Annotated in this window: 53 protein-coding genes and 2 pseudogenes (1 of these 55 running past the window's edge); 33 read left to right on the forward strand and 22 right to left on the reverse strand. The window is 71.3% G+C overall.

What is annotated here, in order from left to right; all coding sequences use genetic code 11:
• Window positions 1-360: pseudogene (locus SSP08S_RS55465) on the forward strand (cation:proton antiporter); the annotation flags it as partial.
• Between the two features lie 15 nt (window positions 361-375).
• Here the strand turns inward: SSP08S_RS55465 and SSP08S_RS17530 are convergent.
• Window positions 376-1,788 (reverse strand): hypothetical protein, encoded by a 1,413-nt coding sequence (locus SSP08S_RS17530; protein ID WP_019068910.1) that lies wholly within the window; start codon window positions 1,786-1,788, stop codon window positions 376-378.
• A 113-nt stretch (window positions 1,789-1,901) separates the two neighbouring features.
• Here SSP08S_RS17530 and SSP08S_RS17535 point away from each other — a divergent pair, with 113 nt between their 5' ends.
• Window positions 1,902-3,131 carry a molybdopterin-dependent oxidoreductase gene (locus tag SSP08S_RS17535; RefSeq protein WP_019068911.1) on the forward strand — a complete coding sequence of 410 codons (1,230 nt, stop codon included), beginning with the start codon at window positions 1,902-1,904 and terminating at the stop codon, window positions 3,129-3,131.
• Between the two features lie 322 nt (window positions 3,132-3,453).
• Here the strand turns inward: SSP08S_RS17535 and SSP08S_RS17545 are convergent, their stop codons facing one another.
• The 3 genes from SSP08S_RS17545 to SSP08S_RS17555 are packed head-to-tail and all read right to left on the reverse strand — an operon-like array spanning window position 3,454 to window position 5,623.
• Window positions 3,454-4,278: a class I SAM-dependent methyltransferase gene (locus SSP08S_RS17545; protein ID WP_019068912.1), complete on the reverse strand. Its 825-nt coding sequence runs from the start codon at window positions 4,276-4,278 to the stop codon at window positions 3,454-3,456.
• The gene (locus tag SSP08S_RS17550) at window positions 4,275-4,892 is read right to left on the reverse strand and encodes a TIGR04282 family arsenosugar biosynthesis glycosyltransferase (protein ID WP_019068913.1); all 618 of its coding nucleotides are present in this window, start codon (window positions 4,890-4,892) and stop codon (window positions 4,275-4,277) included. The genes SSP08S_RS17545 and SSP08S_RS17550 overlap by 4 nt, the downstream gene beginning before the upstream one ends.
• On the reverse strand, window positions 4,889-5,623 hold the full coding sequence (locus tag SSP08S_RS17555) for a glycosyltransferase family 2 protein (RefSeq protein ID WP_051105920.1): 735 nt from the start codon (window positions 5,621-5,623) through the stop codon (window positions 4,889-4,891). Before SSP08S_RS17555 ends, SSP08S_RS17550 begins: the two co-directional genes overlap by 4 nt.
• A 105-nt stretch (window positions 5,624-5,728) precedes the next feature.
• On the opposite strand from SSP08S_RS17555, the gene SSP08S_RS17560 reads away from it, so the two are divergent.
• Complete coding sequence (locus SSP08S_RS17560; protein ID WP_019068915.1) at window positions 5,729-6,484, forward strand: response regulator transcription factor; 756 nt, start codon at window positions 5,729-5,731, stop codon at window positions 6,482-6,484.
• Between the two features lie 2 nt (window positions 6,485-6,486).
• Window positions 6,487-7,599, forward strand: a complete 1,113-nt coding sequence (locus tag SSP08S_RS17565) for a sensor histidine kinase (protein ID WP_019068916.1) — start codon at window positions 6,487-6,489, stop codon at window positions 7,597-7,599.
• A gap of 306 nt (window positions 7,600-7,905) precedes the next feature.
• Here the strand turns inward: SSP08S_RS17565 and SSP08S_RS17570 are convergent, their stop codons facing one another.
• From SSP08S_RS17570 to SSP08S_RS55470, 3 genes are all read right to left on the reverse strand, one after another.
• A complete protein-coding gene (locus tag SSP08S_RS17570; protein WP_019068917.1) occupies window positions 7,906-8,904 on the reverse strand; it encodes an NAD-dependent epimerase/dehydratase family protein in 999 nt (332 codons plus the stop codon).
• Between the two features lie 75 nt (window positions 8,905-8,979).
• Window positions 8,980-9,666: a response regulator gene (locus tag SSP08S_RS17575; RefSeq protein WP_026178585.1), complete on the reverse strand. Its 687-nt coding sequence runs from the start codon at window positions 9,664-9,666 to the stop codon at window positions 8,980-8,982.
• Window positions 9,663-10,874 carry a sensor histidine kinase gene (locus SSP08S_RS55470; protein ID WP_102133361.1) on the reverse strand — a complete coding sequence of 404 codons (1,212 nt, stop codon included), beginning with the start codon at window positions 10,872-10,874 and terminating at the stop codon, window positions 9,663-9,665. Before SSP08S_RS55470 ends, SSP08S_RS17575 begins: the two co-directional genes overlap by 4 nt.
• Before the next feature lie 236 nt (window positions 10,875-11,110).
• Here SSP08S_RS55470 and SSP08S_RS17585 point away from each other — a divergent pair, with 236 nt between their 5' ends.
• A complete protein-coding gene (locus tag SSP08S_RS17585; protein WP_019068920.1) occupies window positions 11,111-12,547 on the forward strand; it encodes a nitrilase-related carbon-nitrogen hydrolase in 1,437 nt (478 codons plus the stop codon).
• A 438-nt stretch (window positions 12,548-12,985) separates the two neighbouring features.
• A complete protein-coding gene (locus tag SSP08S_RS17590) occupies window positions 12,986-14,332 on the forward strand; it encodes a COG1361 family protein (RefSeq protein ID WP_043259522.1) in 1,347 nt (448 codons plus the stop codon).
• A gap of 36 nt (window positions 14,333-14,368) precedes the next feature.
• Here the strand turns inward: SSP08S_RS17590 and SSP08S_RS17595 are convergent, their stop codons facing one another.
• A complete protein-coding gene (locus SSP08S_RS17595) occupies window positions 14,369-15,400 on the reverse strand; it encodes a LacI family DNA-binding transcriptional regulator (RefSeq protein WP_026178588.1) in 1,032 nt (343 codons plus the stop codon).
• A gap of 177 nt (window positions 15,401-15,577) precedes the next feature.
• Here SSP08S_RS17595 and SSP08S_RS17600 point away from each other — a divergent pair, with 177 nt between their 5' ends.
• Window positions 15,578-17,599: a beta-galactosidase gene (locus tag SSP08S_RS17600; RefSeq protein WP_019068923.1), complete on the forward strand. Its 2,022-nt coding sequence runs from the start codon at window positions 15,578-15,580 to the stop codon at window positions 17,597-17,599.
• A 368-nt stretch (window positions 17,600-17,967) separates the two neighbouring features.
• Window positions 17,968-18,249, forward strand: a complete 282-nt coding sequence (locus SSP08S_RS17605) for a helix-turn-helix domain-containing protein (protein WP_019068924.1) — start codon at window positions 17,968-17,970, stop codon at window positions 18,247-18,249.
• Between the two features lie 8 nt (window positions 18,250-18,257).
• Here the strand turns inward: SSP08S_RS17605 and SSP08S_RS17610 are convergent, their stop codons facing one another.
• The gene (locus tag SSP08S_RS17610) at window positions 18,258-19,088 is read right to left on the reverse strand and encodes a hypothetical protein (protein WP_019068925.1); all 831 of its coding nucleotides are present in this window, start codon (window positions 19,086-19,088) and stop codon (window positions 18,258-18,260) included.
• Window positions 19,089-19,267: 179 nt separating this feature from the next.
• On the opposite strand from SSP08S_RS17610, the gene SSP08S_RS17615 reads away from it, so the two are divergent.
• From SSP08S_RS17615 to SSP08S_RS64505, 12 genes are all read left to right on the forward strand, one after another.
• A complete protein-coding gene (locus SSP08S_RS17615; RefSeq protein WP_026178589.1) occupies window positions 19,268-20,230 on the forward strand; it encodes an SMP-30/gluconolactonase/LRE family protein in 963 nt (320 codons plus the stop codon).
• 164 nt (window positions 20,231-20,394) lie between these two features.
• Window positions 20,395-20,856, forward strand: a complete 462-nt coding sequence (crcB, locus tag SSP08S_RS17620) for a fluoride efflux transporter CrcB (RefSeq protein ID WP_019068927.1) — start codon at window positions 20,395-20,397, stop codon at window positions 20,854-20,856.
• Window positions 20,853-21,233 carry a DUF190 domain-containing protein gene (locus tag SSP08S_RS17625; RefSeq protein WP_019068928.1) on the forward strand — a complete coding sequence of 127 codons (381 nt, stop codon included), beginning with the start codon at window positions 20,853-20,855 and terminating at the stop codon, window positions 21,231-21,233. The genes crcB (SSP08S_RS17620) and SSP08S_RS17625 overlap by 4 nt, the downstream gene beginning before the upstream one ends.
• The gene (crcB, locus tag SSP08S_RS17630) at window positions 21,230-21,604 is read left to right on the forward strand and encodes a fluoride efflux transporter CrcB (protein WP_019068929.1); all 375 of its coding nucleotides are present in this window, start codon (window positions 21,230-21,232) and stop codon (window positions 21,602-21,604) included. Before SSP08S_RS17625 ends, crcB (SSP08S_RS17630) begins: the two co-directional genes overlap by 4 nt.
• A gap of 88 nt (window positions 21,605-21,692) precedes the next feature.
• Window positions 21,693-22,529, forward strand: coding sequence for an undecaprenyl-diphosphate phosphatase (locus SSP08S_RS17635; RefSeq protein WP_019068930.1), 837 nt, complete (start codon window positions 21,693-21,695; stop codon window positions 22,527-22,529).
• Between the two features lie 172 nt (window positions 22,530-22,701).
• Window positions 22,702-23,379, forward strand: coding sequence for a FadR/GntR family transcriptional regulator (locus tag SSP08S_RS17640; RefSeq protein WP_019068931.1), 678 nt, complete (start codon window positions 22,702-22,704; stop codon window positions 23,377-23,379).
• The gene (locus tag SSP08S_RS17645) at window positions 23,376-24,839 is read left to right on the forward strand and encodes an amino acid permease (protein WP_019068932.1); all 1,464 of its coding nucleotides are present in this window, start codon (window positions 23,376-23,378) and stop codon (window positions 24,837-24,839) included. Before SSP08S_RS17640 ends, SSP08S_RS17645 begins: the two co-directional genes overlap by 4 nt.
• 31 nt (window positions 24,840-24,870) lie before the next feature.
• On the forward strand, window positions 24,871-25,890 hold the full coding sequence (locus SSP08S_RS17650; RefSeq protein ID WP_019068933.1) for an asparaginase: 1,020 nt from the start codon (window positions 24,871-24,873) through the stop codon (window positions 25,888-25,890).
• Window positions 25,891-25,995: 105 nt separating this feature from the next.
• Window positions 25,996-27,396, forward strand: a complete 1,401-nt coding sequence (gene aspA / locus SSP08S_RS17655) for an aspartate ammonia-lyase (RefSeq protein ID WP_019068934.1) — start codon at window positions 25,996-25,998, stop codon at window positions 27,394-27,396.
• Between the two features lie 35 nt (window positions 27,397-27,431).
• Complete coding sequence (locus SSP08S_RS17660) at window positions 27,432-28,364, forward strand: glutaminase (protein ID WP_019068935.1); 933 nt, start codon at window positions 27,432-27,434, stop codon at window positions 28,362-28,364.
• Window positions 28,365-28,488: 124 nt separating this feature from the next.
• Complete coding sequence (gene mptB, locus SSP08S_RS17665; RefSeq protein ID WP_019068936.1) at window positions 28,489-29,883, forward strand: polyprenol phosphomannose-dependent alpha 1,6 mannosyltransferase MptB; 1,395 nt, start codon at window positions 28,489-28,491, stop codon at window positions 29,881-29,883.
• Window positions 29,880-31,256, forward strand: a complete 1,377-nt coding sequence (locus SSP08S_RS64505) for a glycosyltransferase 87 family protein (protein WP_019068937.1) — start codon at window positions 29,880-29,882, stop codon at window positions 31,254-31,256. Before mptB ends, SSP08S_RS64505 begins: the two co-directional genes overlap by 4 nt.
• Before the next feature lie 59 nt (window positions 31,257-31,315).
• On the opposite strand, the pseudogene SSP08S_RS59345 reads toward SSP08S_RS64505, so the two are convergent.
• From SSP08S_RS59345 to SSP08S_RS17690, 3 genes and pseudogenes are all read right to left on the reverse strand, one after another.
• A pseudogene (locus tag SSP08S_RS59345) lies at window positions 31,316-32,092 on the reverse strand (D-alanyl-D-alanine carboxypeptidase family protein); the annotation flags it as partial.
• Between the two features lie 148 nt (window positions 32,093-32,240).
• Entirely contained in the window at window positions 32,241-33,380 is a 1,140-nt protein-coding gene (gene rho, locus SSP08S_RS17685) for a transcription termination factor Rho (RefSeq protein WP_019068940.1), read from the reverse strand.
• A 286-nt stretch (window positions 33,381-33,666) separates the two neighbouring features.
• Window positions 33,667-34,494 (reverse strand): class I SAM-dependent methyltransferase, encoded by an 828-nt coding sequence (locus tag SSP08S_RS17690; RefSeq protein ID WP_019068941.1) that lies wholly within the window; start codon window positions 34,492-34,494, stop codon window positions 33,667-33,669.
• A 99-nt stretch (window positions 34,495-34,593) separates the two neighbouring features.
• On the opposite strand from SSP08S_RS17690, the gene SSP08S_RS17695 reads away from it, so the two are divergent.
• The 7 genes from SSP08S_RS17695 (at window position 34,594) to SSP08S_RS17725 (ending at window position 40,794) form a co-directional block, all read left to right on the forward strand.
• Window positions 34,594-35,514, forward strand: coding sequence for a zinc-binding dehydrogenase (locus SSP08S_RS17695; protein WP_019068942.1), 921 nt, complete (start codon window positions 34,594-34,596; stop codon window positions 35,512-35,514).
• Window positions 35,515-35,676: 162 nt separating this feature from the next.
• Window positions 35,677-36,447, forward strand: coding sequence for an SDR family NAD(P)-dependent oxidoreductase (locus SSP08S_RS17700; protein WP_078532452.1), 771 nt, complete (start codon window positions 35,677-35,679; stop codon window positions 36,445-36,447).
• Window positions 36,448-36,453: 6 nt separating this feature from the next.
• A complete protein-coding gene (locus SSP08S_RS17705; RefSeq protein WP_019068944.1) occupies window positions 36,454-36,867 on the forward strand; it encodes a VOC family protein in 414 nt (137 codons plus the stop codon).
• 29 nt (window positions 36,868-36,896) lie between these two features.
• Window positions 36,897-38,411 (forward strand): MFS transporter, encoded by a 1,515-nt coding sequence (locus SSP08S_RS17710; protein WP_245607898.1) that lies wholly within the window; start codon window positions 36,897-36,899, stop codon window positions 38,409-38,411.
• A gap of 144 nt (window positions 38,412-38,555) precedes the next feature.
• Window positions 38,556-39,194, forward strand: coding sequence for a YciI family protein (locus SSP08S_RS17715; RefSeq protein ID WP_019068946.1), 639 nt, complete (start codon window positions 38,556-38,558; stop codon window positions 39,192-39,194).
• Window positions 39,195-39,196: 2 nt separating this feature from the next.
• Window positions 39,197-39,538 (forward strand): YciI family protein, encoded by a 342-nt coding sequence (locus SSP08S_RS17720; protein ID WP_019068947.1) that lies wholly within the window; start codon window positions 39,197-39,199, stop codon window positions 39,536-39,538.
• Window positions 39,535-40,794: an RNA polymerase sigma factor gene (locus SSP08S_RS17725; RefSeq protein WP_019068948.1), complete on the forward strand. Its 1,260-nt coding sequence runs from the start codon at window positions 39,535-39,537 to the stop codon at window positions 40,792-40,794. Before SSP08S_RS17720 ends, SSP08S_RS17725 begins: the two co-directional genes overlap by 4 nt.
• 13 nt (window positions 40,795-40,807) lie before the next feature.
• Here the strand turns inward: SSP08S_RS17725 and SSP08S_RS17730 are convergent, their stop codons facing one another.
• A complete protein-coding gene (locus tag SSP08S_RS17730) occupies window positions 40,808-41,650 on the reverse strand; it encodes a helix-turn-helix transcriptional regulator (RefSeq protein ID WP_026178591.1) in 843 nt (280 codons plus the stop codon).
• 153 nt (window positions 41,651-41,803) lie between these two features.
• Between SSP08S_RS17730 and SSP08S_RS17735 the strand changes: the two genes are divergently transcribed.
• Window positions 41,804-42,763 carry a quinone oxidoreductase family protein gene (locus tag SSP08S_RS17735; RefSeq protein ID WP_019068950.1) on the forward strand — a complete coding sequence of 320 codons (960 nt, stop codon included), beginning with the start codon at window positions 41,804-41,806 and terminating at the stop codon, window positions 42,761-42,763.
• 10 nt (window positions 42,764-42,773) lie between these two features.
• Here the strand turns inward: SSP08S_RS17735 and SSP08S_RS17740 are convergent, their stop codons facing one another.
• Window positions 42,774-43,256 (reverse strand): MarR family winged helix-turn-helix transcriptional regulator, encoded by a 483-nt coding sequence (locus tag SSP08S_RS17740; RefSeq protein ID WP_019068951.1) that lies wholly within the window; start codon window positions 43,254-43,256, stop codon window positions 42,774-42,776.
• A gap of 101 nt (window positions 43,257-43,357) precedes the next feature.
• Here SSP08S_RS17740 and SSP08S_RS17745 point away from each other — a divergent pair, with 101 nt between their 5' ends.
• Complete coding sequence (locus tag SSP08S_RS17745; protein ID WP_019068952.1) at window positions 43,358-44,323, forward strand: quinone oxidoreductase family protein; 966 nt, start codon at window positions 43,358-43,360, stop codon at window positions 44,321-44,323.
• Between the two features lie 29 nt (window positions 44,324-44,352).
• On the opposite strand, the gene SSP08S_RS17750 is transcribed toward SSP08S_RS17745, so the two are convergent.
• The 8 genes from SSP08S_RS17750 to SSP08S_RS17785 all read right to left on the reverse strand — a co-directional run bounded on the left by SSP08S_RS17750 (window position 44,353) and on the right by SSP08S_RS17785 (window position 52,098).
• Window positions 44,353-45,123: an SDR family NAD(P)-dependent oxidoreductase gene (locus SSP08S_RS17750; protein ID WP_019068953.1), complete on the reverse strand. Its 771-nt coding sequence runs from the start codon at window positions 45,121-45,123 to the stop codon at window positions 44,353-44,355.
• A 37-nt stretch (window positions 45,124-45,160) separates the two neighbouring features.
• Window positions 45,161-46,153, reverse strand: a complete 993-nt coding sequence (locus tag SSP08S_RS17755; protein ID WP_019068954.1) for a LysR family transcriptional regulator — start codon at window positions 46,151-46,153, stop codon at window positions 45,161-45,163.
• Window positions 46,154-46,309: 156 nt separating this feature from the next.
• Entirely contained in the window at window positions 46,310-47,266 is a 957-nt protein-coding gene (locus SSP08S_RS17760) for a fumarylacetoacetate hydrolase family protein (protein WP_019068955.1), read from the reverse strand.
• Between the two features lie 3 nt (window positions 47,267-47,269).
• Window positions 47,270-48,640: an FAD-binding oxidoreductase gene (locus tag SSP08S_RS17765; protein ID WP_019068956.1), complete on the reverse strand. Its 1,371-nt coding sequence runs from the start codon at window positions 48,638-48,640 to the stop codon at window positions 47,270-47,272.
• 8 nt (window positions 48,641-48,648) lie between these two features.
• Window positions 48,649-49,629, reverse strand: a complete 981-nt coding sequence (locus SSP08S_RS17770) for a cyclase family protein (RefSeq protein ID WP_019068957.1) — start codon at window positions 49,627-49,629, stop codon at window positions 48,649-48,651.
• Entirely contained in the window at window positions 49,626-50,633 is a 1,008-nt protein-coding gene (locus SSP08S_RS17775) for an amidohydrolase family protein (RefSeq protein WP_019068958.1), read from the reverse strand. The genes SSP08S_RS17770 and SSP08S_RS17775 overlap by 4 nt, the downstream gene beginning before the upstream one ends.
• On the reverse strand, window positions 50,630-51,754 hold the full coding sequence (locus tag SSP08S_RS17780; RefSeq protein WP_019068959.1) for an FAD-dependent monooxygenase: 1,125 nt from the start codon (window positions 51,752-51,754) through the stop codon (window positions 50,630-50,632). Before SSP08S_RS17780 ends, SSP08S_RS17775 begins: the two co-directional genes overlap by 4 nt.
• 38 nt (window positions 51,755-51,792) lie before the next feature.
• The gene (locus SSP08S_RS17785) at window positions 51,793-52,098 is read right to left on the reverse strand and encodes an antibiotic biosynthesis monooxygenase family protein (RefSeq protein WP_019068960.1); all 306 of its coding nucleotides are present in this window, start codon (window positions 52,096-52,098) and stop codon (window positions 51,793-51,795) included.
• A 228-nt stretch (window positions 52,099-52,326) separates the two neighbouring features.
• Between SSP08S_RS17785 and SSP08S_RS17790 the strand changes: the two genes are divergently transcribed.
• The 4 genes in view from SSP08S_RS17790 to SSP08S_RS17805 are tightly spaced (at most 18 nt apart) and all read left to right on the forward strand, a layout consistent with a single transcriptional unit that may run on beyond the window.
• Window positions 52,327-53,292, forward strand: a complete 966-nt coding sequence (locus SSP08S_RS17790) for a fumarylacetoacetate hydrolase family protein (RefSeq protein WP_019068961.1) — start codon at window positions 52,327-52,329, stop codon at window positions 53,290-53,292.
• Window positions 53,289-54,224 carry a VOC family protein gene (locus SSP08S_RS17795; protein ID WP_019068962.1) on the forward strand — a complete coding sequence of 312 codons (936 nt, stop codon included), beginning with the start codon at window positions 53,289-53,291 and terminating at the stop codon, window positions 54,222-54,224. Before SSP08S_RS17790 ends, SSP08S_RS17795 begins: the two co-directional genes overlap by 4 nt.
• Window positions 54,225-54,242: 18 nt before the next feature.
• Window positions 54,243-55,562 (forward strand): histidinol dehydrogenase, encoded by a 1,320-nt coding sequence (hisD, locus tag SSP08S_RS17800; protein WP_245607899.1) that lies wholly within the window; start codon window positions 54,243-54,245, stop codon window positions 55,560-55,562.
• On the forward strand, window positions 55,559-56,180 hold the 5' portion of the coding sequence (locus SSP08S_RS17805; RefSeq protein WP_019068964.1) for an SDR family NAD(P)-dependent oxidoreductase. Its footprint extends 149 nt past the window's final position; 622 of the gene's 771 nt are visible here — the first part of the coding sequence; it begins with the start codon at window positions 55,559-55,561; its stop codon lies off the right edge, out of view. Before hisD ends, SSP08S_RS17805 begins: the two co-directional genes overlap by 4 nt.

The following is a 56,180-nucleotide window of genomic DNA, read 5'->3' on the forward strand; positions in this document are numbered from 1 at the left end:
CCCGTCCTGCTGCCCGCGCTCGCCCTGGCGGTCGTCACCGCGGGCACGAAGATCGCCACCGGGTACTGGGCTGCCCGCCGCGCGGGCATCTCCGCCAAGGGCCGCTGGCGGGCGGGCGGCACGCTGGTCGCCCGCGGCGAGTTCTCCATCGTCATCGCAGGCCTCGCCGTCACCGCCGGCATCGAACCCTCGCTGGGCCCGCTGGCTACGGCGTACGTGCTGATCCTGGTGATCGTCGGCCCGCTGAGCGCCCGCTACACCGAGCCGCTGGCCACCCGTCTGACCGGGCGCGGGCGGGACGAGGCCACCCCCGTGGCCGACGCGAACACTACGGCTCCGGAGCCCCACGAGGTGGCGTAGGCCCGCGCCTGCGCCTCACCAGCCCGTCAGGAGCAGGTGGTTGAGGAGCAGGGCCAGGGCGGCCTGCGCGGTGAGCCAGGCGCGGGGCCGGGGGAGGAACGCGCACGCGGGCAGCAGCCACATCGCGAACGGCAGCCAGATGCGCTCCGTCTCCGCCTTGCTCATACCGGAGAGATCCGCGACGAGCAGGGCGAGCAGCGCGGCGAACACCAGCAGGGCGAGCCGGAGTCGGGGCGCTGCGGTCCGCAAACCACCCCGCAGTTCCGGGAGGTGGGTGCCAGCCCGCCGCAGACCCGCCACCGTCGCCGGGCCCACGAGCAGTACGGTGCAGGCCAGATTCGCCCACACCCAGTAGCCGTACGGCCGGATCCCGCCGACGCCTTCGTAGTAGCGGGTGATCAACAGGCGGTACGCCTCCCACCAGTTGAAGCCGAGCAGCGTGAACACCACTGGTACGACAGCGAGTCCGGCGACGACGTACGGGAGCGGACGGAGCCGCCGCTGCCCGAGCAGCAGCGCGGCGCCCGCGATCACCGCGAACAGCGTGAGCCCGTACGAGAGATACGCGGTGAGGCCGAGGAACAGCCCGGCGGCGAGACCGGTCGAGCGCGGCCGGTGTCCGGTGACCGCGAGGGCGAGGAACGCGACGGACCAGGCGGCGACCGCCGCGAAGTAGCCGTCCGCCGAGGTGCCCACCCACACGGCGGCCGGGGCGAGGACGAGGAACGGGGCGGCGCGGCGCGCGAGTTGCTCACCGGCAAGAGCGCGCACGGCGACGAGGACCGCCGCACCCGCCGTCGCCCCGACGGTGATGCACCAGACGCCCGCCCAGGCCCCGCCGCCCAGTCCGATCCGGTCCAGGAGGACGAAGGTGACGGTGGCCGCGGGGGGATGCCCGGCGATGTGCGCGGGCCAGGGGGCGGGGGAGTGGCTGAGGATGTGGTGGGTGAAGTCCCGCAGGGTGGCGGGGATGTCGTGGAAGCGGCCGATGACCGTCAGGTATTCGTTCGTGGTCGTCAGCCGTCCCGCGATGCCCCGCTGCCAGCCGTCGACCAGGGCCAGCGAGAACGTCCACGCCGTGGCGGTGCCCCAGGCGGTCAACAGCAGGGCACGCCAGGGAAGTTGGGCGGCGAGGACTGGGCCGTACGCGATGACGGCTGCCGCGACCGCGATCGCTGCCGGGGTGCCGGGGCCGACGTGCGGCTCCCACTGGGCGAAAACGGGCGGCCAGGCGACGAAGAGCGAATGGTGGCGGTGCTGGATCGCCGTACCGACCAGCACCGCCACCAGGACGAGCAGCGCGGCGGCCAGGGCGGCCGACAGATCGCGGACGCGGTCGCGCGGGCGGTCGCCCGGAGTGTCATGGGGACGGTCGGCGGGGCGGGCGCCGTGGTGGCGCTCGCTGTCGACGAGAAGATCGCGGTTCACATCGCCACGCTAGGTCGGGGTGTGCCCGGCGGAGCCGCCGCCGAGGCAGACGTCAGGGTTTCGTCATGGTTTGCGAACCCGTTCGGGGGGTGTCCCCGGCCTACGGTCGGGGCATGCCACGCTCCCCCTCCTCGCCCGCCTTCTGGCGCAGCCCGCTGCGCGGCCCCTGGTTCACCTCCGTGCTGGGCGTCGTACTGCTCGTCGGGATCACCGTGCTGTTCGTGACGGGTCTGCTGTCGTACGCCGCCTACAACCCGGACCTCTCGCCGGTGAACGACCAGACCCCGGACAAGGGCCTCCTGGGCTTCTATCTCTTCGCCTGGCCGACCGACCCGTCCTGGCTGTACCGCCTGACCCAGGGCGCACACGTCACCCTCGGCATCGCGCTGATCCCCGTACTGCTGGCGAAGCTGTGGTCGGTCGTCCCGAAGCTGTTCGCCCTGCCGCCGGCCCGCTCCCTCACCCACGCGCTGGAACGGCTCTCGCTGCTGCTCCTCGTGGGCGGCGGCCTGTTCGAGTTCACCACGGGCGTCCTCAACGTCCAGCTCGACTACGTCTTCCCCGGCTCCTTCTACCCCCTGCACTTCTACGGCGCCTGGGTCTTCTTCGCCGCCTTCCTCGCGCACGCCGTCCTGAAGACACCGGCGGCTCTGCGCAACCTGCGCCATGGACTCCCTGACAGGAAAGGGGAGTTGGTGTCGCCCAACCCCGCCGAACCCACCGTCTCCCGACGCGGCGCCCTCGGTGTGGTCGGCGGCGGATCGCTGCTGCTGTTCGGCACGACAGTGGGCCGGGGCTTCGACGGACCACTGCGGGAGACGGCCGTACTCGCACCCCACGGCGGCCCCGAACCGGGCTCGGGACCCGGCGCCTTCCAGATCAACAAGACGGCGGCGGCGGTCGGGATCGACGCCAGGGAGACGTCCGAGGACGCCTGGCGACTGGTGGTCGAGGGCAACGGCCGCACCGTCCGGCTGGACCGGGCCGCGCTGCTCCAACTCCCTCTGCACAGCGCCGCGTTGCCCATCGCCTGCGTGGAGGGCTGGTCGACCTCCGACCAGTGGTGGCGAGGCGTAAGGCTGCGGGATCTCGCGGCACTCGTCGGCTACGAGGCGGACACGGCACCCGACGTCCTGGTGGAGTCCCTGCAACGGCACGGGGCGTTCCGCCGGTCCGCCCTGCGCGACAACCAGGTCCGCGACCCGCGCTCGCTGCTCGCGCTGTTCGTCAACGGCGCGGACCTCACCCCCGATCACGGCTACCCCGCCCGTGTGATCGTCCCCGCGGCACCCGGCGTGCTCAACACCAAATGGGTGGCCCGTATGACCTTCGGAGACCTGTGATGCGCGTACCGTTCCGGCGGCCGGCCCTCGGCAGCCCACTCCAACTCCTGCTGCTGGCCTGCTCGTTCGCGCTCGCCGGATACGCGGGGGTACGGCTGCTCGCGGACGACTGGTTCGGGGTGGCGCTGTGGTTGGTGGGCGCGGCGGTGCTGCACGACCTGGTCCTGGTGCCGTTGTACGCGGGCGCGGACCGGGCGCTCGCACGGGTGCTGGGCACCGCAGGACACCTGGAGTGGACGGGCTACGTCCGAGTCCCGGTCCTGCTCTCCGGCCTCTTGCTGCTGGTGTGGTTCCCGCTGATCAGCGGGCAGGTCGCGGACCGCTACAGGTCCGCCACCGCGCTCTCCGGCGACGGGTTCCTCTCCCGCTGGCTGCTGGTCACGGCGGCCCTGTTCGGCGGCTCGGCCGTGTTGCTCGTCCTCCGGTCGCTGCGGTTGCGCAGGGCGAGGAAGCAGCGGCCGTCGGCCGTCCACTGACCCTCCGTGCGCCACCCCGCCCAGCCGGCGTGGCGCAACAGGGCCGGGGTCCCCAAGCGGGCCCACGGGAAGGACGTACCGGAGGCTCCACGGCCGTCGGCGACACGGACCCGCACTCGTTCGTCGACGTCGACCGGAGCGGTCTCCGCGACCAACAACCCTCCAGGGGCGAGGAGTTGGGACATTCGCCGCAGCAGGGCGTGCGGGTCGCCGCCGATGCCGACGTTGCCGTCGATGAGGAGGGCGGTGTCCCAGCGGCCCTCGCCGGGGACGGGTTCGAAGACGGACCGGCGCAGGGCCTGCCCGCCGAGCCGGACGGTGTGCGCGACGGCGGCCTCACTGACGTCGATGCCCAGCACCGGCCGCCCCTGCGCGGCGAGTTCCGCGACGAGCCGCCCGGGCCCGCATCCCACGTCGAGCACGGCCCCCTCGCAGCGGCGCAGCACCTCCCGGTCCGCCGCGTCGGCCTCCGCGCACCAGCGCTCCACCTCGAGGGGCAGCAGCCAGCCGTCGGTACGGCGGAGGAAGAGCGGGCCGCGACCGGCGCGCAGGGCGTCGGTGTACGGGTCGGCGGACCAGGGGCGAGCGGGGGAGTCCGACGGCGGGCAGTCGATGAGGGCAGTCACCGGGCGCGTGCCCTCGCCGGTCGGCACCGGACGCGCCGCACTCACCTGCCGACTCCCGTCCTCAGTCGCGCCAATTCCTTCGCGAACCGCCCCTCCGGCGCCTCGGCGGCGACCAGTTCGGCGTCGTACGCCGTGTCGACGTCCCGCAGGGGCGGGAGGTCGCGGACGCGCAGGCCCGCGGCGGTGAGCCGGGCGCGCTGGACGGCGCCGGTGGTCGGCGTCGACATCGGTACGCCGAGCAGGAGCGCCGGGTTCGCGTCGGCGAGGCCGAGCGCCCAGAAGCCGCCGTCCTCAGCTGGCCCGAAATACGCGTCGCAGTCGGTGAAGTCGACGTTCAGGAGCGCGGGCGTCACCTGGGGCGTGTCCATGCCGATCAGCAGCGCGGGCCCGTCACAGCCCGCGAAGGCGGCGGCGAGCCGTTCGTCGAGCCCTCCGCCGCACTGCGGTACGACGTCGAAGCCGGGCGGCAGCCAGGGGCCCGGAGCTCCGTCGAGCACCAGTACCCGACGGCGCGCGGGCGTCGCCAGCAGCACGTGCAGGGTGTCGACGAGCGAGGCCTCGGCGAGCGCGGCGGCCTCCTCGGGCGTGAACGGCGGAGTCAGCCGGGTCTTCACCCGTCCCGGGCGCGGTTCCTTGCAGATGACGAGAAGGGTGGTCACCGGGAATGGGCTCCTTGAGGTGAGGGGGCGGCTGTCGGGGGTTCGGCCAGCACCCGGCGCATGTCCCGTACCGCCTGCCAGGTGCCGCGCCAGGTCCCGGTGACCTTGGAGGCGCCGGTACGCGGCAGATACGGCACGTCGTGCTCGGCGACGCGCAGACCCGCGTCGGCGGCCCGCACCACCATCTGGAGCGGATAGCCGCTGCGCCGGTCCGTGAGGCCGAGCGCGAGCAGCTCCGCGCGGCGGGCGGCCCGCAGCGGGCCGAGGTCGTGCAGCCGCAGCCCGGTGCGGCGGCGCAGCATCCGGGCCAGCGCGAGATTGCCCGCCCGGGCGTGCGCGGGCCAGGCCCCGCGCCCCTGTGGCAGGCGCCGTCCGAGCACGAGATCTGCCTCGCCCTCGCGCACCTCGCGGACGAAGTCCACCAGCAGGGACGGGTCGAGCGAGGCGTCGCAGTCGCAGAAGCACACGATGTCCGCGGTGGCGGCCAGCAGCCCGGCATGGCAGGCGGCGCCGAACCCGCGGCGCTCCTCGCGCACGACGGTGGCGCCGAGGCTGTGGGCGAGTGCCGCGGAACCGTCCGTGGACCCGTTGTCCACGACCAGCGCGCGCCAGCCCCGCGGAATGCGGGCCAGCACCCAGGGCAGGGCCTCGGCCTCGTCGAGACAGGGGAGGACCACGTCGACGGGCGCCGGGTCCGGATCTGGTGGGGGAGGTGTCGTCACGGCTTTCACCCTACGAGCGCGAATCCGGCATACCGGACTTCGGTTCCTTACGAAACACGGACGTCGGGCCAGCGGATCCGGAAGGCGGGCGCGGCCGGTGGGACCCTTGATGACATGCAGCAGCCGTACGAATCCCCAGGTGCCGTGCCCGTCGAGAGCGGGCCCGCCCACCCGACGCGCGTCCTCGTGGTCGACGACGACCCGACCGTCGCCGAGGTCGTCTCCGGATACCTCGACCGAGCCGGATACGTCGTGGACCGCGCCGAGGACGGGCCGGGCGCGCTCGCCCGGGCCGCCGCGCACTGGCCGGACCTGGTGGTCCTCGACCTGATGCTGCCGGGCATGGACGGACTGGAGGTGTGCCGCCGACTGCGCGGCCACGGACCCGTGCCGGTCATCATGCTGACCGCGCGCGGAGACGAGGACGACCGGATCCTCGGTCTGGAGGTCGGCGCCGACGACTACGTCACCAAGCCGTTCAGCCCACGCGAACTCGTCCTCCGCGTGGAGTCCGTGCTGCGCCGCAGCGGCCCCCCGGCCGTGACCCGCCCGCTGCGCTCGGCCGGACTCACCGCCGACCCCGCCGCCCGCCGCGCCACCAAGAACGGCACCGAACTCGCCCTCACCCTGCGGGAGTTCGACCTCCTCGCGTTCTTCCTACGGCATCCCGGGCGGGCCTTCAGCCGGGAGGATCTGATGCGGGAGGTGTGGGGCTGGGACTTCGGCGACCTGTCGACCGTCACCGTGCACGTACGACGGCTGCGCGGCAAGGTCGAGGACGATCCCGCCAGACCTCGCCTGATCCAGACGGTGTGGGGCGTCGGCTACCGCTTCGAACCGGCACGCACCGGCACCGTCGAGGAGGGTTGATCATGCGCGACATGCTGCTCATCGCCCTGTTCGCCTTTCTGGGCGCCGCCGGGGCCGGGGTGCTCGGCGCGGGCGCGCTGTGGCTGCTGCGCCGGCGGTCGCTCACCGCGTCCGTGTCCGTGGTCGCCGCGGTCGCGGTGACGGCGATGTTCGCGGGCACACTGGCGGTGGCGCAGGCGATGTTCCTGTCCTCGCACGACCTGTCCGTCGTCACCACCGTCGTCGCCATGGCGGCCGTGGTCTCCCTCGTCACCGCGCTGCTGCTCGGCCGCTGGGTCGTCGCCCGCAGCCGCGAACTCGCCCGCGCCGCGCGGGACTTCGGCGACGGCGGCGACTTCTCGGCCCCTGTGGGCCCTGCGACGGCCGAACTGGCCGATCTGAGCCGGGAGTTGGCCACGACCAGCGCCAAGCTCGCCGAATCCCGCGACCGCGAACGCGCGTTGGAGTCCTCGCGCCGCGAACTCGTCGCCTGGATCTCCCACGACCTGCGCACCCCGCTCGCCGGTCTGCGCGCGATGTCCGAGGCCCTGGAGGACGGGGTCGCCGCCGACCCCGACCGCTATCTCCGCCAGATCCGAACCGAGGTCGAACGCCTCAACGACATGGTCGGCGACCTCTTCGAACTCTCCCGCATACACGCCGGGACCCTCACGCTCTCCCCGTCCCGCATGTCGCTCTACGACCTGATCGGCGACGCCCTCGCCGGCGCGGACCCCCTTGCCCGCGAGCACGGGGTGCGGCTGGTCGGCGACCGGATCGTGTCGGTGCCGGTCGAGGTGGACGGCCGCGAGATGAGCCGGGTCCTGGGGAACCTGCTGGTCAACGCGATCCGCCGGACACCGGCCGACGGCACGGTCGCGGTCGCCGCCGAGCGGTCCGCCGAGGGCGTGGTCCTGTCCGTGACGGACGGCTGCGGCGGAATCCCGGAGGAGGACCTGCCGCGCGTCTTCGACACGGGCTGGCGCGGCACCCACGCGCGGACACCCCCGGCCGGGGCCGGCCTGGGCCTGGCGATCGTGCGCGGCATCGTCGAGGCCCACCAGGGCCGGGCCGCCGTACGGAACGTCTCCGGCGGCTGCCGCTTCGAGGTGACCCTGCCGATGGCCGAGGGGTGACCACAGAGGGCGCCCTCGGCCGCCCGGTCGGGCCGGGGGACAGCGCCGGGTCGGGCCGGGGGCAGGCGTTGGATCGGACCGAGGGACGGCCGCTGGGCCGGGCTGAGGGGGCAGCCGTCCGGCAGGGCCGTGAGTGACGGTCGCCGGGCAGGGCCGGGGGCAGGCGTTGGATCGGACCGAGGGACAGTCGCTGGGCCGGGCTGAGGGGGCAGCCGTCCGGCAGGGCCGTGAGCGACAGTCGCCAGGCAGGGCCGAGGGGCGGCCGCCTGGGCGGCGATCGCAGGAGGCGTCCCGGCCGCCCAGTTGCTACCGCTCCCCGCGCAGCTTCGCCACCGCGAACTCCCGCATCCCCTCCGGGAACGGGACCTCCGCCTTCCAGCCCAGCTCGGCCCGCAGCCGTGCGGAGTCCGCCGTGATGTGGCGGACATCGCCGAGCCGGTACTCCCCGGTCACCACGGGCTCGGGCCCGCCGTACGCGGCGGCCAGCGTCCGCGCCATCTGGCCGACCGTGTGCGGGTCCCCGCTGCCGGTGTTGTACGCGGTCAGCGCCCCCTCCCGGGGCTCGGCCTCCAGCGCCGCCACATTCGCCGTCGCCACGTCCCGTACGTGCACGAAGTCCCGACGCTGGCCGCCGTCCTCGAAGACCCGAGGGGCTTCACCACGGGCGAGCGAGGACCGGAAGAAGGAGGCGACCCCGGCGTACGGGGTGTCGCGCGGCATCCTGGGGCCGTACACGTTGTGGTAGCGCAGTGAGACGGCCGAACCACCCGTGGCACGCGCCCAGTTCGCCGCCAGATGTTCCTGGGTCAGCTTGGTCGTCGCGTACACATTGCGGGGGTCGACCGGCGCGTCCTCACCCACCAGCCCCGGCGTCAACTCCTCGCCGCAGCGCGGACATCGGGGCTCGAAGCGTCCCGCGTCCAGATCGGTCACGGCCCGGGGCCCCGGCCGCACGGGCCCGTGCCACTCGCAGGCGTAGGAGCCCTCGCCGTAGACGACCATCGACCCCGCGAGCACCAGCCGGCGCACCCCCGCGTCGGCCATGGCGGCGAGCAGCACCGCCGTACCGAGGTCGTTGTGCGAGACATAGTCGGGCGCGTCACCGAATCCTGTACCCAGTCCGACCATCGCCGCCTGATGGCATACGGCGTCCACGCCCCGCAGCGCGAGCGCGACCGCCTCGCCGTCGCGCACGTCCGGCCCGTCGCGCAGATCGAACACCACCGCCTCGTGCCCGCGCGCGGTCAACGCCTCGACGACATGGGACCCGATGAACCCGGCACCGCCGGTGACCAGTACTCGCATGGGGCAGACGCTAGGACCGCGGACCCGGCGCACGGCAGTGTCACGGCCGTGGTGTCACCGGTCCGTAAGACCTGCTCACGGGGTTCGGGTGAGGCCCGCCCGCTGCGCGATCAGGGCGGCCTGCACCCGGTTGTCGAGGCCGAGGCGGGTGAGAATGCGGTTGACGCGGCTCTTCACGTTCGCCTCGCTGAGCCCGAGCTCCGAGGCGATCCGGGCGTTGGACAGGCCGCGCGCGACCAGGACGAGAACCTGCAACTCGCGCTCGGTGAGCAGTTCCGTCAGCTTCCGCTCGTCCGGTGTCGGTGGGTCGGCGCGGAGCGAGTTGGGCAGCCCGGTCACTGTGTCGATGAGCCGGCGGGTGACGCTCGGCGCGAGCACGGGCTCTCCGCCGACCGCCGCGCGGAGGGCGCGGGCGAGGTCGTCGGGGTGGCTGTTCTTCAGCAGGAAGCCGTCGGCGCCCGCGCGAAGGGCCGCGTGCACGTACTCGTCCAGGTCGAACGTGGTGAGGACGACGACCCGCGGCGCCGGGCCCGGCCCGGGCCAGTCGCCGACGATGCGCCGGGTGGCCTCGACGCCGTTCGTGCCGGGCATGCGGACGTCCATCAGCACGACGTCGGGCCGGAGTTCGACCGCCAGGGCCACGGCCTGCTCCCCGTCCGCGGCTTCGCCGACGACCGTCAGACCCTCCCGGCGGTCGATGACCAGCCGCAGCGCGGTGCGGACGATCTCCTGGTCGTCGACGACGAGCACACGTACGTTCATCCGGCCGCCTCCGCGGGTCGTGCCGTCGCCCCGCACAGAACGGCGCGCAGCCCCCAGCCGCCGTCCGCGCGCGGCCCCGCCGCCAGTTCACCGTCGAACGCCGCCACGCGTTCCCGCATGCCGATGAGCCCCCGGCCCGATCCGCTGACGGACCGGTGGCCGGGCGCGGCCGGGTCGTTGCGCACCTCGATGACCAGGCCGCTGTCGTCGCCGCGCACGCTGACCAGCACCTCCACGGGCCCCGCGTGCTTGACCACGTTCGTCAGCGCCTCCTGGACGATCCGGTACGCCGAGACTCGCATCCCAGCGGACGGCGCGGTCCCCGCCCGGATCTCCGGCGCGTATGTCACGCGGCACCCCGCCGACCTGGCGGCGTCGATGAGCGTGTCGAGGTGGTCGAGGGACGGTTCGGGAGCGAGTTCCCGCTCCCGGAACGACAGCAGCCCGAGCAGGCGCCGCATCTCGACGAGCGCGGTGTCGGCGGTCACGGCGATCAGCTCCACCCCCTGAGCAGCGAGGGGCGGATCGTCGTCCATGACGTCCTGCGCTGCACGTGCCTGTACCGCGATGGCGCTGACGTGGTGGGCGACGACATCGTGCAGATCGCGGGCGATACGGGCCCGCTCGGCGATCGCCGCCTGCCGGGCGTTGAGCTCCTGCTCGGCCCGCAGCCGCCGGTTGAGGTCGCGCAGCCGGTCGGCGTCGGCCCCGGTCCTGCGCCTGCCGTGCCCCAGGATCCAGGCGAGGGTGAAGAAGAAGACGAACGTCGTGGCGCTGATCGGCTCCAGCGACCCGAGACGCGGTGTCTGCCAGTGCCCGCTGAGAGCGTCGGCGGCCATGGCGGCGCCCAGGCACAGCAGGGTTCCCGGCAGACTGGCCGCGACCGGCTCGTACCGGGCGAGGGCGTACACACCGATCATCAGCAGGAACGGTCCGGGGATCTTCCCCGGGATCGGGCCGAGCACCTGGAACGCGACGTAGAGGACGGTCATCGCGGCCAGCACGGTACGAGGACGGGTCCGCCGCCACAGCAGCGGGACGGTCTGCGCTCCCCACAGGGCCACGGCCCAGCCGGCCGGAGCGGGGCTGCGGCCGAGCACCGTGGCCATGTCGAACAAGGTCAGACCGCCGCCGAGCGCGACATCCGTCAGTCGCGGCCGGGCGGCGAACCAGCGCTGTGCGGCCCGTGGCAGGGCCCTTGTCTCCATGACCATCTCAGTTCATCAGGCTAGGGCAGCGGCAGTTCGGCCGGATCCTCCGCCGGGCGCGCATCGATGGTTGCGCGGTCCCGCCGGAGATCGCCGCGGAGACGGAGGCGCCAGGGCCTACCGCCCTCCTAGCGTCGTTCCCCATGACGAACCTCCCTACAGAGCAGACACGGCCTTCTCCGGCTACGGCCGCTGTGACCAAGTCCCTTGACAGGAAAGGGAGTTCACGGCCCGCCGTGAGGTGGGCCCTGCTCCTGCTCGGCACCGGGACGACGCTGTTCGCGGTGGGCGGCCGTTGGGACGTCCCGGCCGCCGCCTGGATCTCCCTGGTGCTCCTGCTGCGCTTCATGCGACTCGGCCGCGCGTGGTCCGGGGCCCTCTGGATCTGGGCCGCGCACGCGGTGGCCGCCGTCTTCTGGGTCCAGGAGTCGGCGATCGGCTTCGGCCCGGTGGTGGTCGCGGGCGCCGTCGCGCTGGCCGCCCTGCAGACGCTGCCGTTCCTGGCCGACAGACTGCTGACCGGCCGGCTGCGCCCCGGCGTGGCGGCCCTCGCCTTCCCGGCGGCCGTCGCGGCCACCGAGTTCCTGATCACCGTGGTGTCCCCGTTCGGTACTGCCTACGGTTCGCTCGCGGTCACCCAGTACGGCGACCTCCCGCTCCTCCAGATCGTCTCCGTCACCGGCCCGTGGGGGATCGGTTTCCTGATCGCCTACTTCGCCAGTACCGTCAACCGCTTCTGGGAGAAGCCCAGTTGGCGGAGCGGCCTGGTCTATGTGGCCGTACTGCTGACCGTCGTACTCGCCGGCGGCGCCCGTCTCGCCCTCGCCCCCTCCACGGCCCCCACCGTCCGCGTCGCCGGTATCAGCCCCGCCCGGAGCGTCACCGACGCCCAGCGGGCGGTGTTCGCCCGGGTCCCGGACATCGCTGCCGCGCCCGCCGCGTCGGTCGAACCCGCGATGACCGCGGTCGAGAACGACCTGCTGGCCGCCACCCGGCGCGAGGCGGCCGCCGGAGCGAAGATCGTGATCTGGCCCGAAGAGGCCGTCAAGGTCCAGGAGTTGCACGAGCCGGCCGCCGTCGCCGCAGCCCAGGACCGGGCCCGCCGATCCGGCGTCTACCTGGAGATCGGCGTCCGCGTCTACAGCAGGAGCGGACCCGCCCACGACAAGGACGAGGCGCTCCTCATCGACCCGCGCGGGCAGGTGCTGTGGACCTATCAGAAGGCCCACCCCATCCCGGGCTCCGAGAAGTTCACGCCCGGCGACGGCCGCGTGCCCGTCGCCGACACGCCGTACGGCCGGATCGCCGACGTCATCTGCTACGACGCCGACTTCCCCGCGATGATGCGGACCCGCGCCGACATCATGCTCGTCCCCTCCCACGACTGGCGGGAGTACGGAGCCGCACACACCGAGAAGGCGAGCCTGCGGGCCATTGAAGGCGGCTACTCACTGATCCGTCAGGACGCGGAGGGGGTGTCGGCCGCCTACGACGACGAGGGTCATGTCCTCGCCGCCACCGACTACTTCACGACCGAACGCCAGACCATGGTGGCCTACGTGCCCGTCCACGGCGTCACCACGGTCTACGACCGGATCGGCGACACCTTCGCCTGGCTCTGTCTGGCCGGTGTCCTCGCGCTCATCGTCACCGCCCTGGCCCGTCCGAAGTGACGGACCGTCCCCGCCGAAGAAGAAGCTCAGCACGACCGTGACGGTCGAAGCCACGGCGAGCCGCAGCCCCCAAGTGGCGGCGGAACCGTCCACGAGCACGGACGAGACGGCGGGCGCGTCGAGCAGGACACCACTCAGGGGCAGCGAGCCCGCACCGCTCAACAGGTAGACCCACAGCGGGGGTTCGTTGGAGACGACCAGGACCGAGGCGGCGAGGACCACGATCACACTGAGTACGACGGTGAGCGAAGCGATGTCCATGGCCACGAGCATTCCGCCCGGCGGACCGCGAATCGTCGGCGCGACGGAGGATCGGCGTCTCTACCAAAGGGTATAGACACGCCTCCCACTACAACCTTTCGTATCGGGGGTCAGTCCAACTCCCGCCCGGCATCGACCACTTGCCGGGGTCTCTGCCGTACCAGCATGGGGGATGTCATGAGATCTGTCTCCGTCGGGCGACACTTGCGTCGCGGAGCCTGTACCGGAGCCGTGGGGGCGCTGCTCCTCACCGGTCTCGGCAGCGGGGCCGCCTTCGCCGACGACGAGCCACAGACCGACCAGCTGTGGATCCAGGCGCCGTACGACCAGTCGGTCACCGTGGCCCCGGCCGACGGCACAGCGATGTACCGGACGCTGAAGCTCGGGCTGTACCACGACAACGGCAACTTCACGGTGACGGACGGCCGCCTGACCGTCGACGTCTCCGGGCTCGCCGGGGTCGCGGAGGTGGCCTGGCCCGACAACTGCACGCCGAACGGCGCGGGCACCGTCGCGGTGTGCGACACCGGGGACGTGCCCATCAACTGGGGCACGCAGGTGCAGCTCGAGGTGCGGGCCGTCGCGGGCGCCGCTGTGGGAGCGCAGGGCACGATCGCGTACTCGGCCGAGGCCACCGGCGGACCCGACGGCACGCTCACCGCTTCGGAGGGCAACGAGACGCCCGTCACCGTCCGCTCCGGCCCGGACCTCGGCATCGACGCCCCGCAGGACAGGACCGGCGTCGCGGTCGGCACCGACCTCACCGTGCCCTTCGCCGTCACCAACACCGGCAACGAGACCGCCCACGGCTTCACCGTGCAGCTGTACGCGACGTACGGCCTCGACGTCGTCACCCGCTACCCGCAGTGCACCTACACCGAGCCGGACGCCGGCGGCACCTACATGCCCATGACGCACGCGACCTGCGCCTTCGACACCGACATCGCGCCCGGCGCCACCGTCGAACTGCCCGCGCCGCTACGGCTCACCGTCAACGACCGCGCGCTCTTCGAGCGGTTCGACTACGGCATCGAGCCCGTCGACGGCGTCACCGACCTCGACAGCTCGGACAACGGCCGCGCCTGGAACATCGACGCCGACAACACCGCCGACTTCGCCGCGCACGGCACCGAGGTGAGCGGCGCGGCCGGCGACACCGTCACCGCCGCCGTCCGGTTCACCAACGACGGCCCGGCCTGGGTCGCCAACGCCGGCTCCGGCGACCCGGTCGCCGTGGTCGACTTCTATCTCCCGGAGGGCACCACCGCCACGTCCGTGCCCACGAACTGCCACGGCGCCCGGACATCGGGCGACGACCCGGCCATCGCCCACTACGCCTGCTCCCTGCCCATCTGGGTAGGGCCCGGCACGGATGTCAGCTTCCCGTTCCAGCTGCGCGTCGACCGGGTCGTACCCGACGCGACCGGCCGCGTCATCGTCCACCCGCATGCCGACCGGCCCGCGGCCTTCGACCCGGACACCGCGAACAACACGGCCGAGGTGATCGTCAACCCGACCGCCTGACGGCGACGAGGGGGCGCGGCGAAAGCCCGCCCCCTCCTACGTCGACTCCCGCTTCACCAGCTCCGTCGGCAGGATCACCGCCGCCGTGTCCTCGCCCCCGATCTGTGCCAGCAGCACCCGCACCATCTCCGCGCTGATCCGGTCGAACGGCTGCCGCATCGTGGTGAGTTCGGGGCTGGAGGCGAGCGCGGCGGGGGAGTCGTCGAAGCCGCCGACCGCCACGTCCTCCGGCACCCGCCGCCCGGCCCGCTCCAGCGTGGTCAGCACGCCCCGCGCCATCAGGTCGGAGGCGACGAACACGGCGTCCAGGTCCGGGACCTGGGCCAGCAGCCGCTCGGCACCCCGCTCGCCGCTGAGCCGGCTGTAGTCGCCGGAGACGACGAGCCGGTCGTCCACCTCGACGCCCGCCTCGGTGAGCACTTCCTTGTAGCCGGCGAGGCGCTCCACGCCACCTGGCGTGTCCAGCGGCCCGGTGACCATGCCGACGCGGCGGCGGCCCAGGGAGAGCAGATGGCGGGTCATGTCCCGGGCGCCGTCCCGGTCGTCGGCGGCCACATAGCTGATCTTGGAACCCAGCCCGATCGGCTTGCCGCACGCGACCAGCGGCACGCCCGCCTCGCTCAGCTCCTCCGCCACCGGGTTCCCGGAGTGGCTGGACACCAGCAGCACCCCGTCGACGTGCCCGGAGGTGATGTACCGCGTGATGCGCCGCCGCTCGTCCTCGGTGCCGGCCAGCATCAGCAGCAGCGGGATGTCGTGCGCGGCCAGCGCCTGGGTGCAGCCGCGCAGCAGGACGTTGAAGTTCGGGTCCTCGAAGAACTTCTCCTGCGGTTCCGTCAGCAGGAAACCGACCGAGTCCGAGCGCCCGGTGATCAGCGAGCGGGCGTGCCGGTTCACGACGTAACCCGTCCTGCGGATGGCCGCGTTGACGGCCTCCTGCGCGGCCGGGCTCACGTAGTGCCCGCCGTTGAGGACCCGCGACACGGTGCCCCGCGAGACACCCGCCTCGCGTGCCACGTCATGGATCGTCGGCGGCCTGCGCCGACCCCCCGTAGTGCTCATGGTCACGACTCTACGGCTCCCGGGCCCGGAGCCTGAAGCACCACTATGGGAGCGTTCACAGCATTCACGGCAGAGAAACATCAGGGACACTTGTCAGCGGTCACGGACGTGCGGTTATGTTGGGGCAACGCTTCAGGGCGCGCTGTGTGCACGTTCCCAAATGATCGACTACGGGAGAGATCCATGCCGGAGACCACACCCAAGGGGCTCACCAGGCTCGCCTTCGGTGGGGACTACAACCCCGAGCAGTGGCCGGAGAGCGTCTGGCAGGAGGACGTCCGGCTGATGCGGGAGGCCGGCGTCACCATGGTGAGCGTCGGGATCTTCTCCTGGGCCCTGCTGGAACCCGAGCCCGGTGCCTACGACTTCGGCTGGCTCGACCGCCTCCTGGACCTCCTGCACGCCAACGGCATCCGTGCCGACCTCGGCACCCCCACGGTCGCCCCGCCCGCCTGGTTCTACCGCGCCCACCCCGAGGCCCTCCCCGTCACCGCCGACGGCACCCGCTACGAGTTCGGCTCACGCGGCGCGATCTGCCACAGCAACGCCGACTACCGCGCCGCCGCCGCGAACATCACCACGCGGCTCGCCGAGCGCTACGCCACCCACCCCGCCCTCGCGCTGTGGCACGTCTTCAACGAGTACGGCGTCCCCGTCTCCGCCTGCTACTGCGACTCCTGCGCCGCCCACTTCCGCCGCTGGCTGACGACGGCGTACGGAGGCGTCGACGGCGTCAACGAGGCCTGGGGCACCGCCTTCTGGGGCCAGCGTTACGGCGACCTCGGCCAGATCAACCCGCCCCGCCTCACCCCGACCGCCGTCAACCCGGCCCAGGCGCTGGACTACACGCGGTTCGCGGACGCCACCATGCGCGAGAACTTCATCGCGGAACGGGACATCCTGCACCGCCTCGCGCCCGGCATCCCGGTGACCACCAACTTCATGGCCGCCCTCAGCCAGTGCGAGTCCGTCGACTACTGGGCCTGGGGCCGCGAGGTCGACCTCGTCACCAACGACCACTACCTGATCACCGACGGCCGCCGCACCCACGTCAACCTCGCGATGGCTGCCGACCTCACCCGCTCCGTCGCGGGCGGCGCCCCCTGGCTGCTCCTCGAACACTCCACCTCGGGCGTCAACTGGCAGCCCCGCAACCCCGCCAAGGCCCCCGGCCAGATGGCCCGCAACGCCCTGTCCCACGTGGCGCGCGGCTCCGACGGCGCGATGTTCTTCCAGTGGCGCCAGTCCCGGCGCGGCGCCGAGAAGTTCCACTCCGCGATGCTCCCGCACGGCGGCACCGAGACCCGTGTCTGGCGTGAGGTGGTCGAACTCGGCGCGTCCGTCGAGGAGTTGAGCGGAATACGCGGCACCCGTACTCAGGCAGACGTGGCCGTCGTATGGGACTGGCAGTCGTGGTGGGCGCAGAAACTGGAGTGGCGCCCCAGCCAGGACCACGACGCCCGCGAGCGCGCCGACGCCTTCTACGAGGCCCTCTACGACCGCCACCTCACCGTCGACTTCGCCCACCCGGAAGCCGACTTGTCGGCCTATCCCCTTGTCGTCGTACCCGCCCTGTACCTGACGACGGAGGCGGCGGGCCGCAACCTCCAGCGGTACGTCGAGCAGGGCGGCACCCTCGTCGTCTCCTACTTCTCCGGCATCGTCGACGAGCACGACGCCGTCCACGAGGGCGCGTATCCCGGCCCGCTGCGGGACGTACTCGGCCTGACCGTCGAGGAGTTCTCGCCGCTCCTGGCGGGCGAGCGGGTGCGCGTCACCGGCCCGGACGGCTCCGAACTCACCGGCGACGTATGGACCGAGTTCGTGGTCCCGCACGGCGCCGAGACCGTGTGGACGTACGCCGAGGGCCTCACCGCAGACCACCCGGCCGTCACCCGGAACCGCCTCGGCGAGGGCACCGCCTGGTACGTGTCCACGCGTCTCGACGCGCACGGCCTCGACGCCCTGCTCGGCTGGGCCGCCGAGGACGCCCGGATCGCGCCGCGCGCCGAGCTGCCGTACGACGTCGAAGTCGTGCGCAGGGAAGGCGAGCCGGGCAGTTTCCTCTTCGCGATCAACCACAGCGCCTCGGACGTCAAGGTGCCGCTGGGCGCCGACGGCACCGAACTGCTGACCGGCGAGCGGGCCGCGGGCGGTCTCGCGGTTCCCGCCGGAGCCGTGCGGGTCGTGCGACTCGACGGCTGAGCCGACTCCCCTCCGCCCGCGAGAGCCGTGAGCCGCGGGCGGAGGGGGACGTCCGACGCCCGGCGCGCGTGTCTTCTTGTGCGGCTGCGGCCATGTGGGTCCGCCAACTCATGCTCCGGAGGCGGGAGTTCGTTTCCTCTTGTGCGGCTGCGACGCTGTGGTTCGGCCAACGTCGTTTGCGGAAGCCGGAGTTCGTTCCCGGCGGTCTCCGCGCGTCCCGCCCGTTGTCCCATGCCCCAGCGGCGACGGCCGTGCCGAACAGGAACGGTCGGTCCCGGACAAGGGGCACCGAGTCCGGGACGAGGCGGACCGTGCTGCGGGAGAGTGGGAGGGCGCGGCAAGCGGCGCGCAGGACGGAGGGGCACGCCATGCTGAGGACTCCGGCAAGTCAGCGGCGACTGGACATTCTGGAGTGGCTGAGAGATCCGGCCGCCCACTTCCCGGCACATCGGTATCTCGACGAGGTCGGGGTCAGCTCGGAGGCGGTGGCGGCCAAGCTGGGCGTGCCCCGCCAGGTGGCCGAGAACCACCTCGAACTCCTCGCGTCCCTGGGCCTGTTGCGCGCCCGGCGGATCCGGCTGCGGACCTACTACCGGCGCGACGAGGTCCGTATCGCCGAGGTGGCCCGGATGTTCGAGAAGGGCTGGTAGGCCGAGCGCTACACCGTGTCCTGCCCGGCGTCCGCCTCCTCCGGTGTCTCCGGTTCCGTGCGGAACGACGCGTCCGGGTCCCCGAACCGCTCGCACAGCAGCCTGCCCACCAGTGCGCCGCCGTAGAGCACGAAGCCGACGCCGACCAGCCAGGACTCCACCACCAGCACCGTGCCGACCGGGCCGTAGCTGACCGCGTTGGTGACCAGCAGCGGGGTGAACACCAGGTACGAGAACCAGCGCAGACCGACCAGGCCCGCCATCGTGGCGAGCGCGCCCGGCAGCAGATAGCGCCAGTGGACCTGGCGGTTGAGCAGGAAGTGCGGGCCCCACCAGAAGAACAGCAGGCCGGCCGCCATGCTGAGCAGGATCCGGGGCGTGCCCGCGAGGACGTTGCGGGTCTGCACCTGCGCGTACAGATAGCCCATCAGCATGACCAGCCAGATCAGTTGGCGCCAGATGCGGTGCCAGGGCGCGCCGGCCGGGCGCCAGACGTGCTCGTAGCCGCTCTGCACACTCGACGCGAAGGACAGCCCGAACAGCGCGAGCAGCGCCACGCTCCAGGCACTGGTGGTGCCGATGACCTTGCGCGGCGGGGTGAAGACGTCGGTGAGCGCGCGGGCCGAGCGGCCGGACAGGTCCATGCCGTCGACCAGCCACAGCGCGAACCCGCCGTGCCCGATCGGATCGGCCGCGGCCACCACGATCAGCAGCGGCGCCAGCGTGACCAGCGCGAGCGTCGCGAATCCCATGGCCCGGTGCAGCAGCTCCAACTCCCGCCCGCGCCGGTTGAGTTCGGCGAGCCCGAGGCGCTGCCAGGCGGTGCGGACGCGGTTCACCGGGGTGTTCCCGCGCGGCGGGCGGCCGACCACGTCATGAGAGGCCCCCTTCTCACTTCTCGCCTGTCGGCAGCGCGATCCGGGTCACCGGGAATACGCTCGGCAAACGTGCCCGGGTGCCGCGATGACCGGGAAGAACAGCAAGCGTACGCGCGCCGGACCCAACCATGGAGGTGTTCGTGGACCGCCCCGAGGCACTGCTCGCCCGCCGCTACGTCGCGATCGGCGGCGTGGGCCCCGAGGACGTGGTGGCCGACGCCCGCGGCCGGGTGCTGACCGGCGTCGAGGACGGCCGCATCCTCCGCCTCGACGGACTGCTCGACCCCGAGTCGGCGCGGGTCGAGACCCTCGCCGACACCGGCGGACGGCCGCTCGGCCTCGAACTCCTCCCGGACGACGCCCTGTTGGTGGCCGACTCGGAACGCGGGCTGCTGCGCGTCGACCTGGCGGACGGAACCGTGCGCGTCCTCGCCGACTCGGTGGCGGGGGAGCCGCTGGTGGGCTGCAGCAACGTGGTCGCGCTGTCCGACGGCAGCGCGTACTTCACCGTCTTCAGCCTCCGCTACCCGATCGAGCGGTGGATCGGCGACATCGTCGAACACACCGGCACGGGACGGCTGTTGCGCCTCGCACCGGGCGCCGACAGTCCCGAAGTCCTCCTGGACGGACTCCAGTTCGCCAACGGACTCGCCGCGAGCGCCGACGAGTCGTTCCTGGTCGTCGCGGAGACCGGCGCCCGCCGGCTGACCCGCTACCGCCTCACCGGACCGAAGGCGGGCGAGAGTGAGTCCTTCGTCGACGACCTCCCCGGAATGCCCGACAACCTCTGGCGCGCCGGCCCGGACGGACCGATCTGGGTCGCGCTGGCCGGCCCGCGCGTCCCGCCGCTCGAACTCCTCCACCAGGCATCGCCCGCCGTACGGCAGGCCGCGGCCCGGGTCGCCGTGCGCGTGCCCTTCCGCCCCACCGGCATGATCGGAGCCATGGCGTTCGACGACGACGGAGCCGTCGTCCACCACCTCGTGGCGCACGGCTCGCCGTACCGGATGGCCACCAGCGTCTGCGAGGCCGCCGGGCACCTGGTGCTGGGCAGTGTGCGGGAGCGCGGGATCGCGCTGTGCGAGCCGCCCGCCCCGAAATGACCCCGGCAGGTCCCCGGCGTTACCCTGATGCCCGGCCGCGAGCACTGCTCGCGGCGCGGCGGTGGGGCCCGCCGTACCCGAACCGCGGCAGAGGTGCCGCCAACGGTCCCTACTTGTAGAGGCGTGTGCCCCCGGGGCCCCCGACGAGTAGGAGACGTACGGCCATGACAGCTCCCGAGGCCGAGAGCGTCCGCGCCCGACCACGGGCCCCGCGCCCGTCCGTCTGGCGCGGCCAGGGGCCCGTCGTCGCGGTGGTCGCGCTCGGCGGCGCGATCGGGGCCACAGGGCGCTATGCGGCCTCCCTGTGGTGGCCCGCGCAGAGCGGCGGATTTCCCTGGACGACGTTCTGGATCAATGTGGTCGGCTGCGCCGTCATCGGTGTCTTCATGGTGGTGATCACCGATGTGTGGGCCGCCCACAGGCTGGTGCGGCCGTTCTTCGGCACCGGTGTGCTCGGCGGCTTCACGACCTTCTCGACGTACGCCGTCGACATCCAGAAACTGGTCGACGGGGGCCATCCCCGCACCGCGCTGGCCTATCTCGCCGCGACCCTGCTCGCGGCCCTCGCGGCGGTCTGGCTCGCGGTGACGGCGGCCCGGCGCGTCCTGAAGTGGAGGCAGCGATGACCAGGCTGACCGGCAGCGCCCTGCGCGTGACCGTCTTCATCGGCGAGAACGACACCTGGCACCACAAGCCCCTCTACACGGAGATCGTCCACCGCGCGCACACCGCGGGTCTGGCCGGAGCCAGCGTCTTCCGGGGCATCGAGGGCTTCGGCGCCTCCTCCCTGATCCACACCACACGGCTGCTGTCGCTGAGTGAGGACCTGCCGGTGGCGATCGTGATCGTCGACACCGAGGAGCGCGTACGGGACTTCCTGCCGCAGCTCGACGAACTCGTCACCGAGGGACTGGTGATCCTCGACGACTGCGAGGTCATCCGGTACGTGGGCCGAACCGACGAGCCCCGCGAGACCGACGCGAAGGGTAAGAAGTCGTTGTGAACTGGCTGTTGGTCGTCGCGGGAGCCGTCGTAGGCGCCCCGCTCCGCTATCTCACCGACCGCGCGGTGCAGACCAGACACGACTCCGTCTTCCCCTGGGGCACCTTCGCGGTGAACGTCACCGGCTGTCTGATCCTGGGCACCCTGACCGGAGCGGTCTCCGCCGGCGCGGCCGGCTCGCAGCTCCAACTCCTCGTCGGCACAGGCCTTTGCGGGGCCCTGACGACGTACTCGACCTTCTCGTACGAGACACTGCGACTGACCGAGACAGGGGCGGGGCTCTACGCTGCCGCCAACGTCGTCGGCAGCGTGACGGCGGGCCTCGGTGCGGCATTTGTCGGGGTGTCGATCGCGCAGGCCCTGTGGGCGTAAGAAATCGGGCGGATCCCGCGCCTGTGCGGGACCGCCCCCAGCGCTATTGTCTACAGCACTGTCGACCAATCCCGAAGAACTGGATCTCATGAGCGTCATCAGCGTCGGTCAGGCCGCCGTCCTCGGAGTCGTAGAGGGGGTGACCGAGTTCCTGCCCGTCTCCTCCACCGGCCATCTGAAGATCGTCGAGGGGTTGATGAACATCCCCGTGGACGACGATTCCGTCGTCGGGTTCTCGGCCGTCATCCAGGTCGGGGCCATCGCCGCCGTGCTCCTGTACTTCTTCAAGGACATCGTGCGGATCGTCACCGCCTGGGGGCGCGGTCTGTTCAACAAGGAGGAGCGCTACCACCACGACTACAAGTTCGCGTGGTGGGTCATCTACTCGACCATCCCGATCGTGATCGTGGGCCTCGCCGCGAAGCCGCTCATCGACGGGCCGCTCGGCTCGCTGTGGGTGGTCGCCGCCTCGCTGATCGTCGGCAGCGGTGTCATGTGGGCGGCGGACCAGATGGGCCGGCACAAGCGCGGTGAGGACGACACCACCTTCAAGGACGCGATGCTGGTGGGCAGTTCACAGATCCTCGCGCTGCTCTTCCCCGGCTTCTCGCGCTCCGGCGCCACCATGTCCACCGGTCTCATCCTGGACCTGGACCGCGTCGCCGCGACCCGGCTCTCCTTCTTCCTCGGCATCCCGGCCCTGACCGGCGCCGGCATCTACGAGCTGAAGGACGCCCTGGGCGCGGGAGTCGGCGCCGCCCCGCTGGCCGTCGGCACCATCGTGTCGTTCGTGGTGGCCTACGCCTCCATCGCCTGGCTGCTGAAGTACGTCGCCAAGCACTCCTTCAACGCGTTCGTGATCTACCGGATCATCATCGGCGTCCTGCTGTTCGGGCTGCTCGGCGCGGGTGTGCTCAACAGCTGACACCGGACGGACGATCATGACGGAGGGCGTGAAGCCGGATTTTCAGGCTTCACGCCCTCTGTATTTTTCTTTTCCGACCGCTTGACAGCACTGTCCCGTCACCCGGAGGATCACGTCCGTGAACCTGTCAGACAGCCAGACAGGTGGAGTCGGACCGCGGCGCGTCAGCGCCATGGAAGCGGTGCTCGTCCACCTCCGCGGCGCCATCGAGCGCGGCGACTACGCCATCGGCGACAAGCTGCCCTCCGAGGCCGAGCTGTGCCGCACCCTGGAGATCAGCCGACCCGTGCTCCGCGAGGCCCTGCGGGCTCTGCAGACCATGGGCCTGACCGTCTCCAAGACCGGCAAGGGCACCTTCGTGGTCGCCAACGCCGTGGAGGACCCCACCTTCGGCGACTACGCGGCCAGCGACCTGCTGGAAGTGCGCCGCCATGTCGAGATCCCGGTCGCCGGGTACGCGGCACTGCGCCGCACCCCGGAGAACCTGGACCATCTGGCCCACCTCCTGGACCGGATGGAACGGGAGACGGACACCACCGCGTGGGTCGCGATGGACACCCTCTTCCACCTCGCGGTGGCGGAGGCCGCGCAGAACCCGGTGTTCCGCCGGGTGATCGAGGAGATCCGCGACGCGCTGGCCCGCCAGTCCGCGTTCCTCAACGAACTCGGCGGCCGGCGCGAGCAGTCCAACCGCGAGCACCGGGCCATCGTCGAGGCGCTGATCGACGGCAGCGAGCCGGACGCCGTCGAGGCCATGTCCCACCACCTCGACCGGGTCGAGACGACCCTCACCGACATCGTGCGCCCCGCGCGCACGGACACCCCCACGGAAGGCGGACCCGAGGCGTGAGCGACCAGTCCCTGCACGACAGCGAGCAGCCCCTGCGCGACGGCGTGCAGAAACGATCCGGCCATGTCGACGCCGGAGACGCCGGCTACAGCAAGTCCCTGAAGTCCCGGCACGTCAACATGATCGCCATCGGTGGCGCGATAGGCACCGGCCTCTTCCTCGGCGCGGGTGGTCGCCTGGCCGACGCGGGCCCCTCCCTCTTCATCGCGTACGCGGTCTGCGGCCTCTTCGCCTTCCTCGTCGTCCGCGCGCTGGGCGAACTCGTCCTCTACCGGCCCTCGTCCGGCGCCTTTGTGTCGTACGCCCGCGAGTTCCTCGGTGAGAAGGGCGCCTACGTAGCGGGCTGGATGTACTTCCTGAACTGGGCCACCACCGGCATCGCCGACATCACCGCCGTGGCCGTGTACACCCACTACTGGGGCATGTTCTCCGACATCCCTCAATGGTTGATCGCATTGATCGCCCTCGCGGTCGTCTTGACCGTCAACTTGATCTCTGTACGACTCTTCGGCGAGCTTGAGTTCTGGTTCGCGATCATCAAGGTCAGCGCGCTCGTCGTCTTCATGCTGATCGGCATCTTCCTGCTGGCCACCCAGCACCAGGTCGACGGCACCACCCCCGGCCCGTCCCTGATCACCGACAACGGCGGCATCTTCCCCAACGGCCTGCTGCCCATGCTCCTGATCATCCAGGGCGTCGTCTTCGCCTACGCCTCCGTCGAGCTGGTCGGCGTCGCCGCCGGGGAGACCGAGAACCCCGAGAAGATCATGCCGAAGGCGATCAACTCGATCATGTGGCGCGTCGGCCTCTTCTACGTCGGCTCGGTGCTCCTGCTCTCGATGCTGCTGCCCTGGAACAAGTACAGCGCCGGCCAGAGCCCCTTCGTGACCGTGCTGTCGAACATCGGCATCCCGGCGGCGGGCGGCGTCATGAACCTCGTCGTCCTCACCGCGGCCATGTCCTCGCTCAACTCCGGTCTCTACTCCACCGGCCGCATCCTCCGCTCCATGGCGATGTCCGGCTCGGCCCCGAAGTTCACCTCGGTGATGAGCCGCAGCCAGGTCCCCTACGGCGGCATCCTGCTCACGAGCGGCATCTGCGTCCTCGGCGTCGGCCTCAACTACGTGGTCCCGGCGGACGCGTTCGAGATCGTCCTCAACTTCGCGGCGATCGGCATCCTCGCCACCTGGGGCATGATCATGCTCTGCCACTTCCTCTTCTGGCGGAAGACCGAGAAGGGCGAACTCTCCCGGCCCAGCTACCGGTTGCCGGGCTCCCCCTGGACCGAACTCGTGACGCTGGCCTTCCTCGCCTCCGTCCTGGTCCTCATGTACGCCGACGGCGGCGCCGGACGCACCACCGTGCTGTGTCTGCCGCTGATCGCCGCCGCGCTGGTCGCCGGATGGTTCGCCGTCCGCCGCCGCGTGGCGAGCACGTCCACCACCGCACCCGACGCGTGAGACCCACGCCGTCCTGACCTGACAGGCAGTGATGTACAGCAGTCCCCTCGCGGACCCACCCCTCATCCGTGAACCCCTCCACGCACCCGTCGCCCACCTCATACGCGGCGGAATGATCGAGGGTATCCACTACGGCTCCGTCGTCGTCCTCGACACCGACGGACAGGTCCAGCTCCAGATCGGCGACATCGAGGCCGCGTTCTACCCGCGCTCGGCGATCAAGCCCGTCCAGGCCGTCGCCATGGTGCGGGCGGGACTCCCGCTCGACGGCGAGCTGCTCTCGCTCGCCGCCGCCAGCCACTCCGGCGAGGAACGCCACCTCGCCGGAACCCGGCGCATCCTCGAACTCGCCGGGCTGACCGAGGACGACCTGCGCAACGTCCCTGATCTGCCCTACGACCCGGTCGTGCGCGACGCCTGGGTGCGCGAGGGGCGGCCGCCGTCCCGGCTCGCCCAGAACTGTTCCGGGAAGCACGCGGCGATGTTGTACGTGTCGAAGCTCAACGGCTGGTCCCTCGACGACTATCTCGATCCCGCGCACCCGCTTCAGCAGGCGATCGCGGAGATCGTCGAGGATCTCACCGGGCAGCGGATCGCTCGGGTGAGCGTGGATGGATGCGGGGCTCCGCTGTTCTCCATTTCGCTGCACGGGCTCGCTCGGGCCGTTTCGCGGATTACCACCGCTGCGCCCGGTACGCCCGAGGCTCGGGTCGCGGACGCGATGCGGGAGTTTCCGGAGATGGCGTCCGGGGCCGGGCGGGATGTGGCCGCGTTGATGCGGGCCGTTCCCGGGCTGCTGGCCAAGGACGGGTTCGAGGGTGTCGAGGTTGCCGCGTTGCCCGATGGGCGGGCGGTTGCGGTGAAGATCGCGGACGGGACCAATCGGGCGCGGGTGCCTGTCGCTGCCGCTGGGCTTGCGCGGGCTGGGGTTGATCCGGTTCAGCTTGCCGAGTTCGCGGGGGAGCCGTTGCTGGGGGGTGGGGAGCCGGTGGGTTGTGTGCGGCCTGTGCGGGCTCTGGACCCTGTGTCGCCGTTGTCCGCGTGTGCCTAGATCGGTTGTGGGGGAGCTGCGGGTCCGTTGTGGCTGGTCGCGCAGTTCCCCGCGCCCCTGAAGGGGCGCTTGCCCTCGCCTCATTGAGAAAGGACCTGCACCCTCATGTACCGCAGCGAACACGACCTCCTCGGGGACCGGGATGTGCCCGCCTCCGCCTACTGGGGTGTTCACACCCTGCGTGCCACGGAGAACTTCCCCATCACCGGGACGCCGATCTCCGTCTATCCGCACTTGATCAATGCTCTTGCCGCTGTCAAGGAAGCCGCCGCTCTCGCCAATGAGGAGTTGGGGCTGCTGTCGGCGGAGAAGACGGCCGCCATTGTTGCCGCGTGCCGGGAGATCCGGGACGGGAAACTGCACGACCAGTTCGTCGTGGACGTGGTGCAGGGCGGGGCCGGTACCTCCACCAACATGAACGCCAACGAGGTTGTCGCCAACCGGGCGTTGGAGTTGCTGGGGCACGGCAAGGGTGAGTACCAGTACCTGCACCCGAACGAGGACGTCAACCTCGGTCAGTCGACCAATGACGTGTATCCGACCGCGGTCAAGATAGCGACCGTCTTCGCCGTACATGGATTGATCGCGTCAATGTCCGTACTGCAGGACGCGTTCGCCCGGAAGGCCGTCGAGTTCCGTGACGTGCTCAAGATGGGCCGTACACAGTTGCAGGACGCGGTGCCGATGACGCTCGGTCAAGAGTTCTCGGCGTATGCGGTCATGATTGACGAGGACCGTCAACGTCTTGACGAGGCTGTCCAGTTGATCCATGAGATCAACCTGGGGGCCACGGCCATCGGGACCGGGCTCAATGCGCCGGCAGGGTATGCGGAGTCGGCGCGGCGGCATCTCGCCGAGATCACCGGGCTGCCGCTCGTGACGGCGGCCAACCTGGTCGAGGCCACGCAGGACTGCGGGGCGTTCGTGCAGATGTCGGGCGTGCTGAAGCGGGTCGCGGTCAAGCTCTCCAAGAGCTGCAACGATCTGCGGCTGCTGTCCTCGGGGCCGCGCGCGGGGCTCGGGGAGATCAACCTGCCGCCGGTGCAGGCCGGTTCGAGCATCATGCCCGGCAAGGTCAACCCGGTGATTCCCGAGGTCGTCAACCAGGTCGCCTTCGAGGTGATCGGCAACGACGTCACCATCACGATGGCCGCCGAGGCCGGACAGCTCCAGCTCAACGCGTTCGAGCCGATCATCCTGCACTCGCTGTCGGAGAGCATCACGCATCTGCGGGCCGCCTGCCTCACGCTGGCCGAGCGGTGCGTGGACGGCATCACCGCCAACACCGAGGCGCTGCGCGCGAGCGTGGAGAACTCCATCGGCCTGGTGACCGCGCTCAACCCGCACATCGGGTACACGGCCGCCACCGACATCGCCAAGGAGGCCCTCGCCTCCGGCCGGGGTGTGGCCGAACTCGTCCTGGAGAAGGGCCTGTTGCCCGCCGAGACGCTCGCCGGTCTGCTGCGGCCCGAGGTCCTGGCCGGCAGCGGTCCCGTGGCCGTCTGACGGCGGACGCGCACCAGGACCGGCCCGGAGGCACAATGGTGATCATGTCCCCCTCGATGACCTTCCAGCCGGTCCTGGAGCGCATCGCCGGCGAGATCGAGCGGACCCCCGGCCGTGGCCGGCCCGCCGACTACATCCCGGCGCTCGCCGCCTGCGACCCGCGCAGCTTCGGCATGGCCGTCGCGGAGCTGGACGGCACGGTGTACGGCGTGGGGGACTGGCGGCAGCCGTTCTCCACGCAGTCCATCACCAAGGTCTTCACGCTCGCCCTCGACCTGGCCCGCGAGGGCGACGAACTCTGGGAGCACGTGGGCCGCGAGCCCTCCGGCAACCCCTTCAACTCCCTGGTCCAGCTGGAGTACGAGAGCGGCATCCCGCGCAACCCGTTCATCAACGCGGGCGCGCTCGTTGTCACCGACCGGCTCCAGACCCGTACCGGCGACGCGGCGGGCGAACTGCTGGCCTTCCTGCGGGCGGAGAGCGGCAACGCGAGCCTCGACTTCGACAAGGAGGTCGCCGCCTCCGAGTCGGCGCACGGCGACCGCAACGCGGCCCTCGCCCACTTCATGAAGTCCTACGGCAACATCGACAACGAGGTGCCCGTCCTCCTGGACCAGTACTTCAGGCAGTGCTCCATCGAGGCCTCCTGCGCCGACCTCGCCCTCGCCGCCGGTTTCCTGGCCCGGCACGGCAGCCGCGCCGACGGCAGCCGGCTGCTCACCCTCACCCAGGCCAAGCAGGTCAACGCGGTGATGCTGACCTGCGGGACGTACGACGCGGCGGGCGAGTTCGCCTACCGCGTGGGCCTGCCCGGCAAGAGCGGGGTGGGCGGCGGGATCATCGCCATCGTGCCGGGCCGGTGCACCCTCGCCGTGTGGAGCCCGGGACTCGACGAGCGGGGAAACTCGGTGGCCGGGGTCGCCGCGCTGGACCGCTTCACGACGCTCACGGGCGTGTCGGTGTTCTGAGGGGCACGGCGAACTCACGGGTATCCAGGCCCGATCACACGGAGGTCACGCGCAGTCCGCCGCACGGAGAGCGGCACGTCGCTTTCCCGCCATCCGGCGTTGACACGCTGAACGAGTGTTGGCCATGGCTTTTCCCGTCGATCTCCGCCGCTGCCAGGTACTCGGTCTGGCCGGTACCGCCGTCCTCGCGCTGGGCGGCGAGACGGCCGGAGCGCTGCCGTCCGCCGACCTCTTCTCCCCGGCCTCCGCACAGGCCGCACTGGGGCTGGTCGGGGTCTACTTCGGTGTCGTCCTGCTGATAGCTGCCTGGCTGCTGCTGGGCAGGCTGATCCGCAGCGCCGAACCGCCGACCCCGCGCTCCCTGCTGCTGGTCCTCGCCGTGTGGGCGGCCCCGCTGCTGCTCGCGCCGCCGCTGTTCAGCCGGGACGTGTACAGCTATCTCGCGCAGGGCGCCATGGTCGACGCCCACATGGACGTCTACGCGCACGGCCCCGCCGCGCTCGGCGGCCCCCTCGCCGACGAGGTCGCCCCCCTGTGGCAGCACACCGGGGCGCCGTACGGACCGGTGTTCCTCGCCCTGGCCTCCGGCCTGTCCGGACTGACCCGGGGCCAACTCCCCGCCGGGCTCTTCGGGATGCGGCTCGTCGCCCTGCTCGGGGTCGGTCTGATGGCCGCCGCCCTGCCCCGGCTCGCCCGGCAGTGCGGCGCGGACCCGGCCGCCGCGCTCTGGCTGGGCGCCCTCAACCCGCTGGTCCTTCTCCACCTGGTCGCGGGCGCCCACAACGACGCGATCATGCTCGGGCTGCTCGGCACAGGCCTGGTCGCCGCGCGCGGCCGGTGGCCGATCCTGGGCGCCGTACTCGTCACGCTCGCCGCGCTCGTCAAGGCGCCCGCAGCGCTCGGACTCGCCGCGGTGGTGCTGCTCCAGATCCGCGCGGGCCGCAGCCCGGCCAAGGCCGTCACGACGACCGTCGTCGCGTCCGCGGTCACCACGGTCGCCGCCACGGCCGTCGCGGGCACGGGCTACGGCTGGATAGGCGCCCTCGACACACCCGTCTCGGCACACAACTGGGCCCTCACCAGCCTCCTCGGCCGCGCCACCGGCGCCCTCCTGGAACACCTCGACAGCAGTCTCGCCCCCTTCGCGATCCCGGCCTGGCACGCCCTCGGACTCGCGGTCACCGGCGCGGCCGTCCTCGCCATATGGTTCCGCCTGCGGCCGAGCCCCGTCTACGCGCTCGGCCTGAGCCTCGCGGTGATCGCCGCCTTCGGCCCGGCGATCCGCCCCTGGTACGCCCTGTGGGGTCTCTTCCTCATCGCCGCCGCCGCGCCCAGCACGTCCGTACGACACCGGGTGGCCGCCGTGACCGGCGTCCTCGCGCTCGCCGTTCTGCCCAGCGGCGGACCCGCCGACATCGGACAACTCGTGCTGGCCGTCTCCGGCGGAGTCCTGGCGATCGTCGTCCTCTGGCAGGCCCGCCAGGCGGCAGAAGCCCCAGCCCTGGGACGTACGGCATGAGAACACCCACCACCGACCGCGGCCGGATCCTCCTGGTGCTGGCCCTCGCCGCGACCGTGACCGTCTTCACCGCGACCGTCCCACTGCTGCGCGACTGGTTCGACCTGCGCGTCTACTACGGCACCGTCCACACCTGGCTCCACCACGGCGGCCGGATCTACGACTACCACGTGCCAGGGACAACCTACGGCTTCACCTACCCGCCGTTCGCCGCCGTCAGCATGGCCCCGATGGGCTACCTCGGGCTCGGCACCGCGATCGCCGCCGCGCTGGTCCTCAACCTGGTGGCCCTCGCCGTGGTGCTGCGCATCCTGGCCGGTCCCGGATGGCGGCGCTACGGCTGGTTCGGGTGGGCGCTGGTGGCCTGCGGTCTTGCGCTGTTCGAACCGCTGCGCGACACCTTCAGCTTCGGGCAGGTGAACCTCCTGCTGCTGGCCCTCGTCCTCGGCGACGGCTGGCTCCTCTCCACCGGCCGGGGCCGCTGGGCGGGCGTGGGCATCGGCCTCGCCGCGGCCATCAAGCTCACGCCGGCGCTCTTCATCGGCCTGCTGCTGGTGGCCAGACGCTGGAAAGCCGCCGCGGTGGCGACGGCTGTGGCGCTCGCGGCGACCGGGCTCGCGGCCCTGGTGGTCCCCGGTGCCTCGAAGTTCTACTGGACCCAGGCCATGTGGGACACCACCCGCGTGGGCCGTCTCGACTACGTCTCCAACCAGTCCCTGCAAGGCGTCCTGGCCCGCCTCGGCGAGACCGGACGCCCGCTGTGGGCGACGGCCGTCCTGCTGGTGCTGTGCGTATGGGCGGTGCGGGTACGCCGTGCGGTCGTCGCGGGGGACTGGACCGCCGCCTTCGCGCTGACCGGGCTGACCGCGTGTCTGATCAGCCCGATCACCTGGGTGCACCATCTCGTGTGGCTGCTGCCCTCGTTCGCGGTACTGGTCCGCGCGGGACGCCCGCGGATCGCGGGCGCCTTGTACGCGGTGATGTGCACGAGTGTCGTATGGCTGTGGTTCGACGACTCCTCGGGCATCGACGGTTTCCTCGGCAGCAACACGTACACCTGGGTCACGCTCGGCCTGCTGCTGTGGCTGCCGACAGGTCAGGCCGAGGGGATCCGCCTGCCCTTGAAGCGCAGGGCGGCCACCACCGCGCCCGCGCCCAGCACCGCGGCGGCCGCGATCGCCGCCGTCTCGGCCCAGCCCGGACCATCGTCCGGTACGACCGCCGCGGCCACCGGCACGGCGGCGGGCCCCGGCCTCGGGCTCGTCCGCAACGCGTCCAGCGAACCCACCGGATCGGCCCGCCCGGCCGCCGCGAAACCCCAGTCGAGCAGCTCGCGCGCCTCCTCGTACACCGTGAAGCCGCCGCCCGCCTGAGGGTTCATCACCGTGACGACGAGCGACCGCCCGCCCCGACGCGCCGCCGCGACCAGCGTGTTGCCCGCGTGGGTGGTGTAGCCGTTCTTCACACCGATGAGTCCCGGATACGGCTCGACGCCGTCGTTGCCGGTCAGCAGCCGGTTGGTGTTCTGGATCGCGTACGACGATCCGTCACCCGGGAACTCGGCCTCGGCGGTGGAGCAGTACCGCGCGAAGTCCGCGTTGCGCAGTCCGGCGCGGCCGAACACCGCGAGGTCGAAGGCGGAGGACACCTGGCCGTCGGTGTCGTAGCCGTCCGGCGAGATGACATGCGTGTCGAGCGCGCCCAGGGAGCGCGCCTTGGCCTGCATCCGGGCGGCCGTGGCGTCCCAGCCGCCGTCGAGGGCGGCCAGGACGTGCACGGCGTCGTTCCCGGAGTTGAGGAAGACCCCGCGCCACAGGTCGGCGACGCGGTATGTGCGGCCCGCCTCGACCCCGACCAGGCTGCTGCCCTCGCCGATACCGGCCAGGTCCTGCTCGGTGACGCGGTGCCGGAGCCCTCCGGGCAGGGTGGGGAGGACGGTCAGGGCGAAGAGGGTCTTCAGGGTGCTGGCGGGTGGGAGTCTGCGGTGGGCGTCGTGGGCGGCCAGGATGTCGCCGGTGCGGGCGTCCGCGACGAGCCAGGAGAGGGCCGAGACGTCCGGGAGTTGGGGGGCACCGGGGTGGAGGTGGACCTGGGTGCTGGGATCCGGCCCGGTGTCGGCTGTCGCCGCGGTGGGGGTGAACGCGAGGACGCTCGTCAGACAGAGGGCGCAGGCTGACATGGCGATCCGGGGTGAGAATCCGATTGTCATACCGCAAACGTAGGAACGAAGGGGCCGCAGAGAGCGTTGGCCGGGCCGATTGAGGCGAGTCAGCACCCGGATGCGCTAGTGGTTCGTCTGCCGGCTGGTGGGGGCTGGTCGCGCAGTTCCCCGCGCCCCTGGAAGACGACGGCGCGGGTCAGTTTGACGGCAGCGTGGGCTGGATGCGGCGTAGGAACGTCGCGTTGTCCGGGGTCTCTCGCATGCGCTCCAGCAGAGTCTCCGTGCTGCCCTGGCCGTCCCTTGTCTGGAGGGCCCTGCGCAGGCCGTGTACGGTCGTCAACTCGGCCGGAGTGAGCAGGAGTTCCTCGCGGCGGGTGCCGGACGGGTTGATCTCGACGGCCGGGAACACCCGGCGGGAGGCCAGCTCGCGGCTGAGGCGGAGCTCCATGTTTCCGGTGCTCTTCAGTTCCTCGAAGTAGAAGTCGTCGGCACGGGAGCCGGTCTCGACCAGGGCCGTCGCGAGGATGGTGAGCGAGCCGCCCTCCTCGGCGAGGCGTGCGGCGCCGAAGAACTTCTTCGGGCCGATCAGCGCGGTCGCGTCGACACCGCCGCTGAGGGTACGGCCGCCGGAGGCCGCCGCGTTGTTGTGCGCCCGGCAGAGCCGGGTCAGGGAGTCGAGCAGGATCACTACGTCCTCGCCCGCCTCGACGAGCCGCTTGGCCCGTTCGATCACGAGCTCGGCCAGCGCGATGTGCTGCTTGGGCGCCTTGTCGAAGGTGGAGGCGTAGACCTCGCCGCGCACGGAGCGCCGCATGTCGGTGACCTCCTCGGGCCGCTCGTCGAGCAGCACGACCATGAGGCGGGCCTCGGGGTGGTTGCCGGCGACGGCTGCCGCGATCTGCTGGAGCAGTACGGTCTTGCCGGTCTTGGGCGGGGCCACGATCAGTCCGCGCTGGCCCTTGCCGACGGGGGCGATCAGGTCGGCGACGCGTCCGGTGAGGCCGGCCGCCGGGTGTTCGAGGTGCAGCCGCTCACGCGGGTGCAGCGGGGTGAGGTCGCGGAAGTGGCGTCGGCCGCGCAGTTCGTCGGGCGTGCGCCCGTTGACGAACGCGACCTCGGTCAGGGCGCGCTGCCCGCCGCGGACGCCTTCCACGAGGTCGCCCTTGCGCAGGCCGTGTCGGCGGATCAGCGCGGGGGAGACCTGGAGGTCGGTGGGCGAGGGCTGGAGGTTCAGCGCCCGCAGGTGCCCCTTCCCGTTGCCGTCGATGTCGAGGACACCGGTCGCGGTCTGGGTGCGGGGCTGTTCCTGTACGGGGGGTTCGAGTGTGGTGGTCATGTTGGGTGGTCCTTTCAAGGACGGTTGCATGTGTCATGCGGAAGGAAGGGGGAGAAGCCGCAGAGGGAGGGCGCATGGGCGCTCCTCGGGGCGGCGGGAACATCACCTCGGGTGCGGCGGAAAAACGCCGGTCACGAGGTGGTGTGAAGAAGCCGTGTGCCGGTCGGAATCGACGGGCCGGTCGGCGGAGAAGAAGTGGTGCTGGCACCGGCGCCCGGAACGGGGCGTACACAAGTGCTGACCGCACCGTAGCACACCCGGTGCGGTTCCGGCTGTGAGATACGGCTCAGCGGCTCGCCAGCAGGCCGTAGAGGAGGGGAATCCGCGGCTCTGGCAGACGCCACCAGCCGGTCGGGGTCCGCTCCATCCTGGGCCAGCGGGGCCACGGGAGTTCGTCGCTCTCGCGGAGCCTACGGATGTTCAGTCCCGTTCTCGTCAACGCGTTGATGACCTCGTCTATTCCGTGCATCCACTCGTAGCTGTCGGTCGCGTCGGCCACGGCCGGGCCGTCGGTGTACGTGAACGTCGCGTCGCGGTGCACCGGACCGCCGCCGCCCAGGTAGTCGTGGCGCAGTAGCAGTTCGGGTCCCTCGCCCGGATGCGGCTTTGGGCCGAGGGAGTTGAGGAGCGGGTGGAATTCGACGATGTACAACAGGCCGCCGGGGCGCAGGAGTTGGGCGATCACGTCCGCCCAGCGCGGGAGGTCGGGCAGGTAGCACAGGGCGCCCTTGCCGGTGTACACCACGTCGAACTGCCGCTGCCCCAGGCCCTCGACGGCGTCGTACACATTCGCCTGGACGTAGTCGACGTCGAGGCCCGCCTTCGCCGCGATGCCGTTCGCGGCCGTCACCGACGCCTCGGAGAAGTCGAGCCCGACGGCTCGTGCCCCGCGCCGCGCGAACGCGAGGGTCTCGGTGCCGAGATGGCACTGGAGGTGGAGCACGTCACGGCCCGCGAGTTCGCCGAGGTCGTCCCACTCGAAGGCGGCGAACCAGCGGTCCGGGTCCGGGTCCCCGTCGAGACCGTAGAACCGGCTGGCGAGGTGGACGGGGGTGCGGGCGTCCCAGTTCGCCTGGTTGGCTCGCATCAGCCGTGCTTGCTCGTCGGTGCTCATGCTTCCATCCAACCTTGATCGGGCGGCGGACGGCGGGAAGAACACCGGTTCCGCGTCGGTTGCCCCGAGACGAGTGACCTACGACGAGAGGGGCAAGTCGTGCGCGCACTGATCGTGGATCCGGGGGCCGTCGGTGGGCTGCGGCTCGGGGAGGCATCCGACCCGGTGCCTGGTCCGGGGCAGCTGCTGGTGGAGGTCCGGCACACCTCTCTCAACTCGGCCGAGTTGTACTTCGCGCAGCGGGGCGCGCCCGGTGACGTGATCGGCTTCGACTCCGCCGGTGTCGTCGTGCGGGCCGCCGCCGACGGGAGCGGGCCCGGGTTGGGCAGCCGGGTCGTGGGATACGGGGACAGCGGCGGGTTCGGCGCGCTGCGCGCCCTGGACGTGGCCGATGTGGCCGTGGTGCCGGACGAGGTCGACCTCGGTGAGGCGGCCGCCCTGCCGGTCGCGGCCGGTACCGCCCTGCGCGCGCTGGAACAGGCCGGGCCGCTCCTCGGCCGCCGGGTCCTGGTCACCGGGGCGTCGGGCGGGGTCGGCGGGTTCGCCGTGCAACTCGCGGCGCTGGGCGGGGCGTACGTCATCGGGGTGGCCGGTTCCGAGGACGGTGCGCGGTGGGTCGGTGAGCTGGGGGCGCGCGAGGTGGTGACCGGTGTCGACGAGGTGAAGGAACCCCTCGACGTCGTGATCGACACCGTGGGCGGGGCCCAACTGGTCTCCGCCTACGGCCTGTTGGCCCCGGGCGGCAGTCTGCAGAGCGTCGGCTGGGCCGCCGGGCGGGAGGCCGTGCTGCCCGTGGGTGTCACGCTCGGCAGCAGCACGCCCAAGTCGATCGTGTCGGTCTACAACGGCGGTGGACTCACCGACCGGCAGGCGCAGTTGAGGCGGCTGCTCGCGCTGGTCGGCGACGGCCGGCTGCGGGTGCCGGTCGGCTGGCGCGGCCCGTGGGACCGGATCGCGGAGGCCGCCGAGGCGCTGAGCGGTCGCAGCCTGCGCGGGAAGGCCGTCCTCGACGTGCTCTGACGATTCCTGTGAAACCCGGGACGAGTCCTCCGCTCCGCGCCTCATACCAGCCATACGAACCCCCGATGGCCCTTCACCGACCCATTTCTTGTTCTCGCCAATGGCCGTACCTACGCTGCCACCACCGCACCACGGCGGCACGGGACAAGGGACTTGGCAATCATGGGTCGACTGGCCGGGAAAATCGCTTTCATCAGTGGAACGGGGGCAGGAATAGGGCGGGCCGCGGCGCAGATATTCGCGGCGGAGGGCGCCGAGGTTTTCGGCTGTGACATCGACGAGGACAGTGCCGCGGAAACCGTGGAACTCGTCGAAAAGGCCGGCGGAATCATGCGGTCCCTGGCACCCGTGGACCTGTCCACCCAGGACGGCGCCCGCGAGTGGATCGAGGCCGGGATCGCGGCCTTCGGCGGGATCGACATCCTCTACAACAACGCCTCCGCGCTGCGGAACGGCCCGTTCGAGACCATGCCCGCCGAGGACTGGTACTTCACCATCAAGAACGAGCTGGACATCCCCTACTTCTGCACCCAGGCCGCCTGGCCGCACCTGATCGCCCGTGGTGGCGGGGCCGTGCTCAACGTCGCCTCCGTGGCCGCCGTACGCGGGGCGCCGTTCATGCCGATGGTGCCCCACGGAGCCGCCAAGGGCGGGGTGTTGGCGATGAGCATGCACCTGTGCGCGGCCGGCGCCCCGCACCGCATCCGCGTCAACACCATCGCCCCGGGCATGACCCGCACCTCCGCCACCGCGCCCTTCCTCGACGATCCGGACGGCCCCAGGGCCCAGTTGGAGGCGCGCATCCCGGTCGGGCGGGTGGGTCAGCCCGAGGACATCGCGCGGGCCGCCGCCTTCCTCTGCTCCGACGAGGCGGCCTTCGTCAACGGCGCCAACCTCATGGTCGACGGCGGCGACAGCGCCATGGCGGGCTGAGCCGCTGTGACCGTCCGACTCGACCACGTGGGCGTCAACGTACGCGACCTGACCGCCCAAACCGCCTGGTACCAGAGCGCGTTCGGCCTGAAGACCGTCTTCGAGTTCCATCTCGAAGGGCCCGGTCTGCGAGGCGTCGTCCTGGAGCATCCGCGGGGCTGGCGCATCGAACTGCTCGCCAGACCCGGCTCCACCCCCGGACTTCGCGCGCCGGACCCGATGACCGCCGTACTCACCGAGGGATACGGGCACTTCGCGGTCACCACCTCCGAACTCGACCCCGTCCACGAGGCGTTGGTGGCCCGTGGCGCGGGCGAGGTCATGGCACCCGGGCCGTCCCCCGAGCCCGGAGTGCGTATGGCCTGGGTCAGCGACCCCGAGGGAAATCTCATCGAACTCATAGAGAAAAACGCAGAGTGAGGGCACGCACGATGACGGATTCGATCTCCTTGAAAAGACTGGACCCCGGAACGCTCATAGCGTGCTGTCTCGCGGTCGCGGCGGCACAGTTGTGCATTACCGTTCCCTCGCCCATCAACGGGGAAATCCAGGCCGCATTCGGCGCCTCGGGTTCCCAGGTCGCCTGGGTCACCTCCGCGTTCATTCTCCCCACCGCGATTCTGGAACTGAATTTCGGTGTGGTGGGCGATCTCTTCGGCCGCAAGCGGCTGTTGGTGCTCGGCGGGCTCGTCCTGGCGCTCGGTGAACTGCTCAACGCCACCTCGCAGAACATCACCATGATGTGGACCGGGCAGGCTCTGGCCGGCATCGGCGCCGCCGCGCTGTTCCCCAGCTCCCTCGCGGTCATCGCGGCGGCCACACCGGACGGCAAGGACCGAGCGAAAGCCGTCTCCACCTGGGCGCTGTCGATCTCCCTCGCCTCCGCGCTCGGCCCGCTGTCCTCCGGGGTCCTCGCCACGGTCGCCGACTTCCGCTGGGCGTTCGTGCCGCCGGTCGTCCTGGGTCTGATCGTCGCGGTCGCCTGCTGGAAGCTCGTCACCGACTCCAAGGCACCCGAAGGCCGCGCGCTGGACTGGCCGGGCCAGATCACCATCGCCGTCGGCCTCACCGCCCTGCTCTGGGGCGTCATCGAGGGCGGCGACCGCGGCTGGGGCAGCGCGGCGATCGTGGGCTCGCTGACCCTGGCGGCCGTCGCGCTCGTCGGGTTCGTCGTCGCGGAGACCCGCGCGGCCTCTCCGATGTTCAACCTCGGCCTGCTGAAGATCCCCTCGTTCGCGGCGGCGGCGGTCGTCGCGCTGGCCGGCATGTTCGGCTTCATCGGCACCGCCTACTGCGTCTCGATCCGCCTCGGCGCGGTGATGCACCTGAGCCCGCTGCGGGCCGGAATGCCGTTCGTGATCCTCCAGTTGATCCCGCTGCTGCTGGCGCCGGTGCTCAGCAAGATGCTCACCCGCGTCGACGCCCGCTGGCTCCTGATGGGCGGCCTGCTGCCCATGGCCGCCGGCCAGTTCTGGATCGCCGCCCTGCCCATCACCACCACCTCCCTCGCCGCCTTCATCGGCCCGGTGCTGCTGCTCGGCGTCGGCTTCATCTGCGTGGTGTCCTCGCTGACCTCCGCCGCCGTGAACGCCGTACCGATCAACATGACCGGCATGGCGAGCGGCGCGACCAGCCTGGTCCGCGAGTTCGGCCAGGGCCTCGGCCCTGCCGTGATCAGCACCATCGCGATGAGTGCCGCCTCCTCCGCCCTCGTCGGCAAGCTCAGCGGGGCCGACGCGGGCATGGAGAAGGCGGCCGGACCCCTCGCCGTCGTCAACGCGGGCAGCGCCCAGGCCAAGGCCGCCGCACAGACCGCCCTCGGCCACGGCATGGCCCTCGGCGTGGTGATCTGCGGCTGCGCCTCCCTGCTGGGCGCGGTCGTCACCCTGCTCCTGGTACGCAAGAACACCGAGCGCTCGACCGTGGACGCGGGGGAGCCGTCGGTGCAGGCGGCGACTGCGTAGAACGTACGTCGTAGGAGGAGGCCGGGGCCCTGTCGCCCCGGCCTCCTCGTGTTCTCCCGAAGAAGTTTTCCGCAGGGGGTGTCGATCCGGCTCGGCCGCGTTCGTCGGTGGGGTGTAGGAAGCTCTTGAGGACCGGGAGGATCCATGAAGTACATGCTGCTCGTGTGCGGCGACGACACCGCCGACGCCTCCGGGATGGCACCCGTCGAACCCTGGGTGGAGGAACTGGGCGACCGCGGCGTACGGCTGCACGGTCACCGGCTCGCGCTGCCCGCCGACGCCGTCACCGTACGGGTGCGCGGCGGGGAGGTGCTCCGTACGGACGGGCCGTTCGCGGAGACCAAGGAGTACGTCGCCGGATTCGACATCCTGGAGTGCGACACCCTGGAGGAGGCCGTCGAGGCCGCCGCCAAGCACCCAGTGGCCACCATCGGCGCCATGGAGGTGCGCCCCTTCTGGCCGATGGACGGCGAGGAGGACGCCGAGACGCAGATCCGCGCGCTCGACGCCGAACGGCCCGGGACCGCCGCCTTCCGCAAGGCCGTGGAGGACGTCGTCGGGGGCGTGACCTGGCCGCTCACCCGCGAGGTGCTGGAGTTCCACGTCCACGTCGACGAGTCCGTCGCCTTCGGCCACGGCCTGGTCCGGCTGCACGGCACCCGCACCGACGGCCGGCCGCTGGACGCCGTACTGCGCGTGACCACCGGCTACCGCGACACCGGACTGCGCTGGGAGATCGTCCACGAGCACATCTCAGCCGCCACCGAGAAGACCGGGGAGTAGCCATGAAGTACGTCCTGCTGATCTGCACCCCCGTCGGAGGCGAGGAACTCAGCCCCGCCGAGATCGCCGACGACCCCCGCTTCACCTCCTACATCGAGGAGGTCCGAGGCCGTGACCTGATGCGCGGCGGGGCCCGCCTGCGTCCGTCCTCCGACGCCACCACCGTCCGCGTCCAGGGTGACGAAGTCCTGCTCAGCGACGGGCCGTTCGTCGAGTCCAAGGAGTACGTCGCGGGCATCGACATCATCGAGGTCGCCGACCTGGACGAGGCGATCTCGCTCGCCTCCCGGCACCCCGCCGCGCTGGCCGGCGGCTCGGTCGAGGTGCGGCCGGTCTGGGAGTGAACGTGCCGGACGTCGAGGAGGCCGTCGCCGCCGCCTTCCGTGAGGAGTGGGGCCAGGTCGTCGCCACCCTGATCCGGGTGACCGGCGACTGGGACCTCGCGGAGGAGTGCGCGCAGGACGCCTTCGCCCAGGCGCTCGACCGGTGGCGGCGCGACGGAATCCCGCGCCGCCCCGGCGCCTGGCTGACCACCACCGCCCGCAACCGCGCCCTCGACGTCCTGCGCAGGGAGGCGGTCGGGGCGGCGAAACTCCGGGAGGCCGCGGTGCTGGGGCGGGACGAGGGACCGTACGACCCGGAGTACGACGGTGACGACAGCGGGGTCGAGGACGACCGGCTGCGGCTGCTCTTCACCTGCTGTCATCCCGCGCTGCCCATCGAGGCCCGGGTCGCCCTCACCCTGCGCACGCTCGCTGGGCTGACCACCCCCGAGATCGCCCGCGCCTTCCTCGTCCCCGAGGCGACCATGGCGCAGCGGCTGGTGCGCGCCAAGAAGAAGATCCGCAACGCGGGCATCCCGTACCGGGTACCGCCCGCGCATCTGCTGCCCGAGCGTACGACGGGCGTGCTCGGCGTGGTCTACCTCCTCTTCAACGAGGGGTACGCGGCCACGTCCGGCGCCGACCTGGTCCGCACGAACCTCTGCGCGGAGGCGATCCGACTGGCCCGTGTGCTCGCCCGGTTGATGCCGGACGAGCCCGAAGTCCTGGGCCTGCTGGCGCTGTTGCTGCTGCACGACGCCCGCCGTGGCACCCGCGTGGACGCGGACGGTGAGTTGGTGACTCTGGAGGACCAGGACCGTACGGCGTGGGACCAGTTGGAGATCGACGAGGGCGCCGCCCTCCTGGAGACCGCGCTGCGCCGGGGCCGCCCCGGGCCGTACCAGATCCAGGCCGCCATCGCCGCCTGCCACACCACCGCACCCACCGCCGCCGACACCGACTGGGCCGATATCGCGGGCCTGTACGGCGAGTTGGAGCGCTTCGTGCCCTCGGCCGTGGTGCGCCTCAATCGCGCGGTGGCCGTCGGTATGGCTGAACACCCGGACGCGGGGCTGGAGTTGGTGGCCGAGCTGGAGCGCTCGGGCGAACTGGCCGACTACCACCTGCTGCCCGCGACCCGCGCCGATCTGCTGCGCCGCAGCGGTCGTACGGCGGAGGCGGCCGAAGCGTACGGGCGGGCGCTGGAGTTGGTGGAGAACGCGGCGGAGCGAAGGTTTCTGGAGCGGCGGCTCGCGGGACTCCGGCCGGGCGGCTGACCGAGGACCGGCCTCAGCGCAGGTCGAGCAGCTCGGCGAGGAGTTGGAGTCGTTGGGCGTCGAGGCTGCCTTCGGCGGCCGTGCAGACCATGAGCGCGGGACCGGGGTTGCCCGGTATCGGGTAGGCGTCCCAGTCCAGGTTCAGTTCGCCGACCCGGGGATGGTCGAGGCGCATCTGGCCGCGGGTCGGTTCCGTCACGTCGTGGAGGGCCCACAGAGCCGCGAACTCGTCGCTGCGGACGGCTAGTTCACCCACCAGTTCGACGGCGCGCGGATGGCCGGGATCGGCGGCGACCTGCGTCCGCAGCATCCCGATCAGCTCCGCGACGGTGGCCGCCCGGTTCGGGCAGGTCCGGTCTGCCTCGGGGCGCAGGAACAGTGCCAGCAGGTTCCGCTCCCGCTGGGGCTGCCGGGTGAACTCCCCCAACAGGGCACCGCCGAGCGGGTTCCAGGCCAGTACGTCCAGGAAACGGCCGACGACCAGAGCGGGCGCGGTCATGCCGTGCAGCAGCCGTAGCGTGGTGTCCGGTACCTCCTCCGGCTCGTACGAACGCGGCGGACGGGCCGGGTTGCGTGCGGCGGCGGCGAGGCCGTGCAGGTGGCGGGTCTCCTCGGCGGAGAAGTCGAGGGCGCGCGCGAGGGCGTCGAGGACCTGTTCGGAGGGGCGTACGTCGCGTCCCTGCTCCATGCGCTGGTAGTAGTCCGAGCTCACCCCGGCGAGGAGGGCCAGCTCCTCCCGGCGCAGTCCGGCGACGCGCCGTCGCGGGCCGGGTTCCAGGCCGACGTCCTGTGGCCGCAGCCGAGTTCGGCGGGTGCGCAGGAACTCCGCGAGTTCGCGTCGGGGGTCGTCGCTCATGGCGGGGGAGGAGTCGGTCACCGCGTCAGTATGCCGTCGGCGCGGCTCGCGAGGGTGGGTCTGCCGGACCCAGGAAAAGGAGAACGACCGAGATGTCGCGCGCGGGGCCCAGCATCGGACCGACCACACGGCGGGCCACGGAAGGACAGCGACATGAAGGCCGTTCAGATCACGAGTTTCGGTACCGCGGACGTTCTGCGGGTCAACGAAGTGGATCGTCCCGCTCCCGGCCCGGGCGAGGTGCTGGTGGCGGTCGAGGCGTCCAGCGTCAACGGGCACGATGTGATCGTCCGGGCAGGGGAGTTGAAGATGGTGTCGGGGCGCCGCTTCCCGATCGGTGTGGGGCTGGACTTCGCCGGCGTCGTCGCCGCGACCGGCGCCGGTGTCGAGGGATACCGGGCCGGGGACCGGGTGTGGGGCATGGTGCATCCCCGGCAGCGGCACTCCGTCGCGGGGGCGGCCGAGTACGTCGTGGTCCCCGCGGAGCGCGTCTCGCACGCCCCGGCGGACCTCTCGTCGGTCGAGGCGGCCGCCCTGGTGGTCGCGGGTTCCACGGCGCTGATCGCGCTGCGCGACAGCGTGCGCCTGACAGGCGGGGAACGCGTCCTGGTGCGGGGCGCGGCCGGCGGAGTCGGCACGGCCGCCGTGCAGTTGGCGCACGCGATGGGCGGCCGGGTGACCGCGCTGGCCCGCGACCGCCACGCCGAGCTCCTCACCGACCTCGGCGCCGACGAGGTCCTGGACTACGGCTCGACCACCTCGGAGCAGATCGGCCCGTTCGACGTCATCGTCGACACCGTCGGCACCGAACTGCACTGCTACCGCGGCCGGTTGGCCAAGGGCGGCCGGATGGTCACCGTCGGACTCTCCCCGTCCGCGATCGCCGCGATCGCCGCGTCGAGCGTGCACGGCTCCCGCCGCATCCGCACCTTCAGCGCCAACCCCGAGACGCCCGTGCTGCGCGAGGTGGCCGACCGTGTCGCCTCGGGCGCGCTGCGCCCGGTGATCGACAGCGTGTACCCCCTCGCGGACATCGCCGCGGCGCACCGGGCGTTCGAGCGCGGCGGCGTCGTGGGCAAGCACGTGGTGACGGTGCCGCGCGGCTCCCTCTGACGGAGTCCGGTCAGCGGGGATCGGTGCGCAGGTCGACCCCGCGGTCATGGGCGTCGGCGGTCACGATCCGCGTCGCCATCCGCGACAGCCGCTTCCGGTCGGCTTCGGGAAGCGGCTCGACACACTTCTCGATCCGCTCGGCGAACCGGACGGCGACCTGCTGTGCGAGCTGTCGGCCGGCGTCGGTGATCGACACCTGGAACGAGCGGCGGTCGACCGTGCTGGGCGTGCGGGCGACCAGTCCACGGCGCTGTGCGCGGTCCACGAGGCCCGTGATCGAGGATTTGTCGAGGCCGAGGTGGTGGCCGAGCTGGTTCATCGTCGGCTCCCGGTCCCGCAGGATCCCGAGCAGCCGCGTCTGGGTGATCGACAGGTCGTACTCGCCGGCGATCTCGGCCAGCGCGTTCTGCACCAGGAACGACAGCTGGGCGAGGGCGTCGACCAGGCCGAGGTCCTCGGTCGCGGGGGGCGCGGTGTCGCGCGGTGAGGTCATGGTCCTGATTCTACTTGCAAAGGTACGTGGCACATACTAGTTTGATTGGTGTCGCGTACTAAAACCTACGTCTCACGTACCAAACCCCGAGGAGAGCAGCCATGGACATCCACGCCGCGGTGGTCCACTCGTTCGACGCCCCGCCCCGCTACGAGCCGTTCGACCTGCCCACCCCCACCGACGAGGACCAGGAACTCGTCGACGTCCTCGCCGTGGGTCTGCACCCCCGTGTGCGCACCGGCGCCTCGGGCAGCCACTACACCAGCACCGGAAAGCTGCCGATGGTGCCCGGAGTCGACGGGGTCGGCCGGCGCCAGGACGGCCGGCTGGTGTACTTCGTCGCCGACGACGGGCTGGCCGGCTCGATGGCCACCCGGACCGTCATCGACGGCCGCCGCAGTGTCCCGCTCCCCGACGGCGTGGACGTGGTGAAGATCGCCGCGGCGATGAACCCCGCGATGTCGTCCTGGGTGGCGCTGCGCCGCCGCGTCCCGATCGAGCCCGGACAGTCGGTGCTGATCCTCGGCGCGACCGGCAACGCCGGCCAGATGGCCGTCCAGGTCGCCAAGCGGCTCGGCGCCGGACGCGTCGTCGGGGCAGGACGGGACCTGGCCCGCCTCGCGACCCTTCCGGGCATCGGCGCGGACGCGACCGTCGCGCTCACCGACGACGCCGATGCCACCGCCGCGGAACTGGCCAAGGAAGCCGCCGAAGTCGACCTGGTCATCGACTACTTGTGGGGCAGGCCCGCCGGCGACGTGATCATGGCGCTGCTCCGGGCCCGCGCCGACCGCAGCCGCGCCCTGGACTGGATCCAGATCGGCTCCATGGCAGGACCGACCCTCGAACTCCCGTCAGCCGCACTGCGTTCGGCGAACTTCCGGCTCCAGGGCAACGGCCAGGGCGCGGTGTCCACCAGGGCGTATCTGGAGCAACTCCCGTCCCTCATCAAGGAGATCGAGAACGGTGGCATCGCGGTCAGCGCCGCACCGGTCCCCCTCGCCGACGTCGAGAGCGCCTGGAACGCGCCCGAGGTTCCCGGCGTACGGACCGTCCTGGTGTCCTGAGGCGGCCATGCCTGATCGGTCGGCCGTCGTCACGGGGCGTCGAGAGCGTTCGTGATCGCCTTCACCCCGCCGTGCGCCGCGTACCCACCGTCCACGGTGATCTCCGCGCCGTTGACGTACGACGCCTCGTCCGACAGCAGATAGACGACCAGCGGCGCCACCTCGTCCACCGTCCCGGCCCGTCCCTGGGGCGTCAGCGACAGATGGGCCTGTACGAACACCGGGTTCGCGGACGCCATCAGCGGGGTCTCGATGTAGCCGGGGTGGATCACGTTCGTACGGATGCCGCGCGGCGCCAACTCCAGGGCGGCCACCTTCGACAGCCCGCGCAGCGCCCACTTGCTGGTCGTGTACGCGACCGCGTGATGCGCGGTCAGACCCGCGACCGAGCCGACGTTCACGATGGACGATCCTGGCGGCATCAGCGGGGTGAGCGCCTGGATGCCGAGCAGGGCGCCCGTGGTGTTCACCGCGAACGCCCTGTTCCAGTCGGTGAGTTGGACGTCGCTGAGCCGTGCCCGCATGGGGATGCCCGCGTTGTTGACCAGGCCGTGCACTTCGGTGAGGGAAGCCGCGAGGTCCGCCCAGTCGTCCTCGGACGACACGTCCAGGTGGCGGTAGGTGACGTCCAGGCCGTCGGCGCGCAGGGACGCGGTGAGCTTCTCGCCCGCCTCGTCCAGGACGTCGGTCGCGACCACCGTCGCCCCCTCGCGGGCCGCCGCCTCCACCTCGGCTGCTCCCTGGCCCTGCGCGGCCCCGGTGACGACGACGGTACGACCGGCCAGACGCGTGCGGCTCACGGGTGCCTCCAAGGGGTACGGGCTGTCCCCGTCCACGCTAGGAAGCCGCGGTCAGCTCCGGAAACGCACGATCGGCATGGGTGGCATCCGTACCGGCGATCTCGTCGGCGATCTCGCGCGCCACCGGATCGTCCAAGGATGCGCCCACCTCGCGGACCGTCTCCCGCAGCCAGCGGTGCGCCGGGTCCGCGTGCCGGTTGTGGTGCCAGTACATGGCCTCCACCAGCGGTACGTCCGGGAAGGGTGTCGGTACGACGGCACAGCGCGCGAAGCCCTCGTAGCGCCGGGCGAGCCGTTCGGGGACCACGGCGACCAGGTCGGTGCCGCTCACCAGGAACGGCAGCACGTTGAAGCCGGGCGTGCTCACCTGCACCCGGGGCGTGATGCCCAGGGTCTCCAACTGCCGGTCCGCAGGGGTGAGTTTGCCGACCGCGCAGGCCGCGTGCGGCATCTCGGCGAGGTCGCGCAGCGAGAGCCGGCCGTCCACCAGACGCGGGTTGTCCGGGTCGACGAGACACATGAACCGGTCGTGCATCACGGCCTCGCTCACGCCCGGCAGCTGATAGCCGAGCGGCACGATCATCAGGTCGTGACAGCGCAGATGGGTCTCCGTCTCCAGCTGCCCGATGACGATCGGGTGGAAGTCGATCCGGATGCCGGGGGCCTCCTGCGCGAGGGCACGCAGCAACGGCTCCACGAACACCGTCATCACGTAGTCGGACATCACGACAGAGAACCGCTGCCGGCTGCGCGAGGGATCGAAGTGCCGGGTCAGCGACAGGGCCTCCTCCGCCTTGTGCAGGGAGGACTGGACGACCGGCAGCAGCCGTTCCGCGAGCGGGGTCAGCTCGTACTCGCGGCCCACCCGCACCAGCAGCTCGTCGTTGAAGTGCCGCCGCAGCCGGGCCAGGGAGCCGCTCATCGCGGACTGGCTGGTGGACAGCCGCACCCCTGCGTGGGTGACGTTCTTCTCCTCCAGGAGGGCTTCCAGAGCCACCAGAAGATTCAGGTCGATTGCTCCCAGACCCATGCGCCTGTCCTTCCGGCCGCGTCGTTGAAGCTCGGTGAAACCGGAGCGTAACGACCGCCTTCCCACCGAGGAAGAGTCCGGGAGGCAAGTCACAGGGATCCGATAGCTGCCATCGGATCCCCGGATGTGTGCAGGTCGGAAGGGTTTGTAGCGGTCCTACGGCCGTGGGGTCCGGCCGCGCTTGCGGGCCCGCGGCAGGTACACGTCCGTACGGCCGGGCACCACACGGTTGGAGAGGGTGCCGAGGCGCTCCACCGCGAGGGTCACCTCGTCGCCGGCCTTCAGCGGTGGCGGGGTGCGCTCGCCGACCCGGCCCCAGAACTCGGCCAGCGCGCCCCAGCCGCAGGTGCCCGAGCCGAGGATGTCCCCAGGGTGCACCCAGGCGTCCCGGGAGGCGTAGGCGATCATCTCCTCGAAGGTCCAGGAGACGTTGGCGAGGGTGTCGCGGCCGATCAGCTCGCCGTTGAGGGCGACCGTCATCTCCAGGTCGAGGAAGCCGTCCGGGTCGCGCCGGTCCTCGACCTCGTCGGCGGTGACCAGACAGGGGCCGAGCGTGTTCGCGAAGTCCTTGCCCTTGGAGAAGCCGAGCCCGAGGTTCTTCTCCGGCTTCTGCAGGTCCCGCGCCGACCAGTCGTTGAAGACCAGATAGCCGACGATGTGCTCACGTGCCCGCTCCGGCGTGAGATCGCGCCCGGCGCGGCCGATGACGACCCCGACCTCCAGCTCGAAGTCGAGCACCGCGCAGCCCGCCGGGATCGGCACCTCGTCGTGCGCGCCGTATGCCGCATGGGGGTTGGTGAAGTAGAAGTTGGGCGCCCGGTACCACTCCTCCGGCACGTGCTCCAGCCCGTCCAGTGACTTCGACACCCCCTCGATGTGCGCCTCGAACCCGACGAAGTCCCGGATCGACGGCGGCTTCAGCGGCGGCAGCAGCCTCACCTGATCCACCGTCAAGTCGCTTGGCTGTCGCAGCGCTTCGGTACCGGCCGCGTGCAGCACCTCCTGCTCCAGCAGGGTCAGTACGGTGACGCCCTCGGGCAGTGGATGGACGGTCCCGTCCCGGACGACCCCGGCGCGCTCCACGCCCTCGTACTCGTATGTCGCGAAACGCATCGCTCACTGCTCCCAGTGGTTGGTGTTGGTGACGGTCCCCGAGCTCAGATAGTCCGCGAAGAGGCCCTTCGGGTCTCGTGCGGCCCGGATCTCCCGCAGTCGCCGCCACTGCTCGTCGCCCATGAACCTCAACTGCCGCACGGTGAAGTCCGAGTCGCCGAGGTACTGGCCGGCCGTGACCGGCTGCATGTCGGCCATCGCGCCGTCCAGCCAGGTGCGCAACTCCGCGTCCCGTGCCGGGTCGTCATGGATGACATATGTGGCGCAGTAGATCTCCGACTGCAACGAGAAGGCCATGTCGGGGAGTTGGCGCAGCGGGGCCATCGAGAACCAGATGGTGAAGGTCTGCCGGGTGGGCTGCTCGGTGAAGGCCTTGCGGATGGCCGGTACGACCTCCTCGGCCGGGCCGGTCAGCCAGGCGTTGTCGACCAGGTAGCGGTGGCCCTCGGGGTTGGCGGTGCGCTGGCCCGCCAACTGCTCGGCCAGGGTGGTCTGTTGGGCCTCCACGCGGAACAGGGCCCGGTCCGCGTACGGGTTGGCGTGCAGAGGTGCCAGTGCTTCGGCGGCCTGCTCGGCGGTGTCGGTCATCGACACGCCCGTGACCAGCAGCACCGGTTCGTCCAGGTCGGGGGGTGTCTGCGTGAGCGCGACGATCTCCACCAGGTCCGAGACCGTGTGGTGCATGCCGTGCAGCCAGGTCATGACCTGGTCGAACAGGTCGAGCGGGTACGCGTGGACGGTGTGCCCGAGGTACTGCGGCAGGGGGCGGGTGCGGAGGTGGAAGCGGGTGACGATGCCGAAGAAGCCGGGTCCCGCGCCGCGTGCCGCCCAGAACAGGTCGCTGTGCCGGGTCTCGTCGGCGCGCACCAACTCGCCCTCGGTGGTGACGACATCGATCGCCACGATGTTCTCCGCAGCCCAGCCCCAACCCCGCGCGTTCCAGCCCTGACCGCCCTGGAGCAGAAAGCCGCCGATGCCGACGGAGGGACAGTGCCCGCCGTTGAAGAAGCGGCCGAACTCGCCGAGATACGGGTTGAGTTCGTCGCCACCCTTGACGCTGGGGGTCGCCGTCACGATCCCGGTCCCCGGGTCGTACGCCATCTCGCGGAAGCCCCCGAGGTCGATCAGCAGCGCGTCCTGGCGCACCGACCAGGCGGCCCAACTGTGCCCGCCGGAACGGACGGCGACCTGCCAGCCCCGCTCCAGAGCCAGTCGTACCCCCTCCACGACGTCCTGTTCTGATTCGGCCATCAGGACGGCCGCCGGTGAACGGTCGTACGGGCGGCGGGCGTTGAAGACCCGGCCGAAGCACGCCGTCTCGAAGTCCTCGTCGTCGGGGAGGTGGAGGGTGCCCGAGAAACGGTTCAGGTTCACGTTCACACTCACTTGATCGCGATCGGGTTGACGGGGGCGCCCACCGCACCCGTGACCGGCAACGGCGCGGCGACCAGCAGGAACTCGAAGACGCCGTCCGCCGCGCAGTCCTCGGCCAGTGCCTCCAGGTCCCACATCTCGCCCAGCGGGAGGCCCATGTTGGGGATCGCTATCTGGTGCAGCGGGGACATCGCGGGCTGCGGGAACTCGTACGGCCGTACCTCGAGTCCCCAGGTGTCGGAGGCGATCGCCGCGATCTCGGTGCGGTGCAGCCAGCCGAGGGTGGTGAAGGAGAGGCCGGGTGCGTCACCTGCGGCGTAGCCGCCCCATGCGCCGAGCCGCCGCACGCGGCCGAGTTGGCCGGTGCGGATCAGGACGAGGTCGCCGCGCCGGACCGAGCTGGTGGCGCCCTGGGCCTCGATGGTGGCCCGCAGATGTTCCTCCAAGATGGGGAAACCGTCGGGGAGTTCACCTTTCTCGTCGCCGACCGCGCGGCCCACGTCGAGCAGGACCCCGCGGCTGGTGAAGGCGTCCTTCATGTGCTCGATGCCGGTGACCGAGTCGCCGTCGCCGTTGACGATGGTGCACGGACGGCCGTTCCAGGCCTGCTTGTTGTCGTAGATGTGCCCGAGGCCGTCCCACTGTGTGGAGGCCTGCAGGGGCATCACGACGTGGTCGTCGGCGCCGCCGAAGCCGTGCGGGAAACCCTGGGTGCCGGCCGCCGCGTCGGAACCGGTGTCCTTCATGTAGTGCACCGGGTTGATACGGCCGCGGAAACCGCGCTGCGGGCCGGACTCGTTGAACTCCTGCGCGAGCGAGAAGGACCGTCCGCGCCGCACCAGGCCCACCGCGTGGGCGCGGATCGCGTCGTCGATGAAGTTCAGGGTGCCGAGCACGTCGTCCTCACCCCAGCGGCCCCAATTGCGGTAGGCGGAACGGGCCTTGGCGAGCTCTTCCTCGATCGGGCCGAGAGCGGGGCGGGTCGTCATCGGGTGTGTCCTTTCAACAGCAGGTCGAGAGCGTTGCCCCCGGCGATCGCGGCCCGGTCGGCGGGGTCGAGCCCGGCCGCGTCCAAGCGGACCACCGGATCGTCGACACCCATGTCGAAGGGATGGTCGGTACCGAGGACCACCCGGTCCGCACCCACCTCCTCGACGAGTCGGCGCAGTGCGCGCGGGGTGTACACCAGCGCGTCGAACCACATCCGCCGCAGATAGGAGCTGGGCAACTCGGCGCAGCCGCGGGCGTCTTCGCGTACCCGCCAGGCGTGGTCCGAGCGGCCGATGTAGGTCGGCAGATAGCCGCCGCCGTGCGCGGCCACCAGCTTCAGGCGCGGGAAACGGTCCAGGACACCGGTGAAGATGAGCTGCGAGAGGGCGACCGTCGTCTCGACGGGTTGGCCGACCGTGTTTCCCAGGTAGTCGGTCGCCAGGCGTTCGCCGAGGGAGCAGCCCCAGGGATGGATGAACACGACCGCGCCCAGTTCTTCGGCCCGCTGCCAGACCGTGTCGTGTGCGGGGTCGGCCAGTTCGCGGCCGTCGACCGTCGTGGAGACGCTGATGCCGTACAGGCCATGGTCGTTGACCGCCTGGTCCAGCAACGCGACTGCCAGGTCCGGGTGTTGGAGCGGGACGGTGCCCAGGCCGAACAGCCGGTCCGGTGCGGTGGCGCAGTGGGTGGCCACGCCCTCGTTGACGGTACGGGCGAGCCTGATCGCGAGGTCCGGGTCCGCCCAGTAGTGGTGCATCGGCATCGGGCCGACCACCTGGATGTCGACGCCCATCGCGTCGAGGTCCGCGAGCCGGGTCGTTACGTCGGTCAACTTGGATGCCAGGCGCTGGAGTTGGGCGCGGTTGACGGCCAGGGACGCGGGGGAGTGGGCGCGCTGCTCGGCCGCGAGCTCGGCGGCGAGGCCCGAGGTGCCCGCGACCAGGGCGTCGGCGGCGGGGACGGCGAGGTGGCCGTGGAAGTCGACCACCGGTGAGGCGGTCACGCCGCCGCCGTCAGGTTGTCGAGCGTCTCCGACATGATGCGGGCGGGGTCGGCGCCGGGCGTGCCCGGGTGGATCTCCCAGTCGGCGAGCCGTAGGGAGTTCTCCAGGACCATCCGCACCCGGGGGAGCCGCCTGGCCATGAAGCGGTCCAGGGCCCGATCCGTCGGCTCGTCCGCCGTCACCAACTCGGCCAGCAGCACCGCGTCCTCCATGCACATCGCCGCGCCCTGCGCGATCAGCGGGGGACAGGCGTGCGCGGCGTCGCCGATGACCATCGCGCGGCCCCGGTGCCAGGGCTCGTCGACGAGGATCGCCTCGATCCAGCGGTAGTCGACCGCCGTGTCGTCGGGCAGCGAGGCGAGGATCTTCCCCCAGGTCCCGCCGTACCCGGCGCCGCGCTCGCGCAGCAGGGAGAGCGGGGCGCGCGGGCCGATGAGCGAGGTGTCGAGGTTCTCGTCGAGGAGGTAGGCGTAGCATTGGTCCGGCGAGATCGGGCTGTAGCCGGCCTTGAAACGGGGCCCGCCGTAGTACACCTCGGCGCAGTCCATCTCGGCCGGGCGGTCCGCGACGACCCGGAAGATCGACATGCCGACGGGAGTGGGCTTGGCGTCGATGCCGATCAGCGCGCGCATCGCCGAGTTGATGCCGTCGGCGCCCACGACAAGGTCGTAGCGGCCGGTCGTACCGTCCGTGAAGGACACGTCCACATGGCCGGGCGACTGGTCGAGCCGGTCCACGCTCAGCCCGAGGCGCACCCGCACCCCGTGCCCGCGCACCGCGTCGCACAGCGCGTCCTGGAGATCGGAGCGCAACGCGCCCGCCGTGGACGGCAGTTCGGGCCCGCCGGTGTGCGGGGTGTTCAACTCGGTGATCAGCCCGCCGTCCGCCGTGCGCAGCCGCATGATGTCGAAGGGCACCGCCCGGGCCAGCACCCGGTCCAGGACACCCACGGAACGCAGCGCCTTGAGCGCGTTGCCCTGGACGGTGATGCCATGGCCCACACCGAACCACTGCGGAGAGATCTCGACGAGCTCCACCTCGGCGCCCCGCTGGGCGAGCGCGAGACACAGCACGCTACCGGTGATGCCGCCGCCGACGACGAGCACCTTCTGTACGGGCATGGGCGATCCTTGCGAACGTAGACAGCGGAGTGGGGGAGTCAGCCGGAGAAGCGGGCGCCGAGTTCGTGGAAGTGCTCGACGGCCGGCGACTCGGCGAAGAACGGTCCGACCAGGGCCCGCCAGCGCGCGAAGGGCTCGGACTCCCGGAAGCCGACCATGTGTGCCTCGACCGAGTCCCAGCCGACCAACAGCAGGAAGACTCCCGGCCGTTCGACGCCTTGCAGCAGCTCGGCCCAGCGGAACCCGTCGGCCTCGGCCAACACCTCGCGGGCCTTGCCGAACACCTCCGCGAACTCCCGCTCCCGACCCGCCTCGACGGTCAGCTCGGCATGCTCGACTATCACGTTCTTCTCCTCGGGAAAGTGGGTGCTCCGAGCCTGCGTGGGCGGTCGATCCACGGTCAACGGATCGAGGCATCGGCAAGGGGGACGTCATGCATCCCGTACGGCGATGGAGGCGCAGTTCAAAGGGTGGCGGGCCGGTGATGGCAGGCATCGCGGATCGCCATTTCCGCCGGGTGCCCGGGCTGCCTAGCGTCGAGGTCGAGCCCCCACCCGTACGAGGAGAGCGCCGTGCCCGATCCACAGCCCACCCACGCCGGACCCTTCGCCCTCGGTACGTTCGCTGCCGGCGCGGCGGTCTTCCCCGGCCTGGTCACCGGTTCCCGAGTGCGTGACCTCTCCGACCTCGTGCCCTCGGTCCGGGCGCTCGTCGAGGACTGGGACGACTGGCTGCCCCGGCTGGCCGACCTCGCCGGGTCCTCCGACGGCACCTGGCACGACCTGGCCGCACTGCGTGTCCTGACCCCTCTCGAACCTGGCCAGATCCTGCAGAGCGGCGCCAACTACCGCAAGCACGTGGTCGATCTGGTCGCCGCCGAGAAGGAGAGCGTGCACGGAGCCACCCCCGAAGAGGCCCGCGCCGACGCCGAGCTGATGATGGACGAGCGCGCCCGCAACGGCGTTCCGTACGTCTTCCTCGGCTCCCCGCGCGCGATCAGCGGTCCCTACGACGACATCGTGCTCCCCGCGCTCGGCGAACAGCACGACTGGGAACTCGAACTCGCCCTGGTCATCGGCAAGTCGGGCAAGAACATCCCGGCCGAGGAGGCGATGGACCACGTCGCCGGTTACACGATCTCGAACGACCTCACCACCCGCGACCGCCTCTACCGGCCCGACCTCAAGGCCATCGGCACCGACTGGTTCACCGCCAAGAACGCCGACACCTTCCTGCCGACCGGGCCCTTCCTCGTACCGGCCGCCTTCGTCGGAGACCCAGAGGACCTGCGGATCACCCTGCGCCACAACGGAGTTGTCCGCCAGGACGAGTCGACGAAGGACATGATCTTCGACATCCCACGGCTCATCGCCTATGTCTCCACAACCACCACACTGCGCCCCGGCGACCTGCTGCTCACCGGCTCCCCGGCCGGAAACGGCGCGCACTGGGGCGTCTTCCTGAAGCCCGGCGACGTCGTCGAGTCGGAGATCACCGGCCTCGGCCACCAGCGCAACACCGTCAGGAGCGGACAGTGACCTTCCAGCCCATCACCCATCTGCGCCATGTCGACCTGGCCGTACCGGACTTCGCCCGCCAGCGCGCCTTCTACGGCACCACCTGGGGCCTGACCGAGGTCGCGGGCGACAGCGGCGTCGCCTTCTTCGCGGCCGAGGGCAGCCCCGAGCAGTACATCGTCCGGATCCGGGAGGATGAGCGGAAGCGGATGGACCTGGTGGCCTTCGGGGCCGTATCGCCGGATGCGGTGGACGAGCTGCACGGGCGGCTGGGCCGGTCAGGTGTCCAACTCCTCGGTGAGCCACGTGCGTTGGACACCCCGGGCGGCGGCTACGGCTTCCGGTTCTTCGACCCGGACGGACGGGTCGTCGAGGTCTCCGCCGACGTCGCCACCCGCACCCACCGCAAGATCGAGGAGCGCGAGGCGATCCCCGTCCGGCTCTCGCACTGCGTGGTCAACTCCCAAAATCCGGAAGGGCTTCGGGACTTCTACGTCCAGCACCTCGGGTTCCGGCTCACCGACACCCTGTACTCGACGCACATGGGCGACCTCATGTACTTCCTGCGGTGCAGCCCGCTCCACCACTCCTTCGCGATCGCCCGGGGACCCCATGTCTCCCTGCACCACGCCTCGTTCGAGATGCGCGGGGTCGAGGAGTACATGCGGGGCACCGGGCGGGCGTTGCGCGCCGGGACCCGGCTCACCTGGGGGCCCGGCCGGCATCTCGCCGGCGACAACACCTTCTCCTACTTCCACGACCCGCACGGCAACACCGTCGAGTACACGACCGAACTCGCCGTCCTCGAAGAGGACTTGTGGCACCCGGGCCGCCATGACGTCGACGACCCGATCACCCAGGACCAGTGGGGCACCGCCGACCCGATGAGCGAGTCGGTCGCCAAGGAGCAGTTCAACGACCCCGATGTGCTCTTCGAAGCGCCGCCGGTCTGAGCAGAACACCCAACCCGCATGAGAGAGGCCGCAGTTGTGGCAACGATCCTGAAGAGCGCCGTACCCAAGGCGGAGGTCGCCGCCTCCCTCGACCAGGTGCGCGAGACCGTGACCGGCGTCATCGCGGACATCCGTGCGCGCGGCGACGAGGCCGTGCGCGCCTGCTCCGAGAAGTTCGACAAGTGGAGCCCCGACTCCTTCCGGCTGTCCGACGAGGAGGTCGAGAAGATCGTCGCGTCGGTGCCGCAGCAGGTCATCGACGACATCCGCTTCGTCCAGGACCAGGTGCGCGGCTTCGCCCGCCACCAGCTCGACTCGCTGCGGGAGTTCGAGGTCGACACCCTCCCGGGTGTGCGCCTCGGCCAGAAGCACATCCCCGTGCAGGCGGCCGGCGCCTACATCCCCGGCGGCCGTTACCCGCTCACCGCCTCCGCCCACATGACCATCGTCACCGCCAAGGTCGCGGGTGTGCCCCGGGTCGTCGCCTGTACGCCGCCCATCCACGGGGAGATCCCGGCAGCCACCGTCGCCGCCATGCACCTCGCCGGAGCCGACGAGATCTGGCTGCTCGGCGGAGTGCAGGCGGTGGCCGCCATGGCCGTCGGGACGGACACGATGCGGCCGGTGAATCTCATCGCGGGACCCGGCAACGCCTATGTCGCCGAGGCCAAGCGGCAGCTCTTCGGGGAGATCGGCATCGACCTGTTCGCCGGGCCGACCGAGATCCTCGTCCTCGCCGACGAGCAGGCCGACCCGTTCGTCTGCGCCGTCGACCTGCTCTCCCAGGCCGAGCACGGCCCGGACTCCCCGGCCGTCCTCATCACCACATCCCGCGAGGTCGCCGAGCAGACCATCGCCGAGGTGGAACGCCTCCTGCCCGGCATGCCCACCCGTGACTTCGCCGGGCCCGCCTGGCGCGACCACGGTCAGGTGCACGTCGTCGACACGCTCGACGAGCTGTACGCCCTCGCCGACGAGTTCGCCTTCGAGCACGTGGAGGTGCTGACCGCCGAACCGCGCCTCGCGCTGGAGCGCATGACCCAGTACGGCGCCCTGTTCCTCGGCGAGGGCACCTGTGTGTCGTTCGGCGACAAGGTCATCGGCACGAACCATGTGCTGCCCACACGTGGTGCCGCGCGCTACACCGGCGGCCTGTGGGTGGGGAAGTACCTCAAGACCGTGACCTACCAGGAGGTCACCGACACCGACTCCCAGACACGGCTCGGCCGTCTGTGCGGACGGGCGGCCCGCGTCGAGCTGTTCGAGGGGCATGCACGCTCCGGTGACGTACGGGCGGCGAAGGCGGCGGGCGACGAGCTGCCGTGGAACACCGCATGACCCTGGACGGACGTACGGCACTGGTCACGGGCGGCGGCGGACCGCTGGGACGTGCCTTCGCGCTGGCCCTCGCGGACGCCGGGGCCCGCGTGATCCTCGTCGGCCGCAACGAGACGGCGCTCGCGGAGGCGGCGGCACATGTGGTCAAGGACGGCGGACAGGCCCGTTCGGCCGTGTGCGACGTCTCCGACCCGTCCGCCGTCAGCGCCCTGGCCGCCCAACTCGCCGACGAGGACGTGACGTTGCTCGTCAACAACGCCGGAGTCGCGGGCCCCGTCCGGCCCCTCGTCGACATCGAGCCGGACGAGTGGGACGACGTGTTCGCCGCCAACGTCCGGGGCGTCTATCTGATGTGCCGGGCCTTTCTGCCGCCGATGCTCGCGGCCGGACGCGGTGACATCGTCAACGTGGCCTCGGTCAGCGGCAAACGCCCGCTGCTCAACCGCACCCCGTACACGGCCTCCAAGATGGCGCTGCTGGGCCTGACGCGGACCCTCGCCGGGGAGGTCGGGCCGCGGGGGATTGCGGTCAACTCCCTTTCTCCGGGCCCGGTTCGGGGGCCGCGCATGGACCGCAACTTCCGGCTCACCGCCGAACTGACCGGCTGCACGGTCGCCG

Origin of the sequence: Streptomyces hokutonensis (assembly GCF_000376565.1) — a bacterium.
In the GTDB taxonomy this organism is placed as follows: domain Bacteria; phylum Actinomycetota; class Actinomycetes; order Streptomycetales; family Streptomycetaceae; genus Streptomyces; species Streptomyces hokutonensis.

What these genes read in the sequence shown, in the direction of transcription:
- SSP08S_RS17720 (WP_019068947.1), top strand. Translation starts at nt 39,197, where the DNA reads ATGAAGTACGTCCTGCTGATCTGCACCCCCGTCGGAGGCGAGGAACTC.
- rho (WP_019068940.1), bottom strand. Translation starts at nt 33,380, where the DNA reads ATGACCACCACACTCGAACCCCCCGTACAGGAACAGCCCCGCACCCAG.
- SSP08S_RS17570 (WP_019068917.1), bottom strand. Translation starts at nt 8,904, where the DNA reads ATGCGAGTACTGGTCACCGGCGGTGCCGGGTTCATCGGGTCCCATGTC.
- SSP08S_RS17635 (WP_019068930.1), top strand. Translation starts at nt 21,693, where the DNA reads ATGAGCGTCATCAGCGTCGGTCAGGCCGCCGTCCTCGGAGTCGTAGAG.
- SSP08S_RS17690 (WP_019068941.1), bottom strand. Translation starts at nt 34,494, where the DNA reads ATGAGCACCGACGAGCAAGCACGGCTGATGCGAGCCAACCAGGCGAAC.
- SSP08S_RS17605 (WP_019068924.1), top strand. Translation starts at nt 17,968, where the DNA reads ATGCTGAGGACTCCGGCAAGTCAGCGGCGACTGGACATTCTGGAGTGG.
- SSP08S_RS17745 (WP_019068952.1), top strand. Translation starts at nt 43,358, where the DNA reads ATGGACATCCACGCCGCGGTGGTCCACTCGTTCGACGCCCCGCCCCGC.
- SSP08S_RS55470 (WP_102133361.1), bottom strand. Translation starts at nt 10,874, where the DNA reads ATGGAGACAAGGGCCCTGCCACGGGCCGCACAGCGCTGGTTCGCCGCC.
- hisD (WP_245607899.1), top strand. Translation starts at nt 54,243, where the DNA reads ATGAGAGAGGCCGCAGTTGTGGCAACGATCCTGAAGAGCGCCGTACCC.
- SSP08S_RS17735 (WP_019068950.1), top strand. Translation starts at nt 41,804, where the DNA reads ATGAAGGCCGTTCAGATCACGAGTTTCGGTACCGCGGACGTTCTGCGG.
- SSP08S_RS17575 (WP_026178585.1), bottom strand. Translation starts at nt 9,666, where the DNA reads ATGAACGTACGTGTGCTCGTCGTCGACGACCAGGAGATCGTCCGCACC.
- SSP08S_RS17560 (WP_019068915.1), top strand. Translation starts at nt 5,729, where the DNA reads ATGCAGCAGCCGTACGAATCCCCAGGTGCCGTGCCCGTCGAGAGCGGG.
- SSP08S_RS17760 (WP_019068955.1), bottom strand. Translation starts at nt 47,266, where the DNA reads ATGCGTTTCGCGACATACGAGTACGAGGGCGTGGAGCGCGCCGGGGTC.
- SSP08S_RS17640 (WP_019068931.1), top strand. Translation starts at nt 22,702, where the DNA reads ATGGAAGCGGTGCTCGTCCACCTCCGCGGCGCCATCGAGCGCGGCGAC.
- SSP08S_RS17625 (WP_019068928.1), top strand. Translation starts at nt 20,853, where the DNA reads ATGACCAGGCTGACCGGCAGCGCCCTGCGCGTGACCGTCTTCATCGGC.
- crcB (WP_019068927.1), top strand. Translation starts at nt 20,395, where the DNA reads ATGACAGCTCCCGAGGCCGAGAGCGTCCGCGCCCGACCACGGGCCCCG.
- SSP08S_RS17565 (WP_019068916.1), top strand. Translation starts at nt 6,487, where the DNA reads ATGCGCGACATGCTGCTCATCGCCCTGTTCGCCTTTCTGGGCGCCGCC.
- SSP08S_RS64505 (WP_019068937.1), top strand. Translation starts at nt 29,880, where the DNA reads ATGAGAACACCCACCACCGACCGCGGCCGGATCCTCCTGGTGCTGGCC.
- SSP08S_RS17700 (WP_078532452.1), top strand. Translation starts at nt 35,677, where the DNA reads ATGGGTCGACTGGCCGGGAAAATCGCTTTCATCAGTGGAACGGGGGCA.
- SSP08S_RS17715 (WP_019068946.1), top strand. Translation starts at nt 38,556, where the DNA reads ATGAAGTACATGCTGCTCGTGTGCGGCGACGACACCGCCGACGCCTCC.
- aspA (WP_019068934.1), top strand. Translation starts at nt 25,996, where the DNA reads ATGTACCGCAGCGAACACGACCTCCTCGGGGACCGGGATGTGCCCGCC.
- SSP08S_RS17535 (WP_019068911.1), top strand. Translation starts at nt 1,902, where the DNA reads ATGCCACGCTCCCCCTCCTCGCCCGCCTTCTGGCGCAGCCCGCTGCGC.
- SSP08S_RS17650 (WP_019068933.1), top strand. Translation starts at nt 24,871, where the DNA reads ATGTACAGCAGTCCCCTCGCGGACCCACCCCTCATCCGTGAACCCCTC.
- SSP08S_RS17780 (WP_019068959.1), bottom strand. Translation starts at nt 51,754, where the DNA reads ATGCCCGTACAGAAGGTGCTCGTCGTCGGCGGCGGCATCACCGGTAGC.
- SSP08S_RS17590 (WP_043259522.1), top strand. Translation starts at nt 12,986, where the DNA reads ATGAGATCTGTCTCCGTCGGGCGACACTTGCGTCGCGGAGCCTGTACC.
- SSP08S_RS17770 (WP_019068957.1), bottom strand. Translation starts at nt 49,629, where the DNA reads ATGACGACCCGCCCCGCTCTCGGCCCGATCGAGGAAGAGCTCGCCAAG.
- SSP08S_RS17740 (WP_019068951.1), bottom strand. Translation starts at nt 43,256, where the DNA reads ATGACCTCACCGCGCGACACCGCGCCCCCCGCGACCGAGGACCTCGGC.
- SSP08S_RS17660 (WP_019068935.1), top strand. Translation starts at nt 27,432, where the DNA reads ATGGTGATCATGTCCCCCTCGATGACCTTCCAGCCGGTCCTGGAGCGC.
- SSP08S_RS17755 (WP_019068954.1), bottom strand. Translation starts at nt 46,153, where the DNA reads ATGGGTCTGGGAGCAATCGACCTGAATCTTCTGGTGGCTCTGGAAGCC.
- SSP08S_RS17600 (WP_019068923.1), top strand. Translation starts at nt 15,578, where the DNA reads ATGCCGGAGACCACACCCAAGGGGCTCACCAGGCTCGCCTTCGGTGGG.
- mptB (WP_019068936.1), top strand. Translation starts at nt 28,489, where the DNA reads ATGGCTTTTCCCGTCGATCTCCGCCGCTGCCAGGTACTCGGTCTGGCC.
- SSP08S_RS17730 (WP_026178591.1), bottom strand. Translation starts at nt 41,650, where the DNA reads ATGAGCGACGACCCCCGACGCGAACTCGCGGAGTTCCTGCGCACCCGC.